The sequence below is a fragment of the Marinitenerispora sediminis genome (genome assembly GCF_003336425.1).
In the GTDB taxonomy this organism is placed as follows: Bacteria; Actinomycetota; Actinomycetes; order Streptosporangiales; family Streptosporangiaceae; genus Marinitenerispora; species Marinitenerispora sediminis.
On the sequence record NZ_QEIO01000032.1, the window covers coordinates 1 to 45,968 of the forward strand.

General features: G+C 74.5%; 39 protein-coding genes, 1 rRNA gene and 1 pseudogene. 32 read left to right on the forward strand and 9 right to left on the reverse strand.

The genetic code is table 11. The annotated features are described in order from the left end of the window. From rrf to DEF28_RS08670, 5 genes are all read left to right on the forward strand, one after another. Window positions 1-89, forward strand: a 5S ribosomal RNA gene (rrf, locus tag DEF28_RS08645); the annotation flags it as partial. A gap of 162 nt (window positions 90-251) precedes the next feature. Beyond that, window positions 252-1,109, forward strand: coding sequence for a helix-turn-helix domain-containing protein (locus DEF28_RS27250; RefSeq protein WP_147280308.1), 858 nt, complete (start codon window positions 252-254; stop codon window positions 1,107-1,109). Between the two features lie 721 nt (window positions 1,110-1,830). After that, window positions 1,831-2,802: a hypothetical protein gene (locus tag DEF28_RS08660; RefSeq protein WP_114397160.1), complete on the forward strand. Its 972-nt coding sequence runs from the start codon at window positions 1,831-1,833 to the stop codon at window positions 2,800-2,802. A 540-nt stretch (window positions 2,803-3,342) separates the two neighbouring features. Beyond that, window positions 3,343-4,203, forward strand: a complete 861-nt coding sequence (locus tag DEF28_RS08665; protein WP_114397161.1) for a DNA-formamidopyrimidine glycosylase family protein — start codon at window positions 3,343-3,345, stop codon at window positions 4,201-4,203. Between the two features lie 28 nt (window positions 4,204-4,231). After that, complete coding sequence (locus tag DEF28_RS08670; RefSeq protein ID WP_114397162.1) at window positions 4,232-4,660, forward strand: NUDIX domain-containing protein; 429 nt, start codon at window positions 4,232-4,234, stop codon at window positions 4,658-4,660. 23 nt (window positions 4,661-4,683) lie between these two features. Here the strand turns inward: DEF28_RS08670 and DEF28_RS08675 are convergent, their stop codons facing one another. Continuing rightward, window positions 4,684-5,358, reverse strand: coding sequence for a TetR family transcriptional regulator (locus DEF28_RS08675; protein WP_114397163.1), 675 nt, complete (start codon window positions 5,356-5,358; stop codon window positions 4,684-4,686). Window positions 5,359-5,454: 96 nt separating this feature from the next. Between DEF28_RS08675 and DEF28_RS08680 the strand changes: the two genes are divergently transcribed. Beyond that, window positions 5,455-6,384 carry a zinc-binding dehydrogenase gene (locus DEF28_RS08680; protein WP_114397164.1) on the forward strand — a complete coding sequence of 310 codons (930 nt, stop codon included), beginning with the start codon at window positions 5,455-5,457 and terminating at the stop codon, window positions 6,382-6,384. A gap of 350 nt (window positions 6,385-6,734) precedes the next feature. Here DEF28_RS08680 and DEF28_RS08685 read toward each other — a convergent pair whose 3' ends face one another. From DEF28_RS08685 to DEF28_RS08700, 4 genes are all read right to left on the reverse strand, one after another. Beyond that, window positions 6,735-7,637, reverse strand: coding sequence for a GNAT family N-acetyltransferase (locus tag DEF28_RS08685; protein WP_114397165.1), 903 nt, complete (start codon window positions 7,635-7,637; stop codon window positions 6,735-6,737). A 73-nt stretch (window positions 7,638-7,710) separates the two neighbouring features. Continuing rightward, window positions 7,711-8,430 (reverse strand): B3/B4 domain-containing protein, encoded by a 720-nt coding sequence (locus DEF28_RS08690; protein WP_114397166.1) that lies wholly within the window; start codon window positions 8,428-8,430, stop codon window positions 7,711-7,713. Next, window positions 8,427-9,023: a helix-turn-helix domain-containing protein gene (locus tag DEF28_RS08695; protein WP_114397167.1), complete on the reverse strand. Its 597-nt coding sequence runs from the start codon at window positions 9,021-9,023 to the stop codon at window positions 8,427-8,429. Before DEF28_RS08695 ends, DEF28_RS08690 begins: the two co-directional genes overlap by 4 nt. Window positions 9,024-9,126: 103 nt before the next feature. Beyond that, entirely contained in the window at window positions 9,127-10,032 is a 906-nt protein-coding gene (locus DEF28_RS08700; RefSeq protein ID WP_114397182.1) for an MBL fold metallo-hydrolase, read from the reverse strand. 435 nt (window positions 10,033-10,467) lie between these two features. On the opposite strand from DEF28_RS08700, the gene DEF28_RS08705 reads away from it, so the two are divergent. Further along, the gene (locus DEF28_RS08705) at window positions 10,468-10,962 is read left to right on the forward strand and encodes a single-stranded DNA-binding protein (RefSeq protein WP_114397168.1); all 495 of its coding nucleotides are present in this window, start codon (window positions 10,468-10,470) and stop codon (window positions 10,960-10,962) included. On the opposite strand, the gene DEF28_RS08710 is transcribed toward DEF28_RS08705, so the two are convergent. The 3 genes from DEF28_RS08710 to DEF28_RS08720 all read right to left on the reverse strand — a co-directional run bounded on the left by DEF28_RS08710 (window position 10,947) and on the right by DEF28_RS08720 (window position 13,816). After that, entirely contained in the window at window positions 10,947-11,951 is a 1,005-nt protein-coding gene (locus DEF28_RS08710; RefSeq protein WP_114397183.1) for an HAD-IIA family hydrolase, read from the reverse strand. The genes DEF28_RS08705 and DEF28_RS08710 overlap by 16 nt on opposite strands. 133 nt (window positions 11,952-12,084) lie before the next feature. Beyond that, on the reverse strand, window positions 12,085-13,410 hold the full coding sequence (locus DEF28_RS08715; protein ID WP_114397184.1) for a DUF1015 family protein: 1,326 nt from the start codon (window positions 13,408-13,410) through the stop codon (window positions 12,085-12,087). Between the two features lie 55 nt (window positions 13,411-13,465). After that, window positions 13,466-13,816 carry an SCP2 sterol-binding domain-containing protein gene (locus tag DEF28_RS08720; protein WP_114397169.1) on the reverse strand — a complete coding sequence of 117 codons (351 nt, stop codon included), beginning with the start codon at window positions 13,814-13,816 and terminating at the stop codon, window positions 13,466-13,468. Between the two features lie 244 nt (window positions 13,817-14,060). Between DEF28_RS08720 and DEF28_RS08725 the strand changes: the two genes are divergently transcribed. From DEF28_RS08725 to DEF28_RS08795, 16 genes and pseudogenes are all read left to right on the forward strand, one after another. Further along, on the forward strand, window positions 14,061-15,167 hold the full coding sequence (locus tag DEF28_RS08725) for a coiled-coil domain-containing protein (RefSeq protein WP_114397170.1): 1,107 nt from the start codon (window positions 14,061-14,063) through the stop codon (window positions 15,165-15,167). A 47-nt stretch (window positions 15,168-15,214) separates the two neighbouring features. Then, on the forward strand, window positions 15,215-15,484 hold the full coding sequence (locus DEF28_RS08730) for a hypothetical protein (RefSeq protein ID WP_114397171.1): 270 nt from the start codon (window positions 15,215-15,217) through the stop codon (window positions 15,482-15,484). Between the two features lie 780 nt (window positions 15,485-16,264). Continuing rightward, entirely contained in the window at window positions 16,265-17,065 is an 801-nt protein-coding gene (locus DEF28_RS08735) for a TlyA family RNA methyltransferase (RefSeq protein ID WP_114397172.1), read from the forward strand. A 229-nt stretch (window positions 17,066-17,294) separates the two neighbouring features. Continuing rightward, a pseudogene (locus tag DEF28_RS29180) lies at window positions 17,295-17,641 on the forward strand (IS982 family transposase); the annotation flags it as partial. 834 nt (window positions 17,642-18,475) lie between these two features. After that, window positions 18,476-19,429 (forward strand): NAD kinase, encoded by a 954-nt coding sequence (locus DEF28_RS08740; protein ID WP_233515183.1) that lies wholly within the window; start codon window positions 18,476-18,478, stop codon window positions 19,427-19,429. 53 nt (window positions 19,430-19,482) lie between these two features. Then, window positions 19,483-21,198 carry a DNA repair protein RecN gene (gene recN, locus DEF28_RS08745; RefSeq protein ID WP_114397173.1) on the forward strand — a complete coding sequence of 572 codons (1,716 nt, stop codon included), beginning with the start codon at window positions 19,483-19,485 and terminating at the stop codon, window positions 21,196-21,198. Window positions 21,199-21,451: 253 nt separating this feature from the next. Further along, window positions 21,452-22,657 carry a putative cytokinetic ring protein SteA gene (steA, locus tag DEF28_RS08750; protein ID WP_114397174.1) on the forward strand — a complete coding sequence of 402 codons (1,206 nt, stop codon included), beginning with the start codon at window positions 21,452-21,454 and terminating at the stop codon, window positions 22,655-22,657. Next, on the forward strand, window positions 22,654-23,733 hold the full coding sequence (locus DEF28_RS08755) for a copper transporter (protein WP_114397175.1): 1,080 nt from the start codon (window positions 22,654-22,656) through the stop codon (window positions 23,731-23,733). The genes steA and DEF28_RS08755 overlap by 4 nt, the downstream gene beginning before the upstream one ends. A 6-nt stretch (window positions 23,734-23,739) precedes the next feature. Next, window positions 23,740-24,750, forward strand: coding sequence for a hypothetical protein (locus DEF28_RS08760; RefSeq protein WP_233515184.1), 1,011 nt, complete (start codon window positions 23,740-23,742; stop codon window positions 24,748-24,750). 196 nt (window positions 24,751-24,946) lie between these two features. Continuing rightward, complete coding sequence (murJ, locus tag DEF28_RS08765) at window positions 24,947-26,599, forward strand: murein biosynthesis integral membrane protein MurJ (RefSeq protein WP_233515185.1); 1,653 nt, start codon at window positions 24,947-24,949, stop codon at window positions 26,597-26,599. Beyond that, window positions 26,592-27,695, forward strand: a complete 1,104-nt coding sequence (locus DEF28_RS08770) for a glycosyltransferase family 4 protein (protein ID WP_114397176.1) — start codon at window positions 26,592-26,594, stop codon at window positions 27,693-27,695. The genes murJ and DEF28_RS08770 overlap by 8 nt, the downstream gene beginning before the upstream one ends. 317 nt (window positions 27,696-28,012) lie before the next feature. Continuing rightward, entirely contained in the window at window positions 28,013-29,077 is a 1,065-nt protein-coding gene (locus DEF28_RS08775; RefSeq protein ID WP_114397177.1) for a TerC family protein, read from the forward strand. Window positions 29,078-29,306: 229 nt separating this feature from the next. Continuing rightward, window positions 29,307-32,141 (forward strand): excinuclease ABC subunit UvrA, encoded by a 2,835-nt coding sequence (gene uvrA / locus DEF28_RS08780; protein WP_114397178.1) that lies wholly within the window; start codon window positions 29,307-29,309, stop codon window positions 32,139-32,141. Window positions 32,142-32,247: 106 nt separating this feature from the next. Next, window positions 32,248-32,940: an RDD family protein gene (locus tag DEF28_RS08785; RefSeq protein ID WP_114397179.1), complete on the forward strand. Its 693-nt coding sequence runs from the start codon at window positions 32,248-32,250 to the stop codon at window positions 32,938-32,940. 144 nt (window positions 32,941-33,084) lie between these two features. Next, complete coding sequence (locus DEF28_RS08790) at window positions 33,085-33,786, forward strand: RDD family protein (RefSeq protein ID WP_114397180.1); 702 nt, start codon at window positions 33,085-33,087, stop codon at window positions 33,784-33,786. Window positions 33,787-33,998: 212 nt separating this feature from the next. After that, window positions 33,999-34,394, forward strand: a complete 396-nt coding sequence (locus DEF28_RS08795) for a Rieske (2Fe-2S) protein (RefSeq protein ID WP_114397187.1) — start codon at window positions 33,999-34,001, stop codon at window positions 34,392-34,394. 72 nt (window positions 34,395-34,466) lie between these two features. Here DEF28_RS08795 and DEF28_RS08800 read toward each other — a convergent pair whose 3' ends face one another. Further along, window positions 34,467-35,594, reverse strand: coding sequence for a mechanosensitive ion channel family protein (locus tag DEF28_RS08800; RefSeq protein ID WP_114397181.1), 1,128 nt, complete (start codon window positions 35,592-35,594; stop codon window positions 34,467-34,469). A 293-nt stretch (window positions 35,595-35,887) separates the two neighbouring features. Here DEF28_RS08800 and uvrC point away from each other — a divergent pair, with 293 nt between their 5' ends. The 9 genes from uvrC to DEF28_RS08845 all read left to right on the forward strand — a co-directional run bounded on the left by uvrC (window position 35,888) and on the right by DEF28_RS08845 (window position 45,932). Further along, window positions 35,888-37,954, forward strand: a complete 2,067-nt coding sequence (uvrC, locus tag DEF28_RS08805) for an excinuclease ABC subunit UvrC (protein WP_114400124.1) — start codon at window positions 35,888-35,890, stop codon at window positions 37,952-37,954. Between the two features lie 4 nt (window positions 37,955-37,958). Then, window positions 37,959-38,843 (forward strand): RNase adapter RapZ, encoded by an 885-nt coding sequence (gene rapZ / locus DEF28_RS08810; RefSeq protein WP_114400131.1) that lies wholly within the window; start codon window positions 37,959-37,961, stop codon window positions 38,841-38,843. Window positions 38,844-39,015: 172 nt separating this feature from the next. Next, on the forward strand, window positions 39,016-40,017 hold the full coding sequence (locus DEF28_RS08815; RefSeq protein WP_181874423.1) for a gluconeogenesis factor YvcK family protein: 1,002 nt from the start codon (window positions 39,016-39,018) through the stop codon (window positions 40,015-40,017). Window positions 40,018-40,254: 237 nt separating this feature from the next. Continuing rightward, window positions 40,255-41,235: a DNA-binding protein WhiA gene (gene whiA / locus DEF28_RS08820; RefSeq protein WP_114400125.1), complete on the forward strand. Its 981-nt coding sequence runs from the start codon at window positions 40,255-40,257 to the stop codon at window positions 41,233-41,235. A gap of 433 nt (window positions 41,236-41,668) precedes the next feature. Beyond that, complete coding sequence (gene gap, locus DEF28_RS08825; protein ID WP_114400126.1) at window positions 41,669-42,676, forward strand: type I glyceraldehyde-3-phosphate dehydrogenase; 1,008 nt, start codon at window positions 41,669-41,671, stop codon at window positions 42,674-42,676. A 234-nt stretch (window positions 42,677-42,910) separates the two neighbouring features. Further along, a complete protein-coding gene (locus DEF28_RS08830; RefSeq protein ID WP_114400127.1) occupies window positions 42,911-44,098 on the forward strand; it encodes a phosphoglycerate kinase in 1,188 nt (395 codons plus the stop codon). Window positions 44,099-44,111: 13 nt separating this feature from the next. Next, window positions 44,112-44,912, forward strand: coding sequence for a triose-phosphate isomerase (gene tpiA, locus DEF28_RS08835; RefSeq protein ID WP_114400128.1), 801 nt, complete (start codon window positions 44,112-44,114; stop codon window positions 44,910-44,912). A gap of 298 nt (window positions 44,913-45,210) precedes the next feature. Then, window positions 45,211-45,447, forward strand: a complete 237-nt coding sequence (gene secG, locus DEF28_RS08840; protein WP_114400129.1) for a preprotein translocase subunit SecG — start codon at window positions 45,211-45,213, stop codon at window positions 45,445-45,447. A gap of 122 nt (window positions 45,448-45,569) precedes the next feature. Next, window positions 45,570-45,932 carry an RNA polymerase-binding protein RbpA gene (locus tag DEF28_RS08845; protein WP_114400130.1) on the forward strand — a complete coding sequence of 121 codons (363 nt, stop codon included), beginning with the start codon at window positions 45,570-45,572 and terminating at the stop codon, window positions 45,930-45,932. The last annotated feature ends 36 nt before the right edge of the window (window positions 45,933-45,968 follow it).

Below are 45,968 nucleotides of genomic sequence, written 5' to 3' on the forward strand. Positions count from 1 at the left end.
ATACCCGGTCCCATTTCGAACCCGGTCGTTAAGCTTCTCAGCGCCGATGGTACTGCCCTGTTGGGTGGGAGAGTAGGTCGCCGCCGAACATCTTTTTTTGGGGGGTCGCCCTTTGGGGCGGCCCCTCTTTTTTGTTGTTGTGGTGTGGGGGTGTCTGTTGGGCGCCCCTCTTTTTTGTGGTTCGGGGCGGGGTGGCCAGGTGCCGCCGGTTGCGCCGCAGTCCGCCGCCCCGCATCGCATAGCCTGCGACTGTGCGGTCGGAGGAAGGGACGGGGTCCGTCGCGGCAGAGCCGGCGGCGGAGGTGTTCGGGCTGGGTACGCCGCAATCGTGGTACCGCGAACGCGCGGTGCCGGCGGCCTGGCGGCATGTCGCCCGCTGCTTCTGGGAGCAGCGCATCGGTTCGGGGGAAACGCCCTATCGGCAGCGCGTACTTCCGGACGGCTGTGCTGATGTCATCGTCGACGCGTCCGGCCGCGCCGTCGTGGTGGGTGCGGCCTCCCGAGCCGCGTTGGCGTCGGGTCTGCCGGGGAGTGTGGCGCGCGGCCTGCGCCTTCGGCCGGCCGGAGTGCGTGCGGTCCTGGGGGCGTTCGCCGCGGAGCTGCGCGATCGCCAGCTGCCGTTGGACGCGGTCGTGGCCGGCCCCCTGGCTCGGGAGCTGGCCGGAACGGTGGCCGCGGCGGCGACTGCCTCCCGCCGGGTGCAGGACCGGTTCGTCGCGGCCGAACCCGACCGGAGGGTCGAGACGGCCTGCCGGCGGCTGTGGAACTCCGCCGCGATCGACGTCGCCGACGTCGCCGCCGACATCGGGCTGTCCGCTCGGCAACTGCGCCGGCTGCTGCACGCTGACGTGGGCGTTGGGCCGAAGACCTTCCAGCGGGTGGGGCGTCTGCATCGCTTCCTCACGATCGCGGAGCGCCGGGGCGCGCCGTGGCCTCTGGCGGAAAGCGCGCTCGCCGCCGGATACAGCGACCAGGCTCATCTGGGGCGTGACGTGCGGGAACTCGCGGGGACGACGCCGCTGCACCTGCTTCGGGAGCGGGAGGTGGGCTGGCGGACCGCGACCGAGGTCGTCGCCGACTCCGCGATGCCGCCGCCTCCGGCGGAGTGACGCGGGTGGCCGGGACGCGAATTCGCATGCCGTAAAGTGAGAGAGATCTGAGTATCACCCTGCGCTGCTACGGTCGAGTGGCAGCGCTTTTGACTGTTTACGGACGGGACATGACTGACGACAGCCGATCGGGGGGCCGCGACGGCTCCGGAGCCCGCAACCACGGAGGTTACCGCTCCGGAGGCGGTGCGGGCGGCAGGGGCGACAGGTCCCGGTCCGGCTTCGGTCGAGGCGGCGAGCGCGGCGGCTATCGCGGCGGATCCAGCCGCGGTGGCTGGTCCAAAGAGGGCCCGCGTTCGGACCGCCCGGACGACCGCACCGATGCGCGGAACGGCGATGGCCGGCGCGAGTGGTCGGACCGCCGCAGCGACCAGCGCCCGGGCGCCCGTGACGATCGCGGTGGCGGGCGCGAGGGCTATGGCCGTCGCGAGGATCGGGGCGGCTGGTCGCGTGATGGCGGCCGTCGCGATGACCGTGGTGGCGGGCGCGAGGGCTACGGGCGCCGCGATGACCGCGGCGGTGGACGCGAGAGCTATGGGCGCCGCGATGACCGCGGCGGTGGACGCGAGAGCTATGGGCGCCGCGATGACCGCGGCCTTCGGGAGATCGGCGGTCCGGGAAGCGTTTCGAGTCCGGACGCGGCCCGCGTCGCGACTTCCGCGACCGGTCCGATGCTCCGCGCGAACCGCGGGAGGCAGCCCCGGCGCTGCCCGACAACGTCATGCCCGGGGAGCTCGACTCCGAGATCCGCAGCGAACTGAGCACACTGCCCCGCTCGCTCGCCGACATCGTCGCCCGCCACCTCGTGGTCGCCGGGCGGCTGCTCGACGAGGATCCGGAGCGGGCCTACGCGCACGCCGCCTACGCACGGAACAAGGCGTCCCGCGTCGGCGCGGTCCGGGAGGCCTCCGGGCTGGCGGCCTACGGGGTCGGCCGCTGGCAGGAGGCGCTCGCGGATCTGCGCGCCGCCCGGCGGATGAACGGGCGGTCCAGCTACCTGGCTGTCATGGCGGACTGCGAGCGCGGCCTGGGCCGCCCCGAGCGGGCACTGGAGATGGCCCGTTCTCCGGAGGCGCGAGACCTCGACATCGCGGACCGCATCGAGCTGCGGATCGTGGCGTCGGGAGCGCGTCGCGACATGGGCGAGCCGCAGGCCGCACTGGCGGAGCTGCAGGGGCCGGAACTCAAGGAGCGGCGGGCCCGCCCGTGGGTGGCCCGGCTGTTCTACGCCTATGCCGATGTGCTGCTGGAGCTCGGCCGGGAGGCCGAGGCGCGCGAGTACTTCGCCCGGGCCTCCGCCGTCGACCAGGAGGGCGTGACCGACGCCGACGAGCGCCTGGCGGAGATCGAGGGCATGGAGATCGTCGACATCGGGGACGACGTCGTGTGGAGCGACGCCGAGGACCCCGACACCGGCGAGGAGCCTGAGCCCGCCCGGCCGGAGGCCGCCGAGCGTACCGAGCCCCGCCCTGAGCCCGAGCCCGAGTCCGCCGCCGCTGACGGCGAGGCGGACGCTGACGGCGAGGCGGAATCCCCCGCCGTGGCGGAGGAGGAACCGCGTCACGACGCCGCATCGGAACGGGAGGACGCCCCGGCTGAGAGCGCCAGTACCGGGGAGACCGCCGGCGAGGGCCGGCCGTCGGACTCAGCGACGGAGACCGCGTCCCGCCCGGAGGACGGCCCCCGTCCGTGACCACGGCCTTGGCGGCCGGCGGATGCGCCCGGCCGCCAGGGGGATCCGTGCCCGCGGTCCGCATGGTGAAGCGGTCCCTGCGCCGCCGTGCTCGCCTTCGAGCGCGGCGGCCGGGGAACGGGGAGCCGGCCCGCACGACCCGGCGATAGCCGTGGCTCGGGGAACGCGCGTCGCAGCGGGCGCGGCGATGGGTTCCCCGTTCGGACGGTGGGTGGTCCGGGAGGCGGCTCGCGCCGGGGCACGGTGACGTGCACGGCCACTCCGGGGCCCGACGCGGCCTGGAAGCGGCGGGACGCGAGCGCGCCGATCACGCCGCCGGCCCGCTCGATGCTGGCCCGGCCCTCGTCGGCGCAGCCGACCCGCCTGCTCGAAGTGCCTCATCGCGGTTCGAGCGGCAGGACGCAGGCGGGGCACCAGGTCGGCCGTGCCGTTCGCGACAGGCCGGCGGCCCGACCGGCCCGGCGCTGGCCCGCCGGGCGGACGAGGAGCGACGGCGCGGGCGGCTGGCCTGGGAGGCCGGACGTCGGCGACACTGGGAGCATGCCCGAACTGCCCGAGGTGGAGGCCCTGCGCGGATTCCTGGCCGAGCGCGCTGTGGGGCGCGTCGTCGCGCGGGTGGACGTCGCCGCCGTGTCGGCGCTCAAGACCTATGACCCGCCGGTGTCGGCGCTCGGCGGACTGGCGGTCACCGGAGCGGCGCGGCACGGGAAGTTCCTGGACCTCGATGTGGACGGGCTGCACCTCGTCGTCCACCTGGCACGGGCGGGGTGGCTGCGCTGGAGTGACGGGTTGCCGGTGCATCCGCCGCGGCCCGGGCGCGGGCCGCTCGCCCTCCGGGTGCACCTGGACGACGGGTCGGGGTTCGATCTGACCGAGGCCGGCACCCAGAAGCGGCTGGCGGTGTACGTGGTGCGCGATCCGGCCGACGTGCCCGGTGTGGCCGCTCTCGGGCCGGATCCGCTGGGGCCGGAGTTCGACGGGGCCCGGCTCCGGGACATCCTGGCGGGGCGGCGCACCAGGATCAAGGGCGTGCTGCGGGACCAGGAGCTCGTCGCGGGGATCGGCAACGCCTACTCCGACGAGATCCTGCACGCCGCGCGGATGTCGCCCTTCGCCGTCGCCGGGAACCTGTCGGAGGAGGAGGTGCGCCGGCTGCACGCGGCGATCCGGGCCACGCTCGCGGCCGCCGTCGAGAACGCGCGCGGCCTGGCCGCGGCCGACGTCAGGCGGGAGAAGCGCGGCGGTCTGCGGGTGCACGGCCGGACCGGCGAGCCGTGCCCGGTGTGCGGGGATACGATTCGGGAGGTGTCGTTCGCCGACTCCGCCCTGCAGTACTGCCCGAGCTGCCAGACGGGCGGTCGGCCGCTCGCTGACCGCCGGATGTCCCGGCTGCTGAAGTAGCCCCCCATCGAGGCCCGTGATCTCTGAGATGTCCTTCCGACCGCCGCTGAACGGCGCGACCGTCCGGCTCGGCGCGCTCCCGGCCGCGCACGACTCGGTCGTGGTGCTGCTGTTCGCGGGGGACCGGCCCGTGCTGGTACGCAACCGGCGCCGGGCGTGGGAGTTCCCCGGCGGCCATGCGGAACCCGGCGAGACGATCGGGGACACCGCCCGCCGCGAGGCGCGCGAGGAGGCCGGTGCGGAGCTCGGAGAGGTGCACGTGGTGGGCCACTACGTGCTGGCGAGCGGGCATGTCACCGTGGTGACGCACGCCCAGGTGGCGAGCCGCGCACCGCTGAGTGGCCGGTTCGAGACGGTCGAGGTGCGGGAGTTCGACGTGCTCCCGCCGGACCTGTCGTGGGACGACGGGCTGTACGCGTACCTGCTCACCGAGATCGGGCTGCCGGGGGCGCCGTAGCCGCCGGGTGGACGTCGCGGGTGCTACCGGGGGCCCGGGCCCGCGGGGCCGGCGGTGAGGGTGAGGCCGTCCGGGATCGCGGCGAACGCGGCGCGCAGGTCGGCGGCCAGGCCGGTGCGGGTGGCGGGTCCGGGGCGGGACGCCCAGGCGTCCAGCGCGCAGTCGACCGCGGTGAGGAGCATGCCGAGGGCCAGGCGGGGGCGCGGGTCGCCGGGGTCGGGCAGCGCCAGCCTCTGGCGGAGGATCGCGATGGCGGCCCGGCTGGTGCGGTTGCAGAAGTGCAGGCTGTGCGCTTCGACGGCGGGTACCTGGGAGATGAGGCGGCGGCTCGCGCGGAGGCGCTCCGTCCAGCCGTCGGCGGCCATGCGGCCCACGGTGGCGAGCATCGTGTCCTGGAGCTGGTGCAGGACGGGCCGGCCGTCCGGCAGCCGGGTGGAGAGGTCGTCGAGGACGGCATGCCACAGGTCCTGGACGGGCGCCAGGGCGACGTCCTCCTTGCTGGCGAACGTGCGGAAGAACGTCCGCTTGGACACCTCGACCGCCTCGCACAGCTCGTCGAGCGTGGTGGCGTCGAAACCGCGTTCCGTGAACATCCTCAGGGCGGTGTCGACGAGCGCCTGGCGGGTGCGCAGCTTCTTGCGCTCCCGCAGCGGCAGGCGCTCGGTCGCGGGTGCCGGCGGAGGGCTGGTGCTCGTCACCGCACCAGTGTACGACGAAGTGCCTATTGCGCCTTGTAGGCTTGTGCCACTCAGTGGCACAACAGAGTGCCGCGGTGGTCCGGAGAGGTATGTGCTGTGCGCGCTCTGCTTGTCGACCGTTCGGTTCCTGGCGGCCTGCGCCTCGGTGAGGCGCCCGACCCCGAACCCGCCCCGAACCAGGCACTCGTTCGGGTGCGGGCGACCTCGCTCAACTACGGCGAGGTGAGCGCCGGCCCGGAGCAGGCGCCCGAGGGCACCGTGCTGGGCTGGGACGCGGCGGGCGTGGTGGAACGGGCCGCCGCGGACGGCTCGGGGCCGGCGGCGGGCACCCCGGTGGTGACGTTCGGCATGGCCGGCGCATGGGCGGAACTCCGGGCCGTCGACACCGGCGCCATCGGGGCCGTGCCCGCAGGGGCCGACCTCGGCGCGGTCAGCACCGTCCCGGTGGCGGGCGGGAGCGCGCTGCGCGCGCTGCACCGGCTGGGGCCGCTCCTGGGCCGGCGGGTGCTGGTCACGGGGGCCACCGGCGGTGTGGGACGCTTCGCCGTCCAGCTCGCCCGGCGCGGCGGCGCCCACGTGGTGGCCTCCACCGGCGACCCGGCCGCGCACGGGGACGACCTGCGGAGGCTGGGAGCGCACGAGGTGGTGGCAGGGCCGGCCGAGGTCGGCGATCCGGTGGACGGGGTGGTGGAGCTCGTCGGCGGCCCCCAGTTGGTGGACGCCTACGACCGGCTCGCCGGCGGAGGGACACTGGTGTCGGTGGGGCACGTGACGGGGGAGGGCGAGTACTTCCCCTTCGGGGCGCTGTTCGGCAACGACGGGCGGCACGACCGCTCGATCGTCACCTTCTACCTGGGCGCCGCCGACGGCCTGCCCCGGGACCTCACATGGCTGGCGGCGGAGGTCGCGGGCGGCGGGCTCGACCCGCAGATCTCGTGGCGCGGCGGCTGGGACCGGGTGGGGGAGGCGGCCGAAGCCCTGCTCACCCGCCGGCTGCACGGCAAGGCGGTGCTGGAGGTGGCCTGACGGCCCGGGGCGGGCGGCCTCGGGGCCGCGTACCCGAGGCCGCGTGCGGCGTCCGTCAGAGGTCGATACCGAAGGTCATTTCGAGGGCTTCCTCGACCATCTCCTCGGCGTCGCCTTCGACGACGGCCTCGGCGAACTCGCCGAGGTCCTCGAAGTCGGGGTCCATGTGTCCTCCAGTGGGGTGAACGCGTCCGGCCGGCTCCGGATCTCGTGGTTTCGGGGGCCGCGCCCCCGGGTGGTGGGCCACATCTTCGCGCATACCGGTGGCGGGGTGCCACACCGGGACGCCCCACGGCGCCGGGTTTCGGAGGCCGGCGGCGCGGGCCGCGCGGGCGCCGACGCGGCGCGCTTCACCGCTCGCGCGTGTGCAGCACCTCGGTGGCGATCGGCCGGTAGCCGAGCCGGGCGTTGACCGCGAGCATGGGCCCGTTCGCGGCGTCGTTGAGCGTGTAGGCGGTGCGGACTCCGCGGTCCCGGGCCCGGTACAGCGCCATGGTCTTGGTGTAGGCGGCCAGGCCGCGGCCCCGCGCGGCCGGCACGGTGCCGGTGAACGCGGACGCGCAGGTGCGCCCGCCGTCGGTGGTGAGGGTGGCCACGCCCGCGGCCCGTCCGTCGAGCAGCGTGACCACGCTCAGCTCACGGTCCAGGTCGGGATCACCCCGCAGGCGGTCGCGCCACACGTCGTAGGTGAGCCCGTCGAAGGAAACGGCGCTGGGCTCGTCCGCCAGGCAGGACGTCTCGATCTCGTGCAGGGGCCGAGGACCGTCCGCGAAGTCCGCGTAGCTGAGCAGCCGCACCCCCGCGGGCGCGGGCGGAACGGGCGGCAGCGTCGCCAGGTCGAGCCGCTGGGCGCGGGACTCACCCCGCTCCACGAATCCGTGCCGGCGGGCGAACGCGCGGGAGGCGTCGTCGCCCGCGCCCCAGAGCCGCGTCGCCGCCGGCTCAAGGGCGTGCAGGTGCCGCTCCACCGCGTCGGCGAGGGCGCTGCCCACGCCGCGGCCGCGGTGGAGGGGATGCACGGTGAGCCGGACGTACACGTGGCGGGGGGCGGAGCTGAACCCGTTGGGTTCGACCGCGGCGTATCCCGCGACGGCCCCGCCGTGCTCGGCGACGGAGGTCGTCGGCCGGTCGTGGCCGGACGCGGCCGAGAACCGCCGGCGGAAGGCCGCCGCGCTGGTGACCACCTGCGGTTGCGCCGCTCGCGCCACCGCCACGGCGGCGGGCGCGTCGGCGGGCCGGTGGTACGGGTCCATGGGGGGCCGCCCGGGCCCCGCCGCGCGCGTGCCGGGCGGCGGGCGCGACGGGTGCCGGTGTTCCGCGGCGGGGTCAGTCCCTCCCGCGTGCCAGCAGCCGGGTGCGGGTGCGGACCCCGGGGCTGGTGGCACGCAGCGCGTCGACGAGCGCGGTGCCGACGGCCAGGACGTCGTCGTCGGTCAGCGGGTCCAGGGCGTCGATGACGAACACGGCGCGGGTGGTGGACTCGGTCAGCCGGGTGCGCACGCACTGCCGCCAGTTCCACCGCCGGCAGGTGACTCCCGCGTCGTCGCGCCAGACGACCTCGCCGGGCGCGGGGTGCTCGACGGCGGGCTCGCCGGCGCTCATGGTCTCGAACGCCTCCTCGCCGGTGGCGCGGACCAGGCGCAGGGGCCCGGTGTAGCGGTCGATGTCCTCGCCGCCGAGCGGGGCCGTGTGTGCGACGGAGACGGCGTTGTAGGCGTCGGTCAGCCGGTCCACGCGGGGCAGGCCGTCGGCCGCGCGGCGCAGCAGCGCCTCGACGCTGGTCCGGGTGCGCTGCGGCTTGGCGCCGAAGGCGCGGAACGCCGCGCGCCAGGCGGCCACGTGCGCGAGCTCCTCCGGCGCGGTCCCCGCGAGCCGCAGGCGGGCCTCCTCCTCGGCGTGCGCGAGGAGCTTCTCGCTGGTGTCGTCGCTGGGGCCGGGGCGCAGGTCCTCGGCCGCGACCAGGAGGGCGCGGTAGTCGGGCCGCAGTTCGAAGACGCTGTCGTCCACGTGCGCGTGGTCCAGCCACGTCGCGAGGTCCTGGGTCACGGTGTCGCCTTTCGGGGTCGGTCACCGGGCGCGACCGGGAGGTGCACGGTCATGACGAACTCGCAGGCGGCGTCGCCGGCGCAGGCGTAGCCGTGCGCCACGTCGGAGTCGAACACCGCGGTGGCGCCGGCCGGGACGGTCTCCTCGGCCGTCCCGATGGTGAGCACGAGGGTTCCGTCCAGCACGGTGACCGTCTCGTGCACGCCGCTGGCGTGCGGCGCGCTGTGGTGGCGTTCGCCCGGCAGCATGCGCCACCTCCACAGCTCGACCGGTGCGGGCCCGGTGGTGGTGAGCAGCAGCCGGACCTCGCCCCCGGCGGGGCCGCGCCACAGCGGGGGGATGTCACCGGCGTGCACGACGCGCAGGCGGGGGACCCCCGCGGGTTCCACGATCGCGGACACGGGCACGGCCAGCGCGTCGGCGAGCCGCACGAGTGTGGAGAGGCTCGGGTTGCCGGATCCGGCCTCCACGGCGACCAGCGCGCCCTTGCTGATCCCGGCACGGGAGGCGAGCTGGTCGAGCGAGAGGCCGTGCCGGGCCCGGGCGGAGCGCACGTTGTCCGCGACCACCGCGGCGACGGTCCGGTCGGCCAACGCGGTCCTCCTCGCCGGTCGTTCTGGTGAACATTCGGTCGTTATGGTGACCAGTCTAGTGCGCGCCGGAAGCGCCGGCGACGGCCGGACGCTCCAGGCAGGGTCAGGCCGGCCCCCGGGCGGCGCGCTGGTCGGCCGCCACCCGGTCCAGCCAGTGCGCGATCCCCGCGACGTTGCCCTCCACCCCGCTGAGGACGTCCAGCACGCCCTGCGACCCGGCCTGGTCGGGCGCGCCGGCGCGGTACCGGCTCACCACGCGCTCGCGCACCATCGCCACCGCGTGGTCGAGGTCGCCGCCGGTGTCGCGCGCCTCCCGCACGGTCTCCACCCACAGGCGCAGCTCCGCGCCGGCCGCGTCGAGCGTCTCGCCGACCGCCTCCACCGCGCCGAAGTGCGAGAACATCAGGCGCCGCGGGGCGATGTCGCCGAAGAGCCGCAGCGAGCCGAGCGCCGCCTCCAGGTCGAAGTCGGGTGGCGGGGTGGCGGGCCGCACCTCTCCGGTGTCCGGGCGGTAGACGCCCAGCGCGTCGCCGACGTAGAGGTCGCCGGTCGCGGAGTCGACCAGCCCCACGTGGTGCTTGGCGTGCCCGGGGGAGTAGTGGGTGGTGAGCCGGCGGCCGGCGCCGAGGTCGACGTCGCCGGTCTCGGCGACCGCGCGGATCCGCGCGGCGTCGGCGGGGCGTATCTCGCCGAACAGCACGTCCAGCCGCTCGCCCCACACCTGGCGGGCGCTGCTCATCAGCCGCGCCGGGTCGGCGAGGTGCCGGGCGCCGCGCTCGTGGACCACGATCTCGGCCTCGGGGAACATGGCGGCCACGTCGCCGATCCCGCCCGCGTGGTCGAGGTGGATGTGGGTCACCGCGATCGTGGCGAGGTCGCGTGGACCGACCCCGAGGGCCCCCAGCGCGTCCCGCAGCACCGGCGCGGACCCGGCCGTGCCCACCTCCACGACGCAGGGCCGCTCCGTGCGGATCAGGTAGCTGGAGGTGATGCCCGGGTACCCGGCCATCCGGGTGTCGATGGCGAACACCTCGCCGCCCAGCGCGACCACGCCCTCGGGAAGCCCCTCCGCGTCCGCGTCCGCTCCGTTGCGCACCCGCCTCGTCTCCTCACTCTCGGCTCGCTCCGGCCCAGTCCGGAGTCCTGGCCGCGCCGCCGGCGGCGTGCGAGCCGGACGCCGCGGCCCGTCCGGGCCGCTCCGGCGGCGCCCCGGCGGCTCCTCCACGCTAGTGGACGCGCCCGGCCGGGGGCCGACGGACCTGCCGGGTGCGCGCCCGCGCGACGTCTCGATCGGTGGAACGCGCCGCCGAGCTGCGGGAAAGCGAGTTATCCACAGGCGGGAGATCCGGCCTTCCGAGACGCCGCGCAGACGTCGATCCTGGAGACGGAAAACGGCATTCCGCCGGCGTCGCGGGTGCTATCGACCCATCACTGGAGGACCAGCATGCAGCAGTCCGGTACCGCCCCTTCCGCTTCCGCATCCGCTGCCGCCCTCACCGTGCGCCGCCCGCCGGCGCCGGGCCGGGGACCGGCCCCGGCGGACGGCCGCCGCGCCGAGGTCCGGCGGCAGCCCCTCGGAGGAGCCGGGCACCACGGCCACCGCAACGAGGTCGTGCTGGTCGGCCGGGTCACCGCCGAGCCGTCGGTGCGGGAGCTCCCCAGCGGCGACCAGCTCGTCACCTGGCGCGTCTCGGTGAGCCGGCCGCCCGCCGAGCAGCGGCCCAACCAGGCGGCCGACCCCATCACCTGCGTGAGCTTCCTGCCCGCGATCAAGGAGGCCACCCGCGACTGGCGCATCGGCGACCTCGTCCGGATCAGCGGCGCGCTGCGGCGCCGCTTCTGGCGGGCGCCCGGCGGGTCGGCGAGCGTGTTCGAGGTCGAGGCCAAGACGGTCGCGCGCGCCGAGCCCGCGGCGCCGGCCGGTCACCAGCCCAGCTGAGCCAGCGGCTCCCGGACCGCGGCCTGGTCCGCGCCGCCCGGGGCGGACCAGGCCGCCGCGCACAGGGCGCGCAGCCCGTCCAACCGGTCGCCGTGGCCGGACAGCTCCAGCCGTCCCGCCCGGCAGGCCGCGGTCCAGCCGCCGCACCGCGCACGGCCAGCCGCCACCCCGGTCGGCGGATGGCCGAGGTTGACCCCGCCGATGTCGTGGGCCAGGTAGGAGGGACGGTGCCGTGGACCGGCGAGCAGGAGCTGAGCGGGGGTCGTCACTCCCGACAGCACCAGCAGGCTGTCGACCCCCCGGTTCGTCGCCCCCTCGATGTCGGTGTCCAGGCGGTCGCCGACGACGAGCGGGTTGCGGGCGCCGGTCCGGCGCACGCCCTCCTCGTGCAGCGGGCGTTCCGGCTTGCCGGCCACCAGCGGCTCCGTGCCCGCCGCCTGCGCGATCACCCGCCCGAACGAGCCGTTGCCCGGTTGCACGCCCCGGTCCAGCGGCGCCGTGCTGTCGCCGTTGGTCAGCACGAACAGCGCGCCCGCCATCACCGCCAGCGCCCCCTCCACGAGCAGGTCGTGGCCGAGCCGCGGAGAGTAGCCCTGCACGACCGCCACCGGCTGCTCGGCGGCCACCGTGACCGGGCGCAGGCCGTGCTGCCGCAGCGCCTGGCGGAGCCCGGTGTCGCCGACGGCGAGCACGGCCGAGCCCGCCGGGAACCGCTCGGCGACCAGGCGGGCCGCGGCCTGCGCGGAGGTCACCACCTGCCGCACGGTCGCCGGCACCCCCATGCGGGTGAGCCGCTCGGCGATGGCAGCCGGAGTGCGCGCGGCGTTGTTGGTCACGAACGCCACCCGCATCCCGCCGGCCTGGGCCTTCTCGATGGCCTCCGGTGCGGCCGGCACGACGCGGCCGCCGATGTAGACGACTCCGTCCAGGTCCAGCAGCGCGGCGTCGTAGCGGGTGTGCAGCGGCTGGTCGGCGGCCTTCAGCGTGATCGCGGTCATCTGCCCGTAACTGTCTCGACGGCGGCGGGGTGCGGCGCCCGGCCGGGCCGGAACGGTCGCGCTCCGGGGCCGCTGCCCGCGCCGCTGGGGGCGGGTCGGCGGTGTCCGCCGCCGGGCCGCGCCCTCACTGAAGGGTACGCATGACCAGGCCGGTACGCGGCTTCGGCCCGAAGGAGGTGGACTTGCGCGGCGTGAGCTCGCCCGCGGCGGTGACCGCGTACACGTCGTCGACGCTGAGCGCGGGCAGGAGCACGGCGCTGTCCAGGTCCGGTCGCAGGGCGGCCACCGCGCCCGCCGGATCGTCGTGGACCAGGCGCGCCGCCTCGTCCGTCCGGTCCCACAGCGGCAGCAGTACACGGGTCAGCACGGCGGTCGGCAGGGCCCGCCAGACCGGCGAGCGGTCCGGCATGGCGGCGGCCAGCCGCTCCGGCGCGAAGCCGTGCAGCAGGTACCCTGTGCCGCCGCCCACCAGCAGCAGGGCGGGGCCGTCGGCGGCGGCCTTGGCGAGGTGGTCGAGCGCCGCCCGCAGCTCGCCGGCGCCGTCGGCGGGGATGGTGTCGATCTCGGCCAGGGCACGCGCCGCGCGCGCGGCGCGGCCCGCCTCAAGACCGGGCAGCACGCGGTGGATCGCGCCCACCCTCGGCGGGGTGGCGTCGGAGTCCACGAGGAGCGCCAGGCCGTGGTCCCAGGCCCCCGGTCCGGTCCGCTCCGCCCGGAGGCGCTGGTAGGCGGCGTAGCGGTGGTGGCCGTCGGCGATCAGCGCGGTCCGGGCGGCGAGGTCGGCGGTGATGTCCGCCTGCACGCGCGGGTCGGCGACCGCCCACAGCCGGTGGGTGACGCGGTCGCCGGTCGTCGTGTCGACCAGCGGGGCGGCCGCCGACTCCGCCACAGCGTCCACGGTCCGGGTGGCCGTGCCGCGCCGGGCGCCGGTGCCGCCGCGGTACAGCAGGAAGATCGGCTCCAGGTTGGCTCGGGCGGCGGCCATCAGCCGGGCGCGGTCGGCGACCGGCTCGCTGAGCACCTCCTCGTGCGGCCGCACCACCGTGCTCCCGGGCCGCGGCAGCCGCAGCGCACCGACGAGGCCGCGCTGCCGACCGCCGTCGGGCGCGGTCTGCTCGTAGACGTAGAGCAGCGGCTCGGTGTCGCGGACCAGGACGCCGTCGTCGATCCACCGCTGGAACGTCTCCGCGGCCCGGGCGTAGCGGTCGGGGCCGGCCAGCGCCCGGGTGGCGCCGTTGGTCGCGCTCGCGGCCGGAGGGACGGTCAGGCGTACGGCGTTGCGCGGTTCCGCCCGCATGAGCCCGGAGACCGCCGCCGCGTCGAGGACGTCGTAGGGCGGCGCCAGCGCCAGCCCGAGGTTCAGCGTGGGCGAGTCCATGAGGGACCGGGCGTCGGCGGTCGCGTAGCGCAGCCCCCGGAAGGGGGCCAGTTCCAGGGCGTCACCCGAGATGTCTCCCACGACCGCACGATACCCGGCGGACCGGCGCGGCGCCGGTGAATACCGCTCAGAGCAGCTTGCGGAGCCGCATCATGTCGCCGAAGCTCGCGTCGAGCTTCACCCGGCCGGACAGCAGCGCCTTGCTGAAGTCGAGCCGGTCCTCGGCCATGTCGACGAGGTCGTCGCTCGCGGCGGTGATGCCGACCTGCGCGCGGGGGCCCCCGGCGCCGTTCGGCCGCTGCGCCACGTCGACGAGCCCGTCCAGCGTCAGCCGCATGTCGAAGACGGTGTCGAGATCGCTGACCTTGACGCTCACCGTGCGTTCCACGATGTGCTTGCGCCGACGCTCCTCGTCGACCTCCAGGATCCGGTCGGACACCTTGTCGATCGCCGTACGGCATTCCTCGATGCTGGCCATGCCCCCATGATGCCCTAAATGCCCGACCAGGGCCGACAGGGGCGGCGAGGCGTGGCGCCGCGGGGCCGCTCCCCGGGCGCGGCCGGCCCGGTGCGGCACGGGCGGGGGCCGCGCCGACGCGCCGCGCGGCGACGGCGTTGCCGGTACGGTTTCTGCTGGGAGCGACGCACGGTAGCGGCGAGTAGCCACCGGAGGCGTCCCGGGCCCTGCCGACAACCGACACGTTTCACGAGGAGCACATTCGATGGTCGTCGACGCGGTACGCACCTACCTCGATGCCGCCAGCGGCTTCACGGAGCTGACCCGCAAGCGCGCCGTGGCGGCGGCCAAGACCCTCCTCAAGGAGAGCGACGAGCGCTCCGGCGGCGCCCTGACCCGCGCGGGCGACACCGCCCGCTCCACCATGGAGAGCGTGGAGAGCTCGGTGCGGCGTACCCGGGTGGGGCACAGCATCCAGTCGCTCGCGGCCGATCTGCTGGAGACGAGCAAGGCCAACCGGGCCGCGCTCAGCGTCCTCGTCGAGGGCGAGGTTGAGCGCTTCCTCGACCGGCTCGACCTCGTGCGCCGCGACGAGCACGACCGCCTGGTCCGCCGGGTCGCGGAGCTGGAACGCCGACTCGCCTCCCAGACGGCGGCCCAGCGGGCCGCCCGGTCTGCGGCAGGACGCGCGGCGCCCGCCCCGGTCGAGCCCGAGCCCGAGCCGGAGACCTCCGCACGCGCCGCGGCGGCCGCCGAGCCCGCGGCTGCGGTCCCCGCGCCGCCGGCCGCACCTGGCGCCCGCAGCGAGCCGACCGCGGCCGAGCCCGCCCGGGACACGGTTCCCGGGCCCGTCCGGGACACGGTCCCCGAGCCGGAGCCGAGGGCGGGCGCCGACGTGCCGCCGCCGGCCGAGCCGGCGGCGGCCCCCGGACTCCCCGGGGCCGCTGGCCCCGCAGAGCCGGCGCCGGCCACCGAGGAGTCCGCCGCCGGCCGTCCGGAGGCCGACCCCGGATCCACCGCCGAGGCGGCCGAGGGCCCCGGGCAGCTGTCGCTCACCGAGGTCGAGTCGGGCGGGTCCGCCCCGGGGAAGACCGCGGCGGCCTCCCAGGCGGACGCGGACGCCGACGTGACCGCGGCGGCGGCCGCGCCGGCGGTGGACACCGAGACGGCTGGGACCCCCGCCGCGACCGAGACCGCGGCGCCCGCGCCGTCCGCCGAACGGCGGGCCGCCGCCACTGGGAAGAAGGCGGCCGCGGGCAAGTCCGGCAAGGCGAAGACGGCGGGCACGCGCACCCGCGCCACCACCAAGAGCGGGACCAAGCGGAGCGCCGCCCGCAAGAGCGCCGCCAAGAAGGACGCCGACGAGAAGTAGCCGCGCGCCCGGAGATCCGGACGCGGCACAGCGGAGGGCCCGACACCATGACCGACGAGCACCCGTGGGCCGCCCGGCCCACGCCCGGCCGGCCGCGGCCGGCGCCCGCGCCGCCCGGAGCCGGGGACGACGGCCTGGCCGAGCGGACGGTCGCGAACGTGCGGTCCCGGCTGGCCGAGCTGGACGGCCTGGACACCGCGGACCACGTGGCCGTCTTCGATGCCGTACACCGCGAACTGGCCGACGTGCTCGGCCGCCTGGACCGCGACCCGGGGCCGGAGCGGCCGGGCCCCGGCCCCTCCGGCCGGCCGCACTGACCCGCTCCGCGGCTGCCCCCGGTGTCCGGCGCGGCCGGGTGGCCGTTCCGGTCGGCGGTGCGCCGGCCGGGACTCTGCCCCGGCGCCCGTCCCGCGGCTGCGCGGCGGACGGACCGGGATCGCGGGCGGCGGTCGGCCGGAGGGCCCCGTTCCCGCGCCGCGTGCCCGCCGCGGTGCGGCGAGCACGGCGCCCTTTCCCCACGGGCCCGGCCACCGATCCGCCTCGACCGGCTCTCCCGCGCCAGACAGCGCGTCCCGCGCGTTCCGGGCGTGCCGCTCCATCATCGGGGCTGGCCCGGTGGAGCCGCACGCGGTGGGGCGGACCGGCGGCGCGGGACGAGGCCGGACCCGGCCGAAGGGGCCGGGCGCCAGGTGCCGCGCCCGGCGTTCTCGGCCGGTACCCGTAAGACCGGCCGCCCGGCCGGAGCATGCTGACGTCCGCTGCGCGCGGATCCGCCGCGCCCCCGGGGGAGGGCGCGCACGAGGAGGGCGGCTGCCCGCGGGCCTGTCCGTTCTGTCGGGCGGTCCGGCGCCCGAACCACACGTCGCCCCCGCAGGCGCGGCCATCTGGCGCGTTCCGCCGACCAGCACCCCCGCGCGCGGCCGTCGCTCACGAACGAGCACCGGCCAGCCCGCTGGCCCCCGTCAACGGCCCCGTCCCGGATCGGCGGAGAACTGGGAGAATGGAGGCGCCCGGTGCCGGTAGCATCTCGGGCGCCGCGGCGGCGCCCGTGCCGCGCGGCCACCTCCTCCCTTTCGAGATAGGCGGATCACACGACCATGGCCAGACGCAGCCGACTGGACGCCGAACTGGTCCGGCGGGGCCATGCGAGGTCCCGCGGGCACGCCGCGGAGCTCATCGAGGAGGGGCGCGTGCGGGTGGGCGGTGCCATGGCGACCAAACCCGCCACCCAGGTCGGCACCGACCAGCCCATCGTGGTGGCGGCGGCGGACACCGACCCCGGCTACGTGTCGCGGGGCGCCCACAAGCTCGCGGGCGCGCTCGACGCGTTCGGCATCGACGTCACCGGACGGCGCTGCCTGGACGCCGGCGCCTCCACTGGCGGCTTCACCGACGTGCTGCTGCGCCGGGGGGCGGCGCAGGTCGTCGCCGTCGATGTCGGCTACGGGCAGCTCGCCTGGTCGCTGCGCAGCGACGACCGGGTCGACGTGCGGGAACGCTGCAACGTCCGCGACCTCACGCCCGACCAGGTGGGCGAGCCGCTGCCAGGCCTGGTGGTCGGCGACCTCTCCTTCATCTCGCTCACCCTGGTGCTGCCGGCCCTCGTGCGCTGCGCCCGGTCCGACGCGGACTTCGCGCTGATGGTGAAGCCGCAGTTCGAGGTGGGCAAGGAGCGGGTCGGCGCCGGTGGCGTGGTGCGCGACCCCGACCTGCGGGCGGACGCGGTGCGCTCCGTGGCCGCGCACGCGCTGACGCTCGGACTCGGCTGCCGGGGTGTCACCGCCAGCCCGCTGCCCGGTCCGTCGGGCAACGTCGAGTACTTCCTGTGGCTGCGCGCCGGCGCCCCCGCCCTGCGGGAGGAGGACCTGCGGCGCGCCGTCGAGGAGGGTCCGCGGTGACCCTGCCGGTACCCGTGGCCATCAGGGGTCCGGAGGCGCCAGATCCGGCTCGCCCCTGTCGGCGCACCGGCGCACCGGCGCACTGACCGGATCGGCCGGTCCCCGCAGCGCACTCCCCTCCGGGGCGTCACCGGTGGCGTAGCTGGCACGGTACCGGAACACGCTGGCGGCCCCCTGCCGTGATGGGCCATGGCAGGTTGGCAGGGCGACGCCGCACGGGTGCCGCGGACCGCGACCGCCTGGGGCAGCCCTCGGCTTGGCCCGCGCCACCCCCACCAACAGGAACAACTCCGGTTGATGGAGGGCACCCCGCTACGCCGCGGAGCCTCCCGCGTGACCGTGAACCGCTTGGGCCTGGGCGAGGCAGCCGGCTGGGGCATGGACAGGTCCCACCCCGTCTTCTCCTGGGGCGCCGAACTCCCGCCCATCACCGCCACCGGCGGAGCCGTATGCGCGTTCTGCCTGGCCAGCCCCAAGGAACGGGACGAACGCGAACCAGCCCTGCACCCGCTCCACGCGCAGTGGTGCGCGCCGGGACCGTGCCCAATCGTGCGCGGCACGAGCTTGGCCGGGGCGGAGGAGCCCCTGCCGCGGCCGGTCGCCGGAAGTGGCCGGAACCCGGGCCCATGCCGTGCTCCGAGAAGGCACAGGTCCCCGGCTGCCCCCCTCCGCCGGCGCTGCGCGGCCGTTCCGTGACGAGCGTCCCGTGCGCCGGCTGCGCCTGTCCCAGGGGACCGCGCCGTCAGAGGGCTGGTGGTGCGGCCAACCGACGGCCTCGCCGGGGAGCTGCCGCCCTGATCATCCGTCCAATCACCTGCCAATGCCCGTCAGGGGCGCCGACCATCTCCGCGGCCTGCTTACCGCCGTGCTCGATTGGCGCGGTCTCATGCGCGGTCGAGCCCGAGCAGGGCGTGTGCGCCAGGCGCACCGGCCGGATCAGCGCGGACCCCAGCCCCGCGGCGCCCCTGTCGATCCCGGCCCCGAGTGGTTAACGCCTGCCGCGCAGGCGCCAGCCCGCCGCCCTGCGGATACCTCGGGCAGCCGCCGTACCGCGACGACCGCCCGGTCGGCCCCCGGCGGCACCACGCTTCCCAGGTCAGGAGCGGCCATGGCGGGGAGCCGACTGGTGGCCGCCCGCCCGTGCGCCCGGCGGCTCCCGCGCGCGCAGGAACAAACCCCGGCGCGTGTCCGTTGACCCCGTCGCGTGAGGTCCCCGCTCACACGGGGGCAGATCTGCGGTTACCGCCCCGGCGGCCGCCCCGCGTGGCCGAGATCGCGACGGAGGGCCCATCGGGTCGGCGGTTCCGGTAACGTGACCCGGCCGGAACCGTGCCGGGTATCCGGGCTCCGTGGCGCGTGAACGTGACGAACGAGGGGGACGTGTCCATGACCAGCGCGGGCGAAGGCGCCGTGAGCACATCCGTGGGCCCCGAGGACCGCAGTGTCCTGCTGCTGGCGCACACGGGCCGCCCCGCCGCCATCCGCAGCGCCCAGCTGGTCCACGAGAGCCTGACCGCGGCCGGACTCACGGTGCGGATGCTCGCGCACGAGGCCGACGACCTGAAGAGATCGGGCACCGAGCTCGACCCGGTCGAGATCGTGCGGGCGCTCCCCGAGGCCGCGCGCGGCGTCGAACTCGTCATGGTCCTGGGCGGCGACGGCACGCTGCTGCGCGCCGCCGAGATCGCCCGCTCCGCCGGAGCGCCCCTGCTGGGGGTGAACCTGGGACACGTCGGCTTCCTCGCCGAGGCCGAGCGCGAGGACCTCACCGAGACCGTCCGCAGCGTCGTCGACCGCGACTACTCGGTCGAGGAGCGGATGACCATCGACATCACCGTCTACAACGACGGCCGCAACGGCAGCGCGCCGCCCGTACGCACCTGGGCACTGAACGAGGCGACCCTGGAGAAGGCGAGCGCCCGCCGGATGCTGGAGACGGTGCTGGAGGTCGACGGCCGCCCCCTCTCACGCTGGGGCTGCGACGGAGTGGTCTGCGCCACACCCACCGGTTCCACCGCGCACGCCTTCTCGGCCGGCGGGCCGATCGTCTGGCCGGAGGTCGAGGCGCTGCTGGTCGTGCCGATCAGCGCCCACGCACTTTTCGCCCGACCGCTGGTCGTCTCGCCCGACGCGGCGATCGCCCTGGAGGTGCTGCCGGACACCACCGACGGCGTGCTCTGGTGCGATGGACGCCGTATGGTCGAATTGCCGGCCGGGGCGCGGATCGAAGTTTCGCGCGGCGACACACCGGTACGGTTGGCTCGCCTGCAGCGGGCACCGTTCACCGACCGCCTGGTCGCGAAGTTCGGCCTCCCCGTGGCGGGCTGGCGCGGGCGCGCCGAACTGCGCGACGACGGCCGGTGAGCCGCGCCCGGGCATGGCAGCAGACCACAGTGGCGGCAGCAGGAGAGGGTCCGGTGCTCGAAGAAGTCCGCATCCAGGGTCTCGGGGTCATCGACGACGCCGTGTTGGAACTCTCGCCCGGGTTCACGGTGGTCACCGGTGAGACCGGCGCGGGCAAGACGATGGTGGTCACCGGCTTGGGGCTGCTGTTCGGCGGGCGGGCCGACCCGCAGCGCGTCCGGCCGGGCGCCGAGCGCGCCGTGGTCGAGGGCCGCCTCACCGTGGCCCCGGCCGGCCGGGTCGCCGAGCGGGTCGCCGAGGCCGGCGGCGAACTCGACGACGACGTCCTGATCCTCACCCGCTCCGTCTCCGCGGAGGGCCGCTCCCGGGCCACCCTCGGCGGCCGCTCCGCGCCGGTCAGCCTGCTGGCCTACCTCGCCGACGACCTCGTCGCCGTGCACGGCCAGTCCGACCAGCAGCGGCTGCTGCGCACCGACCGGCAGCGCGCGGCCCTGGACCGCTACGCCGGGGAGCGGCTCGCCGGCACCGCCGCAAGCTACGCCGCGGCCTACCGGCGGCACCGCGAGGTGGCGGACGAACTCGCCGAACTGACCACCCGGGCCCGCGAGCGCGCCCAGGAGGCCGACCTGCTGCGTTTCGGCGTGGAGGAGATCACCGAGGCCGATCCCAAGTCGGGCGAGGACGCCGAGCTGCTGGCCGAGGAGACCCGGCTCGCGCACGCCGACGCGCTGCGGATCGCCGCGACCACCGCGCACGAGGTGCTGGCGGGCGACCCCGCCAGCGACGTGGAGATCGACGTCACCGCGCTGCTGGCCTCGGCCCGCCAGGCGCTCGCCGCCGTCCGGGAGCACGACCCCGCGCTGGCCACCGTGGCCGACCGCCTCGACGAGGTCGGCTACGTGATCAGCGACGCCGCCACGGAACTCGCGTCCTACCGCGAGTCGGTCGACGCCGACCCCGCCCGCCTGGCCGCCGTCCAGGAGCGCCGCGCGCTGCTGACCCAGCTCAGCCGCAAGTACGGCGCCACCACCGACGACGTGCTCGCCTGGGCCGAGGACGCCGCCAAGCGGCTCGCCGAGCTCGACAACGACGACGAGCGCATCGAGGAGCTGCGCGCCGAGGAGGAGGCGCAGCGCCGGCGGATGACCGAGCTGGCCGACCGGCTCACCGAGATCCGCACCGAGACCGCCGAGCGGTTCGGCGCCGCGGTGACCGAGGAACTCACCGCGCTCGCCATGCCGCACGCGCGGGTGAGCGTACGGGTCGCCACGGGCGAGGAGTTCGGCCCGCACGGCCGCGACGACATCGAGCTGCTGCTCGCCCCGCACCCGAGCGCGCCGCCGCTGCCCCTCAACAAGGGCGCCTCCGGCGGTGAGCTCTCCCGGGTGATGCTCGCCATCGAGGTGGTGTTCGCCGGCGCCGACCCGGTCCCCACGTTCGTGTTCGACGAGGTGGACGCCGGCGTCGGCGGCAAGGCGGCGGTCGAGATCGGACGGCGGCTGGCACGGCTCGCCCGGCGCGCCCAGGTCATCGTGGTCACCCACCTCCCGCAGGTCGCCGCGTTCGCCGACGCCCATCTCGTGGTGGAGAAGTCCAACGACGGCATGGTCACCGAGAGCGGCGTCACCCGGCTCGACCGCTCCGGGCGGGTCCGGGAGCTCTCGCGTATGCTGGCGGGACTGGAGGACTCCGAACTGGGCCGGGCGCACGCGGAGGAGCTGCTCACCATCGCCGCAGCCGACCGGCCGGGCGACACCGGACGCCGCTGAGGCCCGGCAGCGCCCCGCCCCCCGCCCCCTCGCGCGGCCGGTTCGGCCGTACGTCGCGGGGGTGTGGACCGTTGGACGCGTTCGGGAGGGGCCTCCCCCCGCGGGGAGCGGCCATCCGGGCCCGCCGGCTCCGCTCGGCCCCGCGCGGTCGCGCCCCGCGGCGCGGCGCGGCGCCGGCCGTGACCGTGGGTGAACACGCCGGGACGCATGGCGTTGTAACCGAAGCGCGGCGGGCTCTGGCAAGATGCAGGCAATGAAGGTTCCGACGGCGCTAGGCGCCAGATTCCCGAAACTCCGTCGTGCCAGGCCCGACGGATCCGTCGGCGTCACCGCACCCGCCAGATCGGACCGTCGGACCAAGAACCTCACCAAGCGGCTGCGCCCCGGCGACATCGCCGTCATCGACCACGTCGACATCGACCGGGTCAGCGCCGAGGCGCTGGTCGCCTGCGGCGTGGCCGCGGTGCTCAACGTCGCCAGCAGCATCAGCGGACGCTACCCCAACCTCGGCCCCCAGCTGATCCTGGAGGCGGGCATCCCGCTCGTCGACGACGTCGACCCCGAGGTGTTCGCGCGGGTGCGCGAAGGCGAGGAGTTACGCCTGGAGGGCGGCACCCTCTACCGGGGTGCGGAGGTGGTCGCCAAGGGGGTCGAACAGGACGCCGAGTCCATCGAGGCGGCGATGACCGAGGCGCGCGCCGGGCTGTCGGTGCAGCTGGAGGCGTTCGCCGCCAACACCATGGAGTACCTCAAGCGCGAGCGGGAACTCCTGATCGACGGCATCGGCGTGCCCGACGTCCGCACCCGCATCGAGGGCCGGCACGTGCTGATCGTGGTGCGCGGCTACCACTACCGGGAGGACATCGCCGCGCTGCGCCCCTACATCCGCGAGTACCGGCCGGTCATCATCGGCGTGGACGGCGGGGCCGACGCCCTGATGGAGGCGGGCTACCGGCCCGACATCATCGTGGGCGACTTCGACTCCGTCTCCGACAAGGCGCTCACCTGCGGCGCCGAACTCGTGGTGCACGCCTACCGCGACGGCCGGGCCCCGGGGCTGCGGCGCGTCACCGACCTCGGCCACGACGCGATCGTGTTCCCGGCCACCGGGACCAGCGAGGACGTCGCCATGATGCTCGCCGACGACGCCGGGGCCAGCCTCATCGTGGCCGTCGGCACCCACGCCACCCTGGAGGAGTTCCTGGACAAGGGGCGCGCCGGGATGGCCAGCACCTTCCTCACCCGGCTGCGGGTCGGCAGCAAGCTGGTCGACGCCAAGGGCGTGAGCCGCCTCTACCGCAGCCGCATCTCCCCGTGGACCCTGCTCGCCATGGTGGCCGCCTCCCTCCTCACGATCGTGGTGGCCGCCTACAGCTCCCCGGCGGGGCAGGTCTACCTGAACTTCATCGCGGCCCGCTGGGACGCGTTCCTCTACTGGTTCACCGGACTGGGCTCGTGATCGACTTCCGCTACCACCTGGTTTCCATCGTCGCGATCTTCCTCGCGCTCACCGTCGGGATCGTCCTGGGCACCACCATGCTCCAGGACCCGCTGCTCAACACCCTGCAGTCGGAGACGTCGCAGCTGCGCGAGCAGAGCGAGGACCTGCGCGCCGAGAAGGACGTCGCCGACCAGATCAACGCGGGCGACGACCAGCTCGTCGGCGCCTTCGCCGGCGAGATGCTCGCCGACCAGCTCACCGGGGCCCGGATCGTCGTGGTCGAGGCCCCCGGCGTCGACGACGAGCTGCGCGCCGGGCTGACGTCGCGGATCGAGCAGGCCGGCGGCACCGTCCCGGGACGGCTGTCGCTGACCGACAAGTTCCTCGACCCCGAGCAGTCGGCCTTCGTCAACGAGCTGACCGACCAGCTCGCCGAGGGGGTGGAGCTGCCCCGCGGCAACGCCTACGAACGCGCCGGCGCCGAGCTCGCGCAGGTGCTGATCGCCCCCGAGGAGGACGCGGAGGACGAGGAGCCCCGCGACGCGCCGGCCGACGGGGAGGACGCGGAGGAGCGGGAGCCCGCCCTCGACCCCGAGGCCGTCCTCGGCGGGTTCGCCGAGGGCGGTCTGCTGACCCAGCACGGCGACGTGGCGCAGCGCGCGGACCTCGTCCTGGTCCTCGCGCCGGCCGAGCCGTTCGCGGCGGCCGCGGGCGAGCAGGCGCAGGGGATGGAGGACGACACCGCCGCCCCCGGCAACGCGGCCGTGCTGGCGCTGACCCGGGCCTTCGACGCCGCGGCCGGCGGCGCGGTCCTGGCCGGCGGTACCAGTTCCATCGAGGCCGGCGGCCTGCTGGCCCAGGCGCGCGCCGAGGAGGCCGGCTTCACCACCGTCGACACGGCCGGCAGCACCTCCGGGGACGTGGTGACCGTGCTGGCGCTCGCCATCACCCTGCAGGGCCGCAGCGGGCACTACGGCATCGGCGAGGGGGTCGACAACTACCTGCCCGACCCGCTGCCGCAGCCGACCAGACCGAACGACTCCCCGGAGTCCGACGAGGACTCCGGTGCGGACCCGGACGCGGATTCGGAGTAGCCCCTCATGCGATTCCCCCGTTCTGCACGTTTCCCGCGCCTGAACGGCTTCGGTGCCGTCACCGCCGCGGCGGCCGCCCCGGGCCGGGCGCCGCTGTGGAGAGGACTGGCCGGCGCCGCCATCGGCGCCGTCGCGGCGCGCGCCGTGTACTCCGTGCTGACACGGCCCCGGGCGTGCGAGGTGCGCGACGACGTGGTGACCGCGCGCAGGGGAACCGGTGAGACCTGGAGCCGGACCAACTTCCGCGGCGAGCCGGTCACCCTGCTGGAGGGGCCGGCGCTGGCGGCCGGGACGTGTGCGGCCGCCCTGCTCGCCCCCGGGCTCCCGGTGCGGCTGCGTGCCGCGACGGCCGTCGCGGCCGCCGGGGCCGGCGCGTTCGGCGCCTACGACGACGTCGCCGGCTCCTCGGGGTCGCGCGGATTCCGGGGGCACCTCGCCGCGCTGGCGCGCGGCGAGGTCACCACGGGAGCCGTCAAGATCCTCGGCATCGGCGCGACCGGCCTGGTCGCGGCCGCGGCGGTGCCCGGCCGCCCGGCGGACCTGCTCATCAACGGTGCGCTGATCGCCGGTTCGGCCAACCTGCTCAACCTGTTCGACCTGCGGCCGGGGCGCGCCGCCAAGGTGGGGCTGCTCGCCGGCGTCCCGGCGCTGGGCGACGCCACGGCGGGCGCCGTCGCCGGGCCCGTGCTCGGCGCCACCGCGGCGCTGCTGCCGGAGGACCTGGGGGAGCGGGCGATGCTGGGCGACGCCGGTGCCAACGCGCTGGGCGCCGTCCTGGGTGTCGCCGCCGCGGCCGGGCTGCCGAGACCAGCGCGGCTGGGGCTGCTGGCCGGGGTGGCCGGCCTGACCGCCGCCAGCGAGGTGGTCAGCTTCACCAGAGTCATCCGCACCACGCCGCCGCTGCGCTGGCTGGACGAACTGGGCCGCCGGCCGGCGCGGGCGGAGGGCGGGGCGGTCACGCTGCCGGCCGACCTGCTCGCCGAGCCGCCGGTGCCGGAGCGGTCGGCCGGGCGGTAGGACAGCGCCCCGCCACCGGCCCCGGCCCGCCCCGCATGCGGCGCGCGGGCGGCCGCCGGCGTCCCCCGGTGCCCGGCGCGTACCCGGCACCGCCGCGCCGCGGGCGGGTTCGGCGTGCGCCCGGGGTGGCGCGCGGGCGGCGGCTAACCTCGAACACGCACGTACTCCCACGTAGCACACCTGGAGCAGCCAACCCGTGACTTGGGAACGCATCCGGCGGCTGAGCGCCGGGGTCGCCGGTGCGGCCGTGCTCATCGCCGCGGTCACCCTGGTGGCACGGGCGGCCGGGTTCGGGCGGACCTTCGTCTTCTCCCAGACGGTGGGGGACAACTGCCTGGGCACCGCGTACTACACGGCCAACCAGCTGCCCAATGTGCTGTTCGAGATCGTCATCGGCGGCGCGCTGTCCGGAATGGTGGTGCCGGTCCTCGCGGCGGCGGCCGAGCGGGGCGACCGCGCCGAGGTGCGGCGGACCGCCTCGGCGCTCGTGACGTGGGTGGTGCTCCTGGCCGTGCCGCTCAGCCTGCTGCTCGCCGCCGCGGCCGGCCCCGCGATGGCCCTGATGCTCGGGGCCGGCGCCGGGTGCGACCTGGCGGAGCTGCGGGGGCTGTCGGTACGGTTCCTCCTGGTCTTCGCCCCGCAGATCGTGTGCTACGCGCTGGCCGCGGTGCTGTACGGCGTCCTGCAGGCGCACCGCCGGTTCCTGGCGCCCGCCCTGGCACCGCTGCTGTCGAGCCTCGTGGTGATGTCGGCCTACGTCGCGTTCGTCCCGCTGAGCGGCGGGCACCGCGACGACCTCGCGCGGCTGCCGGTCGCCGCCGAGCTGGTGCTCTCGGTGGGGACGACCGCCGGGGTGGTGGCGCTGCTGCTCACCGCGCTCGTCCCCGCGGCCCGCCTGCGGCTCCGGCTGCGGCCCCGGCTGGCGTTCCCGCCGGGTGTGGCCGCCCGGGTGCGCACGCTCGCGTTCGCGGCCCTGCTGCCGCTGGTGGCGATGCAGCTCAGCCTGCTGCTCGCGGTGGCCCTGGCCAACCGCGGCGGCGGTGGCGGAGCCGTGGTGCTCTACCAGTACGCGTGGAGCCTGTTCACCCTCCCCTACGGGGTGATCGCCGTCCCCATCGCCACCAGCGCCTTCACGACCCTGTCGGTGCGCCACGCGGCGGGGGACCGGGACGGCTACACCGCCGTGGTCGCGGCCAGTTCGCGCGCCTGCGTGGTCACCACCGCCGCCGTGGCGACGGCCCTCGCGGCCGCGGCGGGCCCGCTCGCGGAGGTGTTCGCGGCCGGCGACCCGGCGGTGCTGCGGCGGGCCCTGCTGGCCTTCGCGCCGGGCATCGTCGGATTCGGGCTGGTGGCGCTGCTCAGCAGGGCGCTGTACGCGTCGGGGCACGGCCGCCCGGCGGCCGTCGCCCAGGTCGCGGGGTGGCTGGTCGTCATGGCGGCCGCGGCCGGGCTGGTCGCCGCGCTGCCGAGCGGCTGGGCGGTGGCCGGCATCGGCGCCGGCACCTCGGTCGGCCTGTCGCTCGCGGCGGTGCTGCTCGTGGCCGCGGTGGCGCAGGCGCACGGGAGGGCGGCGTTCGCCGGACTGGCCCGGGTGCTGGTCGCGGCGGCACTGGGCGCGACCTGCGGCTACGCGGCGGGCGCGGCGGTGCCGCCGGCCCTGGACGCCACCGGCCTGTGGCCGAACGCCGGCGCGGGGCTGCTGGCCGGCGCGGTCGGCATCGCGGTGTACGGCGCGCTCGCCGCGCTGATCGACGGAAGGGCGGTCCGCGCCGCGGTCACGCGGCGTGCCGCGCCGTCCGCGCCGGACTCCGAAGCGACACACGAGGTGGAGGGCACGTCCCATGAGTGACCTGCGGATCGCGATGGTCGTCGCGACCAGCGGCGGAGGTGTGGGCAACCACGTGCGGTCGCTGGCGGGCGGACTGCGCGCCCGCGGCCACCGGGTGGCGGTGGTCGGCCCGCCCGCCACCGAGGAGCGGTTCGGCTTCACGTCAACCGGGGCGCGCTTCGCGCCGGTGGACGTGGGCGCCCGGCCCCGGCCGGCCAGCGACCTCGCCGCCGTGCGGCGGCTGCGCCGGCTGCTGGGGGACGTCGACATCGTGCACGCCCACGGCATCCGCGCCGGAGCGCTGTGCGCGCTGGCGCAGGCCTCGCCGCTGATCGTGACGCTGCACAACGCGCCGCCCGTCGTGGCCGGCCCGATGCGGATGGTCTTCCCGGCCCTGGAGCGGGTGGTGGCGCGGCGCGCCGACCTCGTGCTGGGGGTCTCCGGAGACCTGGTGGCGCGGATGCGGGACCGCGGCGCGCGCGCGGTGGAGCGCGCGCTGGTGACCGCTCCGCCCATGGGGCCACCGCGGCGCGCGGCCGCCGACGTGCGCGCCGAGCTCGGCGTCCCTGCGGAGCGACCGCTGCTGCTGGTGGTCGCCCGCCTGGCGGCGCAGAAGGGGCTGGACGTGCTGCTGGACGCCACCGCGCGGCTGTCCCGGCACGACCCGGCCCCGGTCGTGGCGATCGCCGGCGACGGGCCGCTGCGGGAGGGGCTGGCCGCGCGGATCGCGGCCGAGGACCTGCCGGTGCGGCTGCTGGGCCACCGCACCGACATCGCCGACCTGCTCGGGGCCGCCGACATGTTCGTGCTGCCGAGCCTGTGGGAGGGGCCGTCCCTGGTCATCATGGAGGCGCTGCGCGCCCACCTGCCGGTGGTGGCCACCCGGGTCGGCGGCATCCCGGACCTGTACGCGAAGGTGGCGCTGCTCGTGCCCCCCGGGGACGCGGGCGCCCTGGCCACCGAGGTGGCGCGGGTCCTGGACGACCCCGCCCTCGCCGGGGGGATGCGCGACGCGGCCCGGCTGGCCGCGGCCACGCTGCCCACGGAGGACGACACCGTCGAGCAGGTGCTCAGCCTCTACCGCCGGCTCGCCGCGCACGACGGCGTGCTGCCGTGACCGCGCGGCGCGGCCTGGCCCCCAAGTGAGGCAGAACACACCTCCCGGCGGCGGGATCGGACCTCACGGCGGCTATACCCCCCGGGAATTCGATGGCATCATGGACGCGGATCCCGACTGCCGAACGCATGGATCGGCGTGCGCGGGGTCATGACAATCAGTGAGGGGAGTATCCCTTCGCGGCGGTGTCGTCATCACGGATCGCGACGAGGCGAACCCGGTGCCGTCGGTCCACGGTCTCGTCCGTGGGCGGGAGAGACCTCCGGTAGCGACCTGTGCCCGTACAGCGGGCTGGCCTGGCAACCGGAGGAGTCCTAATGGATGTCCCCATGTGGGTGTGGCTTGTCACCATCGGCGCGATGGTGGTGATCCTGGCCGTCGACCTCGCGATCGTCGACCACCCGTGGAGCAAGAAGAGCGGTCCCAAGGAGTTCGGCCTCAAGCAGGCCGGCTGGTGGGCGGCCTTCTACATCGGGATCGCGATCCTGTTCGGCTTCGGGCTCTGGTACTTCGGCGGCGGCACGGTGGCGGGGGAGTACTTCGCCGGGTTCGTCACCGAGAAGAGCCTCAGCGTCGACAACCTCTTCGTCTTCTACCTGATCATGGGCAGCTTCGCGGTGCCCAAGAAGTACCAGCACGAGGTCCTGCTGGTCGGCATCGTGATCGCGCTGGTCATGCGCGGCTTCTTCATCGCGATCGGCGCGCAGGCGATCAACGCCTGGAGCGAGGTCTTCTACCTCTTCGGCGCCTTCCTGATCTACACCGCCATCAAGATCGTGCGCGACCATGTCAAGGGCTCCGAGGAGCAGGAGGACTTCACCGAGAGCTTCGCGGTGCGCATGGTCAAGAAGGTCTGGCCGGTCACCGACGACTACCACGGGGCGAAGCTGACGGTGCGCAAGGACGGCCGCCGCTACGTCACCCCGATGCTGATGGTGATCGTCGCGATCGGCGTCACCGACCTGGTCTTCGCGGTCGACTCCATCCCGGCGATCTTCGGCCTCACCCAGAACGCCTACATCGTCTTCACCGCCAACGCCTTCGCCCTGCTCGGCCTGCGCCAGCTGTACTTCCTGCTGGCCGGCCTCATGGACCGGCTGGCCTACATCAGCTGGGGCCTCGCCGCGATCATGGTGTTCATCGGCATCAAGATGTTCCTGCACGCCCTGCACGAGAACGGCGTCGCGGTGCCGGAGATCAGCACCGGCCTGTCGCTGACCGTCATCCTCGGCGTGATGACCGTCACGATCGTCGCCAGCCTGCTCCGGCCCGCCCCCAAGGACGCGGCGGGTGCCGCGACCGGCGCGGACGCCCCGGCGGACCTGCCGGACGCCGGGGAGTCGCGGGCCGAGAGCCTGTCGCGGGGATCGGGGCGGGAGTAGCCACCGTCGAACAGCTGTTCGGTTATAGTTGGAGCGTCCGCCGGCCGCCGGCGGACGCTCTTACTGTTCGGGCCGGAAGTTTCCGCTGCCCGGAGTGGTTAATCTAAGAGGTCGAACGCCGCGCGACGACCGACGCCACCGCGTCCCCTCACTCGTCCGGCGCAGGCCACATCCCGCAGCGTGGCACGCGACACCAGGGTGCCGATGCCGTAAAGGGGCTGGTTGACACATGGCCGAGAAGCTGGTGATCCGGGGCGCCCGGGAGCACAATCTCAAGGACGTCTCGGTGGACCTGCCGCGGGACTCCATGATCGTGTTCACCGGTCTGTCGGGTTCGGGCAAGTCCTCGCTGGCCTTCGACACCATCTTCGCGGAGGGGCAGCGCCGCTACGTCGAGTCGCTCTCCGCCTACGCACGGCAGTTCCTCGGCCAGATGGACAAACCCGACGTCGACTTCATCGAGGGGCTCTCGCCGGCCGTCTCCATCGACCAGAAGTCCACCAACCGCAACCCGCGCTCCACGGTCGGCACCATCACCGAGGTGTACGACTACCTGCGGCTGCTGTGGGCGCGCATCGGCCGGCCGCACTGCCCGGAGTGCGGGCGGGAGATCGCCCGGCAGACCCCGCAGCAGATCGTGGACCGCGTACTGGAGCTGCCCGAGGGCACCCGCTTCCAGGTGCTCGCCCCCGTGGTGCGCGGGCGCAAGGGCGAGTACGTGGAGCTGTTCCGCGACCTCCAGGCCAAGGGCTACACCCGGGCGCGGGTGGACGGCACCCTCGTCCGGCTGGACGAGGCGCCCGCCCTCAAGAAGTACGAGAAGCACGACATCGCGGTGGTCGTCGACAGGCTCACCGTCAAGGAGTCCGCCAAGCAGCGGCTCACCGACTCGGTCGAGACCGCGCTGCGGCTGGCCGGCGGCACCATCGTCCTGGACTTCGTCGACCTCCCCGACGACGACCCCGAGCGCGAGCGGGTGTTCTCCGAGCACCTGTTCTGTCCCTACGACGACCTCTCGTTCGAGGAGCTGGAGCCGCGCTCGTTCTCCTTCAACTCCCCCTACGGCGCCTGCCCCGAGTGCACCGGCCTGGGCACCCGCATGGAGGTCGACCCCGAACTCGTCGTCCCCGACCCCGCCAAGACGCTGGCCGAGGGCGCCATCGCACCGTGGTCCGGCGGGCACGCCAGCGAGTACTTCGGCCGCCTGATGGAGGCGGTCGGCGATGCGGTCGGGTTCGACCTCGACACCCCCTGGGAGAAGCTGCCCCGGGCCGGCCGCAAGGCCCTGCTGCAGGGCCACGAGACCCAGGTGCACGTCCGCTACCGCAACCGCTACGGCCGCACCCGCTCCTACTACACCTCCTTCGAGGGCGTCATCCCGTGGGTGCAGCGCCGGCACTCCGAGAGCGAGAGCGAGATCAGCCGCGAGCGCCTGGAGGGCTACATGCGGGTGGTCGCCTGCCCGGCCTGCCAGGGGACCCGGCTGAAGCCGGTCGTGCTGGCCGTCACCGTCGGCGGCCGGTCCATCGCCGAGGTCAGCGCGCTGCCGCTGAGCGAGTGCGCCGAGTTCCTGCGCGGCCTGGCGCTGAGCGACCGCGACCGCGCCATCGCCGCCCAGGTCCTCAAGGAGATCAACTCCCGCCTCGGCTTCCTGCTCGACGTCGGCCTGGACTACCTGAACCTGGGGCGCGAGGCGGCCTCCCTGTCCGGCGGCGAGGCGCAGCGCATCCGGCTCGCCACCCAGATCGGCTCCGGGCTGGTCGGCGTGCTCTACGTGCTGGACGAGCCCTCGATCGGCCTGCACCAGCGCGACAACTTCCGGCTGCTGGAGACCCTGCGGCGGCTGCGCGACATCGGCAACACGCTCATCGTGGTCGAGCACGACGAGGACACCATCCGCGCGGCCGACTGGGTGGTGGACATCGGCCCCGGCGCCGGGGAGCACGGCGGCAGCGTCGTGGTCTCCGGGCCGGTGGAGGAGCTTCTCGCCTGCACCGACTCCAGCACCGGCGACTACCTCACCGGCCGCCGGTCCATCCCGGTTCCGCCGGAGCGGCGCCCGCGGACGAAGGGCCGCGACCTCGTCGTGAAGGGCGCCCGCGAGAACAACCTGCGCGGCCTCGACGTCGCGTTCCCGCTCGGCGTGTTCACGGCGGTCACCGGCGTGTCCGGCTCCGGCAAGTCCACCCTCGTCAACGAGATCCTGTACAAGGCGCTCGCGCGGGAGCTGCACGGTGCGCGCTCGGTGCCCGGCCGGCACACCCGGGTGAACGGGATGAACCAGGTCGACAAGGTCGTGCACGTCGACCAGAGCCCCATCGGCCGCACGCCGCGCTCGAACCCGGCCACCTACACCGGGGTGTTCGACCACATCCGCAAGCTCTTCGCGCAGACCACCGAGGCCAAGGTACGCGGCTACCAGCCGGGCCGCTTCTCGTTCAACATCAAGGGCGGGCGCTGCGAGGCGTGCGCCGGCGACGGCACGATCAAGATCGAGATGCAGTTCCTCCCGGACGTCTACGTGCCGTGCGAGGTGTGCCACGGGTCCCGGTACAACCGCGAGACCCTGGAGGTGCACTACAAGGGCCGCACCATCGCCGACGTCCTGGACATGCCCATCGCGGAGGCGCTGGAGTTCTTCGAGCCCATCTCCGGTATCCGCCGGCACATGCAGACCCTGAACGACGTCGGCCTCGGCTACGTGCGGCTGGGCCAGCCCGCCACCACGCTGTCCGGCGGCGAGGCGCAGCGCGTCAAGCTGGCCTCCGAGCTGCAGCGCCGCTCCACCGGCCGGACCGTCTACGTGCTGGACGAGCCGACGACCGGCCTGCACTTCGAGGACATCCGCAAGCTGCTCGGCGTGCTCGGCAGACTGGTCGACAACGGCAACACGGTGATCGTCATCGAGCACAACCTCGACGTCATCAAGACCGCCGACCACATCATCGACATGGGGCCCGAGGGCGGCTCGCGCGGTGGCACCCTGGTGGCCGCGGGCACGCCCGAGGAGGTCGCCGCGGTCGAGGACAGCTTCACCGGGCAGTTCCTGCGCAAGATCCTCTGAAGCGCCGGGGCGCCGGCGGGCGCGGCGGCTCGTCGCGCTCGGTATCGTCGGTGCAACGCGCGGCTGCGCACGCCCTCCCGCCCCCATCCAGAAAGCCGTATTCCCGATGAGCTACCCCCCGCTCCCCAACGACGGCGGTCCGCCTGCCGACCCGCACGCCCGGAGCGGCGGGTGGCCGGTCCCGCCGCCGACCGGGGGCCCCGCGGTCCCGTCGGGGCCCTATCTCGGCGGGCCGGTCCCGCCGCCGGTCGGCGGTCCCTGGCAGGCGGGCGTGCCCGGCGGCCGGCCGCCGGGGGATCCGCGGCTGGCCGACTGGGGGTCCCGGGCGCTGGCCCGGCTCATCGACGGTGTCATCGTGCTCGTCCCCGGCAGCATCGTCGCGGTGATCATCGGAGCGGCGTGGGTCGGCGGCCAGGTGGTCATGTCCGACATCGCGTTCAGCAGCGGCGAGCGCAACTTCGGCATCGTCTTCAGCATCGTGGTGTACCTGCTCTCCGTCGCCTTCGACACGGTGTGCCTGCGCCGCTGGGGGCGGACCCCGGGGAAGGCGGCGCTGAAGCTGCGGGTCGCGGTGGTGGGCGGGACCGGCCGTCCGGGGGAGGTCCCGGTCGCCCAGGTGCTCGTCCGGGCGGCCGTGTACAACCTGGTCAACCTCTTCGTGTGGACGCACGTGGGCGTGCAGTCGCTGCTGTTCCTGCTGTTCCTGGTCTTCGTCGCGCTGTGGCCGCTCTGGGACACGCCGAACCGGCAGGGGCTGCACGACAAGATCGGGCGGACGGTCGTGCTCCGCGACCGGTGATCCCGGGCGGAGCACGCCAGTGCGCATCGTGGTCGCGACGACACGCTGGGTGGCGGACCTCGCGGGAACACCGGGGGTCCCGGCAGATAATGGGACGCCTGTAGCTCCGACCGAGCGTCCGACCACCATGAGGTGCGCCAGCCCATGAACAATCCACCGCCACCGGACCGGCCGCGCGACCCGGGCGGCCGCGCAGACGAGGGGGGCGGCCCGCCTCCGGAGGGGGAGCGGCCGCCGTCCCCGGGCGGCGGGCCCTCGCGCGGATACGGCGCGGGACGCGCGCAACCGCCGCCGGAGCGGGAGGGGGAGCCGCCGGCCGGCGGCTACCGGCGCCAGCCCGGGCAGCTCGCGGAGTGGTGGCAGCGCCTGGTCGCCCGCATCATCGACACCATCATCGTCGGCATCCCCTACGTCATCGTGCTCGCCGTGGTGCTGTTCGCGTTCGCCGGCACCGCCGCGACCGACTACGGCACCGAGACCTACGGCGCCCAGCCGTCCGGTGACCTCACTCTCGGCGCCCGGGTGATCGGCGCGGTGGTCGGGTTCGTCATCGCGGTGGTCTACGAGGCGCTGATGCTCGCCGCGTTCGGGCGGACGGTCGGCAAGATGGTGATGCGGCTCCAGGTCGTCCCGATCACCGGTCCGGCGCCGCGGCTGCCCATGAGCGCGGCCGTGCTGCGGGCGCTGACCTGGTACCTGCCGGCCTTCCTCAACTGGATCCCCTACATCGGCTGGCTGATCAGCCTGGTGCCGGTGCTCAACGGACTGTGGCCGCTGTGGGACAAGCCGAACCGGCAGTCCCTGAACGACAAGGTCGCGAAGACGGTGGTGGTCACAGCCGCCTGACAGCCGCCTCGGGGCGGGCCCCTCCGGGGCCCGTCCCGCGCGTGGTCCGGCGGCACGTCCGCCGGACCCTCCGGCTCCCGGAGCCTGCCGGTCCTCCAACCCCGGGGCGTGGCGCGGAGCGCTCCCCGCTACTACTACAGTGCGTAGTGGAAGTCTCGGGACAGGTCGAAGGGAGCCTCGTGATGGGTGCGGGGGCGTCGTGTGCGTGCGGGCTGAGCCGGCGGAGGCTGCTCGGCGCCGCTGGAGCGGCCGGAGCCGCGGCGGTGGGCGCGAGCGCGTGCACGCCGCCGGAGGACCGGCCGAGGCCGCAGGACAGCCTGCACGGTCAGGTGGTGGCCCAGACGACCGACGTTCCCGTGGGCGGCGGGCAGCTGATCATCGGGGACAAGCTCGTGGTGACCCAGCCCACGGAGGGCGAGTTCCGGGCGTTCAGCGCCGTCTGCTCGCACGGCGGCTGCACGGTGCAGGAGGTGACCGACGTGATCCACTGCCTGTGCCACGGCAGCGTGTTCGGCATCGCCGACGGCGACGTGCTGCGCGGGCCGGCGACCCAGCCGCTGGAGGCGTTCGAGGTGACTGTGGAGGGCACCGACATCACCCTGGTCTGAGCCGACTCGCCGACATCGAAAGCGGCGGTCGCGCGGTCGCCCGCCCGACCGCCGCGGTGCGGCGGACGCCGCTCACTCCGCGTCCTGCTCCTCGCGCAGGGAGCCGTCCGCGGGGGCGTGCTCGCGGCGGAACGCCGAGGTCGGCCAGATCGCCGCGTAGGGCTCGGCGCCGTCGCCGGTGACCTCCGTGCGGTTGCGCGGCAGCGACTCGGGGAAGTTGCGCCGGATGTAGTCGACCAGGTGCTCGCGCAGGTCGCAGCACAGGTCCCAGCGGGCGTCGGAGTCGGCGGTGGTGACGACCGCCCGCAGTTCGATGAGCCCGGTCTCCAGCACGTCGGTGGCCTGCAGGGACCAGCGGCGGCCGTCCCAGAGCGGGTGGTTGCTGACGAACTCGCCGACCTCGGCGCGGATCTTGTCGATCGGCACCTCCCAGTCGACCCGGAGCAGCACGGCGCCGGTGATCGCGGTGCCCTGCTTGGTCCAGTTCTCGAACGGGTTGTTGGTGAAGTGCGAGACCGGCAGGACCAGCCGGCGCTCGTCCCACAGCCGCAGCGTCACGTTCGTGAGGCTGAGCTCCTCGACGCGGCCCCACTCGCCGTTGAAGACCACGATGTCGTTGATCCGCAGCGAGTCGCTGAAGGCGAGCTGGAGCCCGGCGAAGAGGTTGCCGAGCATGGACTGGGCCGCGATGCCGGCGACGACCGAGATCAGGCCGGCGGAGGCGAGCAGCCCGGCGCCGAGCGCCCGGACGGCGTCGAAGGTGAACAGGATCGCGGCCACGGCGAGGATGCCGATGATGGTGGCGAAGACCCGCCGCAGCAGCTTGACCTGGGTCTGCAGCCGCCGCGAGCGCCGGTCGGCGTCGGAGCTCTTGACCGCGAGCTTGACCAGCACGGTGTCGGTGACCGCGTAGGCGACGGTGAGCGCCAGCCAGACCAGCGCTCCGATCATGGCGATCTGCATGGCGTGCTGGATGATCGTGTACACCGCCCGGCCGACCTCGTCGCGGGCCGGCAGGGCGAGGTTGACGCCGACCACGGCGCCGGCGGCGTAGGCCGACAGGCGGCACCGCTGGACGAGGGGATCGGCCAGCACCCAGACCTTGGAGAGCTGGTGCGTGAGCAGCCAGTGCACCACCGTGACGAGGAGCACGGAGATCGCGACGGAGACGCCGATGGCGACCCAATGTCCGACATCCACGAAAACGGTCCCTTTCAGGAGAAAGCTGGGGAACGGGGGAGTGGGGCACCGGGCGGCCGTCCGGCTCGGGGGTCGCGGGCCTGCCGCGAGGCGGCTACGGAGATTCCTTGCGAACGGGGGGAAATCACCCGGTGTCCCACTCAACCTAGAGCATGCGGATACCGAATCGTGACGTTTCGCTGGCGGGAGGCCGGGCGGTGCGCTCCGCCCCCAGCGTAGGCGGCCCCGCCCGGCGGCGCCCTCGGAACCGCGTCGAGGTGCGAGTTGTCGGTCACCGCGACCACAATGGACGTATGGCAGCCCAACCCCACCTGCGTCCCGAGCCCGGATCGATCCCCACCTCGCCCGGGGTGTACCGGTTCCGCGACGAGCACGGCCGGGTCATCTACGTGGGCAAGGCCAAGAACCTGCGGTCCCGGCTGTCGTCCTACTTCCAGGACTTCGCCGCCCTGCACCCGCGCACCCAGACCATGGTGGCCACGGCCGCCGACGTGGACTGGACGGTCGTGGGGACCGAGGTGGAGGCGCTGCAGCTGGAGTACTCCTGGATCAAGGAGTACGACCCGCGCTTCAACGTCCGCTACCGCGACGACAAGAGCTACCCCTACCTGGCGATCACCCTCAACGAGGAGTTCCCGCGGGTGCAGGTCATGCGGGGCGCCAAACGCCGCGGCGTGCGCTACTTCGGCCCCTACTCCCACGCGTGGGCCATCCGCGAGACCGTCGACCTGCTGCTGCGGGTGTTCCCGGTGCGCACCTGCTCGGCCGGGGTGTTCCGGCGCGCCCGCTCCAGCGGCCGGCCCTGCCTGCTCGGCTACATCGACAAGTGCTCGGCGCCCTGCGTGGGCCGGGTCGACCCCGACGAGCACCGCCGGCTGGCCGAGGAGTTCTGCGCGTTCATGGCGGGTGACACCGGCCGGTTCATCCGGCGCCTAGAGCAGCGGATGCGGGAGGCCGCCGCCGGGGAGGAGTACGAGCGCGCGGCCCGGCTCCGCGACGACGTCCAGGCGCTGCGCACCGCCCTGGAGAAGCAGGCCGTGGTGCTGGGCGAGGGCACCGACTGCGACGTCATCGCGTTCGCCGAGGACCCGCTGGAGGCCGCGGCGCAGGTGTTCTACGTGCGGGGCGGCCGTATCCGGGGCCAGCGCGGCTGGGTCGTGGACAAGGTCGAGGACGTCGACACCGCACAACTCGTCGCGCAGTTCCTCGCCCAGACCTACGGCGCGGCCGAGCCGGGGGACGACCGAGGGGCGGCGGCCGGGACCGCCGCCGCGATCCCGCGCGAGGTCCTGGTGTCGGCGGAGCCGGCCGACGCCGAGGCGGTCGCCGCCTGGCTCAGCGAGCACCGCGGCGGACGGGTGGACCTGCGGGTGCCCCAGCGCGGGGACAAACGCGCCCTGCTGGAGACGGTCGAGCAGAACGCCCGCCAGGCGCTGGCCCGCCACAAGACCCAGCGCGCCAGCGACCTCACCACCCGCAGCCGCGCGCTCGCCGACATCCAGGAGGCGCTCGACCTGGAGCAGGCGCCGCTGCGGATCGAGTGCTACGACGTCTCCAACCTGCAGGGCAGCCACGTGGTGGCCTCCATGGTGGTGTTCGAGGACGGCCTGGCGCGCAAGTCGGAGTACCGGCGTTTCAGCATCCGCGGCAGCGGGACCGGAGCGGCCGAGCAGAACGACGTCGCCGCCATGGCCGAGGTCATGACCCGGAGGTTCACCCGCTACCTGGAGGAGAGCCAGCGCTCCGGCGAGCTCGCGAACATGGCGGGCGCGGAGGAGGGGGACGGGGACGGCCGCGCCCCCGCCCCGCGCGCGGCCGAGGCCGGAGCCGAGGACGAAGCGGCCCACGTCACACCCCGCAAGTTCGCCTACCCGCCTAATCTGGTGGTCGTGGACGGCGGCCGCCCCCAGGTCCAGGCGGCCAGGCGGGCGCTCGACGAGCTCGGCATCGACGATGTCGCGGTGTGCGGTCTGGCCAAGCGGCTGGAGGAGGTCTGGCTGCCGGACGAGGAGGACCCGGTCATCCTGCCGCGCACCAGCGAGGGGCTGTACCTGCTCCAGCGGGTGCGGGACGAGGCGCACCGCTTCGCGATCACCTACCACCGGCAGCGGCGCGCGAAGGCGCTCACCTCCAGCGCCCTGGACGAGGTCCCGGGCCTGGGGCCGGCGCGCCGGACCGCGCTGCTGAAGCACTTCGGCTCGGTGCGGCGGCTGGCGGCGGCATCGGTGCAGGAGATCAGCGAAGTGCCCGGCATCGGCGCGCGGACCGCGGAGACGATCGCGGCGCGGCTGGCCGGCGGCCGCGATACTGGCGGCGCGGAGAACTCACCGGACGAGGGCGGACGAGGCAATGGGGGATGACCAGGTGGTGAGCAGTCTCGGCGGGGAGTTGCCGCCGGAGATCGTGATCGTCACGGGCATGTCGGGGGCCGGGCGCAGCACGGCGGCGCGGGCACTGGAGGATCTGGACTGGTTCGTCGTCGACAACCTGCCCCCCGGCCTGCTGCCCACGATGATCGACCTCGCCGGCCGCACGCAGGGGGCGGTCCCGCGGGTGGCGGCGGTGGTGGACGTGCGCAGCATGGCCTTCACCGAGGACCTGCTGTCCACGGTGGAGGAGCTGCGGCGGCGCGGCATCGCGGCGCGCGTGCTGTTCCTGGAGGCGGGCGACGAGACGCTGGTCCGCCGGTTCGAGGGCGTGCGGCGCCCGCACCCGCTGCAGGCGGACGGCCGGCTCACCGACGGCATCACGCGGGAGCGGGAGCTGCTGCGCGCCATACGGGGTGAGGCGGATCTCGTCATCGATACCTCGCAGCTCAACGTGCACCAGCTCAAGGCACGGGTGGTCGGCTTCTTCGGGGAGGCCGACGAGTCCCACCTGCGGGCGAACGTGGTCTCGTTCGGTTTCAAGCACGGCCTGCCGGTCGACGCCGACCTGGTGATCGACTGCCGGTTCCTGCCCAACCCGCACTGGGTGCCGGAGCTGCGCCCCATGAACGGCCGGGACGCGCCGGTGCGCGAGTACGTGCTGGCCCAGCGCGGGGCCAAGGAGCTGCTCGACTCCTACACCGAGGTGCTCCGGCTGCTGGTGGCCGGCTACCTGCGGGAGGGCAAGCACTACATGACGCTGGCCGTGGGCTGTACCGGCGGCAAGCACCGCAGCGTCGCCATGGCCGAGCAGTTCGGTGCCCGGCTGCGCGAGGAGGGGCTGGAGGTCAACGTGGTCCACCGCGACGTGGGCCGCGAGTAGCGTCCGCCGCACCGCCGCGGTCCCGCCCCGCCCGGCGCGGAGGCGGCCGACCGCACCCCCTCGGCACCCCCTAGCATGGCTTCATTTGCAAGCGGCCGGCGGGCCGCCGGCCGTCGGAACGGCGGCGTCGATGCGGTTCGCACACGGATCGGACAGGGGTACGCAGACTCAGATGTCGGGCTACGAGGACGCGGGCAACCCGGAGGCGGAGACCGCGGACGAGCCTCCTCCGCCGAGGGTGGTGGCACTGGGCGGCGGGCACGGCCTGCACGCCTCGCTGTCGGCGCTGCGCAGGGTGACCACCGACGTCACCGCCGTGGTGACCGTCGCCGACGACGGCGGCTCCAGCGGGCGGCTGCGCCGGGAACTGGGGGTGCTCCCGCCGGGCGACCTCCGCATGGCCCTGGCGGCGCTGTGCGGCGACGACGAGTGGGGCCACACCTGGAGCGAGGTCATCCAGCACCGGTTCCGGTCGGAGGGCGAGCTGCACGGGCACGCCGTCGGCAACCTGCTGATCGTGGCGCTGTGGGAGCTGCTGGGCGACTCCGTGGCCGGCCTGGACTGGGTCGGCCAGCTCCTGGGCGCACACGGCCGGGTGCTGCCGATGTCGTCGGTCCCGCTGGACATCGTCGCCGAGGTCGAGGGGGTCGACCCGGCGCGGCCGACCGAGGTCAGCACGGTACGCGGGCAGGTGGCGTGCGCGAGCACCCGCGGCCGGGTGCGCTCGATCACGCTCGTGCCCGAAGAGCCGCCGGCCTCACCGCAGGCGGTCAAGGCGGTGCTGGAGGCCGACTGGGTGGTGTTCGGCCCCGGTTCGTGGTTCACCAGCGTCCTTCCGCACCTGCTGGTGCCCGAGCTCGCGGACGCGCTGGTGCGGACGCCGGCGCGCCGGATGGTCGCGCTCAACCTGTCACCGCAGCGCGGTGAGACCGACGGCTTCGCGGCGCACACCTACCTGGAGGTGCTGGCCGCCCACGCCCCGCGCCTAGGGGTGGACGTGGTCCTGGCCGATCCCGGCGTGGTCGAGGACACCCGGCTGCTGCGCGCGGCGGCCGAAAGCCTGGGCGGGCGGCTGGTGCTCGCCGACGTCGCCGCCGCCGACGGGACGCCGCGTCACGATCCGGACCTGCTCGCCGCGGCGTTCGATGCCGTCTTCCGCGCTGGGGGCGGCTGACCGCCGCGTCCGACCGGACCCGGTCGGGCCGTCGCGGTCCGACCGGCGGGACAATCCGCACCAAGGCCCCGCAGAGCGGAGAACCCGCGGCTTCGCTTTGGCCAGGGGCCTTCGGACACGCGGTCAGGGGCGTGGCTCAGCCGCGCTCGGCCAGTAGTCTGCCACGAGGGGCAGTGTTCACCAAGGGCAGTGCTGTCGACGCTGCACCGCAGAGCGTTTCAGGGGAGGACCGCATCCATGGCCATGACCGGCGTGGTGAAGGACGAGTTGAGCCGGCTGACCGTTCTCAAGCCATGTTGCCGGAAAGCCGAGGTCTCCACGATCCTGCGGTTCACCGGAGGGCTGCACCTGGTCAGTGGGCGGATCGTGATCGAGGCGGAGCTCGACACCGGGGCCGCCGCGCGCCGGCTGCGCAAGGACGTCTCCGAGGTGTTCGGCCACGAGTCCGAGGTCGTCGTGCTGGCTCCGAGCGGGCTGCGCAAGGGGAACCGCTACGTGGTCCGGGTGATCAAGGACGGCGAGAGCCTGGCGCGCCAGACCGGTCTCATCGACAACAACGGCCGTCCCGTGCGCGGCCTGCCCCGCCATGTCGTGGCCGGCGGCGCCTGCGACTCGGAGTCGGCGTGGCGCGGGGCGTTCATCGCGCACGGCTCCCTCACCGAACCCGGCCGCTCCATGTCCCTGGAGGTCACCTGCCCCGGGCCCGAGGCGGCGCTGGCGCTCGTGGGGGCCGCCCGGCGGCTCAAGGTGCACGCCAAGGCGCGCGAGGTGCGCGGGGTGGACCGCGTCGTGGTGCGCGACGGCGACTCTATCGGGGCGCTGCTCACCCTGCTCGGCGCGCACCAGAGCGTGCTCGCCTGGGAGGAGCGCCGGATGCGCCGCGAGGTGCGGGCCACTGCCAACCGGCTGGCCAACTTCGACGACGCCAACCTGCGGCGCAGCGCGCGGGCGGCGGTGGCGGCGGGGGCGCGGGTGGAGCGCGCCCTGGAGATCCTGGGCGACGACGCGCCGGACCACCTGGTGGCGGCCGGCCGGCTGCGGCTGCTGCACAAGCAGGCGTCGCTGGAGGAACTGGGCCAGCTCTCCGACCCCCCGCTCACCAAGGACGCCATCGCCGGCCGGATCCGCCGGTTGCTCGCCATGGCCGACAAGCGGGCCGCCGACCTGGGCATTCCCGGCACCGAGGCCAACCTGACCGCCGACATGCTCGTCCCCTGACCCTGACCCTGCCCCGGCGCCTGGGGGTCCAGCCCGAGCGGCTGCGGAGCGGGAAGGCTGTCCGGGCGGCTGCGGAGCGGGAAGGCTGTCCGGGCGGCTGTGGAGTGGGAAGGCTGTCCGGGCGGCTGCGGAGCGGCCGACCAGTCCGCGCGGCCGCGGATCAGGTAACCCGCAGTAAATATCGCCGTAAAAATCGTTCGGGCCCAAAAACCCGACGTAATGGTCTAGACCTCTGAGGATGTTGCTGCCAGGATGGTCCCGGCGTTGCGGGGCTCCGTCGCCGTGGGCTCACCACGGATCCACCTCGGCCGCCCGCGACGGGTGGCGATAGGCTCGGAGACAACCCCGACCAACGCAGCTCTTCCGGGAATCGGCGCGGTTCGCGCCGGACCGCTCGCAGCGACATATCGAAACACGTGAGGAGACTGGTTCCGTGACCATCCGTGTAGGCGTGAACGGCTTCGGTCGGATCGGCCGTAACTTCTGGCGTGCGGTGCAGGCCGCCGGGGGCAACGACGTCGAGATCGTCGCGGTCAACGACCTCACCGACAACGCCACTCTCGCGCACCTGCTCAAGTACGACACCGTTCTCGGCACGCTCCAGGGCGACGTCGAGGTCGGCGAGGACACCATCAGCGTCGGCGGTAAGAGCATCCGCGCGCTGGAGGAGCGCGACCCGGCCGCGCTGCCCTGGGGCGACCTCGGCGTTGACGTGGTCATCGAGTCCACCGGCCGGTTCACCAAGGCCGAGGACGCCAGGAAGCACATCGAGGCCGGCGCCAAGAAGGTCATCATCTCGGCCCCCGCCAAGGGCGAGGACCTCACCGTCGTCATGGGCGTCAACGACGACAAGTACGACCCGGCGCAGCACCACATCCTGTCGAACGCCTCCTGCACCACCAACTGCGTGGCGCCGATGGCCAAGACGCTGCTCGACAACTTCGGCGTGGTCAAGGGCCTGATGACCACGGTGCACGCCTACACCAACGACCAGGTCATCCTGGACTTCCCGCACAAGGACCTGCGCCGGGCGCGCGCCGCCGCGCAGAACATCATCCCCACCACGACCGGTGCGGCCAAGGCGACCGCCCTCGTGCTGCCGGAGCTCCAGGGCAAGCTGGACGGCATGGCCATGCGGGTACCGGTGCCGGACGGCTCGGTGACCGACCTCGTGGTCGAGGTCGAGCGCGAGGTCACCAAGGACGAGGTGAACGCCGCGTTCAAGGCCGCCGCCGAGGGCCCGCTCAAGGGCTACCTGCACTACACGGAGGACCCGATCGTCTCCTCCGACATCGTCGGCACCTCGCCCTCGTGCACCTTCGACGCCAGCCTCACCATGACGTTCGGCTCGCAGGTCAAGGTCATCGGCTGGTACGACAACGAGTGGGGATACTCCAACCGGCTGGTCGACCTCGCCAAGCTGGTCGGCTCGCGCCTCTAGGCGCCTCCCGGCCCGCCGCCACGGCCGCACGTGACGCCCTCCTCCCGGGGGGCGTCACCTCCATGCCCGTCGCGGCGGTCCGCCGCCATGTCGCGGGTGGTGCGCGACCGCATCGACCCGCCGAACGGCGCGGCCTTGTGGCGGCCGGAGCGAGCGGGCCGCCGGTCCGGTGGCCGGCAGGGCGCCGCGTCCTGTGGACTCTTCGAACCCACTCTCCCTGGAGGGGAAACCCACATGCGGACGATCGACGACCTCGACGTCGCGGGCAAGCGCGTGTTCGTCCGGGCCGACCTGAACGTGCCGCTCGACGGTGACCGCATCACCGACGACGGCCGTATCCGGGCCAGCCTGCCCACCATCCGGAAACTACGGGAGCGCGGCGCCCGCGTCGTGGTCGGCGCGCACCTGGGCCGGCCCAAGGGCGAGGTGCGCCCCGAGTTCTCGCTGCGGCCGGTGGCCGCCCGGCTCGGCGAGCTGCTGGGCACCGAGGTGCGCTTCGCCGCCGACACCGCGGGCGAGTCGGCCCGCGAGGTGAGCGCGGCCCTCGCCGACGGCGAGGTGGCCGTCGTCGAGAACCTGCGCTTCGAGGCGGGCGAGACCAGCAAGGACGACGCCGAGCGCGGCGAGTTCGCCGACCGGCTGGCCCGGCTCGCCGACCTCTACGTCGGCGACGGTTTCGGCGCCGTGCACCGCAGGCACGCCAGCGTCTTCGACCTCCCGGCCCGGCTGCCGCACGCCGCCGGACAGCTCGTCTTCACCGAGGTCGCGGTGCTGCGCCGGCTCACCGAGTCGCCGGAGCGCCCCTACGCCGTGGTCCTCGGCGGGTCCAAGGTCTCCGACAAGCTCGGCGTGATCGACAACCTGCTCGGCACCGCCGACCGCATCCTCGTCGGCGGCGGCATGGTGTTCACCTTCCTGGCGGCCCAGGGGCACGAGGTGGGCGCCAGCCTGCTGGAGCGCGACCAGATCGGGACCGTCCAGGAGTACCTGCGGCGCGCGGCGGAGCGCGGCGTGGAGTTCGTACTCCCGGTCGACATCGTGGCCGCCGAGAAGTTCGCCGCCGACGCCGCGCACGACGTCGTCGCGGCCGACGCCATCCCCGCCGACCGGATGGGCCTGGACATCGGGCCCCGATCGGCCGAGCTGTTCGCGGAGAAGCTCGCCGACGCCAAGACGGTCTTCTGGAACGGGCCCATGGGCGTGTTCGAGCTGGCGCCCTTCGCCGGCGGCACCCGGGCCGTCGCCCAGGGCCTCATCGACTCCGGCGCGTTCACCGTGGTCGGCGGCGGCGACTCCGCCGCGGCGGTGCGCGCGCTCGGCTTCGAGGAGTCCGCGTTCGGCCACATCTCCACCGGCGGTGGCGCGAGCCTGGAGTACCTCGAAGGCAAGACCCTGCCCGGCATCGCCGCACTGGAAGAGTAGGAAAGACTCCCCGATGGCTAACCCCGCAACCGCGAAGACCGCGCGCAAGCCGCTGATCGCGGGCAACTGGAAGCTGCACAACAACCACTTCGAGGCCATCGCGCTGGTCCAGAAGCTGGCGTTCGCGCTCAACGACGGCGACTTCGACGCGGTCGAGGTCGTCGTGCTGCCGCCGTTCACCAGCCTGCGCAGCGTGCAGACCCTGGTCGACGGCGACAAGCTCAAGATCGGCTACGGCGCGCAGGACGTCTCCCAGCACGAGAAGGGCGCCTACACCGGCGAGATCTCCGGTGCCATGCTCGCCAAGCTCGGCTGCTCCTACGTGCTCGCCGGCCACTCCGAGCGCCGGCAGTACCACAACGAGGACGACGCGGTCGTCAACGCCAAGGTCCGGGCGGCCTTCGCCCGCGACATCACCCCGATCCTCTGCCTGGGCGAGGGACTGGAGGTGCGCAAGGCCGGCGAGCAGGTCGCGCACACGCTGGCCCAGCTCGACGGGGCGCTCAAGGACGTGACCGAGGAGCAGGCGCGCCGGCTGGTCGTCGCCTACGAGCCGGTCTGGGCGATCGGCACCGGCGAGGTCGCCACGCCGGCCGACGCGCAGGAGGTCTGCGCCGCGCTGCGCGCGCGGCTCGGCGAGCTGTACTCGCCCGAGACGGCCCAGGAGACGCGCATCCTGTACGGCGGCTCGGTGAAGAGCGACAACATCGCCGGCATCATGGCGCAGGGCGACGTCGACGGCGCGCTCGTCGGCGGAGCGAGCCTGAAGGCGGAGGAGTTCGTCAAGCTGGTCCGGTTCGGCGAGCAGGCGTAGCCGCTGCTCCGCAGGGGGCCGGCCTGGCGGCCGCCCCCGGCGGAGCGCCGGTCCGCAGCGGGTCGGCGGCCGGAGTGGTCCGGGGCGCGCGCTACACTGCGCGGGTGGTTCCGGCGTGCACCGGCTCCGTGACGAGAAACGGGCGACTCCGTCCCGCGCGCTCCGGTAGAAGGTAACATCGGAATCTGTTCCCGGTCCCTGGCTCGCCGACCGTCGGTACCACCGGACGGTCGTGTCGCGGTCCTGGGGCCCCAGGTCGTCAATTCCCCCTCGCAGGGGTCGAGTTACGGGTGAGCACGTGGTCCTCGGTCTGTCCATCGTTCTGATGATCTGCAGCGTGCTGCTGGTCCTGCTGGTCCTGCTCCACAAGGGCAAGGGCGGCGGCCTCTCCGACCTGTTCGGTGGTGGCGTCACGTCCTCCCTGGGCGGCTCCTCCGTCGTGGAGCGCAACCTCGACCGGCTGACGATCATCACGGGCCTCATCTGGGTCGTGTGCGCGGTCGTGCTGGGGCTGCTCATCAACCGGGGCGCCTAGACCCCTCCAGTCTCTCGTGCCCGCGCGGCCCGGGCACCTCGCGCCCGGCACCCTGCCGCCGTGCCGCCGACTGGCGCATCAGCCGTCCCCTCAGCGGGGTATGTCGCCGAAGGAGTTCTTTCGTGGGTAGTGGCAGTGCCATCCGGGGCAGCCGTGTCGGTGCCGGCCCGATGGGCGAGGCCGAGCGCGGCGAGTCCGCGCCGCGGATCCGTATCCCGTTCTACTGCGCCAACAAGCATGAGGTCGTGCCGAGTTTCTCGCACGAGGCCCAGGTGCCCGAGGAGTGGGACTGCCCGCGCTGCGGATTCCCCGCGGGCAAGGACCCGAACAACCCGCCCGCCCCGCCGCGGACCGAGCCGTACAAGACGCACCTGGCCTACGTGAAGGAGCGGCGGAGCGACGCCGACGGCCAGGCGATCCTGGAGGAGGCCCTCGCCAAGCTGCGCGCCGACCGCGCGGCGGTCGCGGCGGCCATGCGCGGCTGACCCCCTCCCCCTCCTGTTCTTCCAGCGCCCACCGGC

What these genes read in the sequence shown, in the direction of transcription:
- DEF28_RS08665 (WP_114397161.1), top strand. Translation starts at nt 3,343, where the DNA reads ATGCCCGAACTGCCCGAGGTGGAGGCCCTGCGCGGATTCCTGGCCGAG.
- DEF28_RS08705 (WP_114397168.1), top strand. Translation starts at nt 10,468, where the DNA reads ATGCAGCAGTCCGGTACCGCCCCTTCCGCTTCCGCATCCGCTGCCGCC.
- DEF28_RS08735 (WP_114397172.1), top strand. Translation starts at nt 16,265, where the DNA reads ATGGCCAGACGCAGCCGACTGGACGCCGAACTGGTCCGGCGGGGCCAT.
- DEF28_RS08660 (WP_114397160.1), top strand. Translation starts at nt 1,831, where the DNA reads ATGCCCGGGGAGCTCGACTCCGAGATCCGCAGCGAACTGAGCACACTG.
- DEF28_RS08685 (WP_114397165.1), bottom strand. Translation starts at nt 7,637, where the DNA reads ATGGACCCGTACCACCGGCCCGCCGACGCGCCCGCCGCCGTGGCGGTG.
- uvrA (WP_114397178.1), top strand. Translation starts at nt 29,307, where the DNA reads ATGGCCGAGAAGCTGGTGATCCGGGGCGCCCGGGAGCACAATCTCAAG.
- DEF28_RS08815 (WP_181874423.1), top strand. Translation starts at nt 39,016, where the DNA reads ATGTCGGGCTACGAGGACGCGGGCAACCCGGAGGCGGAGACCGCGGAC.
- DEF28_RS08830 (WP_114400127.1), top strand. Translation starts at nt 42,911, where the DNA reads ATGCGGACGATCGACGACCTCGACGTCGCGGGCAAGCGCGTGTTCGTC.
- steA (WP_114397174.1), top strand. Translation starts at nt 21,452, where the DNA reads ATGAAGGTTCCGACGGCGCTAGGCGCCAGATTCCCGAAACTCCGTCGT.
- uvrC (WP_114400124.1), top strand. Translation starts at nt 35,888, where the DNA reads ATGGCAGCCCAACCCCACCTGCGTCCCGAGCCCGGATCGATCCCCACC.
- DEF28_RS08775 (WP_114397177.1), top strand. Translation starts at nt 28,013, where the DNA reads ATGGATGTCCCCATGTGGGTGTGGCTTGTCACCATCGGCGCGATGGTG.
- DEF28_RS08790 (WP_114397180.1), top strand. Translation starts at nt 33,085, where the DNA reads ATGAACAATCCACCGCCACCGGACCGGCCGCGCGACCCGGGCGGCCGC.
- DEF28_RS08670 (WP_114397162.1), top strand. Translation starts at nt 4,232, where the DNA reads ATGTCCTTCCGACCGCCGCTGAACGGCGCGACCGTCCGGCTCGGCGCG.
- DEF28_RS08720 (WP_114397169.1), bottom strand. Translation starts at nt 13,816, where the DNA reads ATGGCCAGCATCGAGGAATGCCGTACGGCGATCGACAAGGTGTCCGAC.
- whiA (WP_114400125.1), top strand. Translation starts at nt 40,255, where the DNA reads ATGGCCATGACCGGCGTGGTGAAGGACGAGTTGAGCCGGCTGACCGTT.
- DEF28_RS08730 (WP_114397171.1), top strand. Translation starts at nt 15,215, where the DNA reads ATGACCGACGAGCACCCGTGGGCCGCCCGGCCCACGCCCGGCCGGCCG.
- DEF28_RS08725 (WP_114397170.1), top strand. Translation starts at nt 14,061, where the DNA reads ATGGTCGTCGACGCGGTACGCACCTACCTCGATGCCGCCAGCGGCTTC.
- DEF28_RS08770 (WP_114397176.1), top strand. Translation starts at nt 26,592, where the DNA reads ATGAGTGACCTGCGGATCGCGATGGTCGTCGCGACCAGCGGCGGAGGT.
- DEF28_RS08760 (WP_233515184.1), top strand. Translation starts at nt 23,740, where the DNA reads ATGCGATTCCCCCGTTCTGCACGTTTCCCGCGCCTGAACGGCTTCGGT.
- tpiA (WP_114400128.1), top strand. Translation starts at nt 44,112, where the DNA reads ATGGCTAACCCCGCAACCGCGAAGACCGCGCGCAAGCCGCTGATCGCG.
- DEF28_RS08700 (WP_114397182.1), bottom strand. Translation starts at nt 10,032, where the DNA reads ATGGCCGGGTACCCGGGCATCACCTCCAGCTACCTGATCCGCACGGAG.
- DEF28_RS08785 (WP_114397179.1), top strand. Translation starts at nt 32,248, where the DNA reads ATGAGCTACCCCCCGCTCCCCAACGACGGCGGTCCGCCTGCCGACCCG.